Annotated in this window: 68 protein-coding genes (1 of these 68 cut by a window edge); 58 read left to right on the forward strand and 10 right to left on the reverse strand. The window is 69.9% G+C overall.

Annotated elements, in window-relative coordinates:
- Window positions 1–395 (reverse strand): hypothetical protein (locus AB0L37_RS07680; protein ID WP_365501469.1); only part of this gene is annotated, 395 nt, incomplete at its 3' end.
- A gap of 554 nt (window positions 396–949) precedes the next feature.
- Between AB0L37_RS07680 and rpsJ the strand changes: the two genes are divergently transcribed.
- From rpsJ to AB0L37_RS07865, 37 genes are all read left to right on the forward strand, one after another.
- A complete protein-coding gene (rpsJ, locus tag AB0L37_RS07685) occupies window positions 950–1,258 on the forward strand; it encodes a 30S ribosomal protein S10 (RefSeq protein ID WP_003948644.1) in 309 nt (102 codons plus the stop codon).
- 17 nt (window positions 1,259–1,275) lie between these two features.
- Entirely contained in the window at window positions 1,276–1,920 is a 645-nt protein-coding gene (gene rplC, locus AB0L37_RS07690) for a 50S ribosomal protein L3 (protein WP_338697306.1), read from the forward strand.
- Between the two features lie 5 nt (window positions 1,921–1,925).
- Complete coding sequence (gene rplD, locus AB0L37_RS07695; RefSeq protein WP_338697305.1) at window positions 1,926–2,579, forward strand: 50S ribosomal protein L4; 654 nt, start codon at window positions 1,926–1,928, stop codon at window positions 2,577–2,579.
- A complete protein-coding gene (rplW, locus tag AB0L37_RS07700) occupies window positions 2,579–2,995 on the forward strand; it encodes a 50S ribosomal protein L23 (RefSeq protein ID WP_018528352.1) in 417 nt (138 codons plus the stop codon). The genes rplD and rplW overlap by 1 nt, the downstream gene beginning before the upstream one ends.
- Before the next feature lie 39 nt (window positions 2,996–3,034).
- The gene (gene rplB, locus AB0L37_RS07705) at window positions 3,035–3,871 is read left to right on the forward strand and encodes a 50S ribosomal protein L2 (RefSeq protein WP_338697304.1); all 837 of its coding nucleotides are present in this window, start codon (window positions 3,035–3,037) and stop codon (window positions 3,869–3,871) included.
- A 12-nt stretch (window positions 3,872–3,883) separates the two neighbouring features.
- Complete coding sequence (gene rpsS / locus AB0L37_RS07710) at window positions 3,884–4,165, forward strand: 30S ribosomal protein S19 (protein ID WP_030788278.1); 282 nt, start codon at window positions 3,884–3,886, stop codon at window positions 4,163–4,165.
- Window positions 4,166–4,207: 42 nt separating this feature from the next.
- A complete protein-coding gene (gene rplV / locus AB0L37_RS07715; RefSeq protein WP_030359020.1) occupies window positions 4,208–4,555 on the forward strand; it encodes a 50S ribosomal protein L22 in 348 nt (115 codons plus the stop codon).
- The gene (rpsC, locus tag AB0L37_RS07720; protein ID WP_338697302.1) at window positions 4,555–5,391 is read left to right on the forward strand and encodes a 30S ribosomal protein S3; all 837 of its coding nucleotides are present in this window, start codon (window positions 4,555–4,557) and stop codon (window positions 5,389–5,391) included. The genes rplV and rpsC overlap by 1 nt, the downstream gene beginning before the upstream one ends.
- Before the next feature lie 5 nt (window positions 5,392–5,396).
- Entirely contained in the window at window positions 5,397–5,816 is a 420-nt protein-coding gene (gene rplP / locus AB0L37_RS07725) for a 50S ribosomal protein L16 (protein WP_055553500.1), read from the forward strand.
- A complete protein-coding gene (rpmC, locus tag AB0L37_RS07730) occupies window positions 5,816–6,040 on the forward strand; it encodes a 50S ribosomal protein L29 (protein ID WP_010036720.1) in 225 nt (74 codons plus the stop codon). The genes rplP and rpmC overlap by 1 nt, the downstream gene beginning before the upstream one ends.
- Window positions 6,040–6,324: a 30S ribosomal protein S17 gene (gene rpsQ / locus AB0L37_RS07735; RefSeq protein WP_111663851.1), complete on the forward strand. Its 285-nt coding sequence runs from the start codon at window positions 6,040–6,042 to the stop codon at window positions 6,322–6,324. Before rpmC ends, rpsQ begins: the two co-directional genes overlap by 1 nt.
- Window positions 6,325–6,472: 148 nt before the next feature.
- On the forward strand, window positions 6,473–6,841 hold the full coding sequence (gene rplN, locus AB0L37_RS07740) for a 50S ribosomal protein L14 (protein ID WP_003974257.1): 369 nt from the start codon (window positions 6,473–6,475) through the stop codon (window positions 6,839–6,841).
- A 2-nt stretch (window positions 6,842–6,843) separates the two neighbouring features.
- Window positions 6,844–7,167, forward strand: coding sequence for a 50S ribosomal protein L24 (rplX, locus tag AB0L37_RS07745; RefSeq protein WP_030685463.1), 324 nt, complete (start codon window positions 6,844–6,846; stop codon window positions 7,165–7,167).
- Window positions 7,167–7,724 (forward strand): 50S ribosomal protein L5, encoded by a 558-nt coding sequence (gene rplE / locus AB0L37_RS07750; RefSeq protein WP_365501474.1) that lies wholly within the window; start codon window positions 7,167–7,169, stop codon window positions 7,722–7,724. The genes rplX and rplE overlap by 1 nt, the downstream gene beginning before the upstream one ends.
- Window positions 7,725–7,729: 5 nt before the next feature.
- Complete coding sequence (locus AB0L37_RS07755) at window positions 7,730–7,915, forward strand: type Z 30S ribosomal protein S14 (RefSeq protein WP_003956452.1); 186 nt, start codon at window positions 7,730–7,732, stop codon at window positions 7,913–7,915.
- 226 nt (window positions 7,916–8,141) lie between these two features.
- A complete protein-coding gene (gene rpsH, locus AB0L37_RS07760) occupies window positions 8,142–8,540 on the forward strand; it encodes a 30S ribosomal protein S8 (protein WP_018528360.1) in 399 nt (132 codons plus the stop codon).
- A gap of 24 nt (window positions 8,541–8,564) precedes the next feature.
- Window positions 8,565–9,104, forward strand: coding sequence for a 50S ribosomal protein L6 (rplF, locus tag AB0L37_RS07765; RefSeq protein WP_365501476.1), 540 nt, complete (start codon window positions 8,565–8,567; stop codon window positions 9,102–9,104).
- 3 nt (window positions 9,105–9,107) lie between these two features.
- On the forward strand, window positions 9,108–9,491 hold the full coding sequence (gene rplR, locus AB0L37_RS07770) for a 50S ribosomal protein L18 (RefSeq protein WP_338697290.1): 384 nt from the start codon (window positions 9,108–9,110) through the stop codon (window positions 9,489–9,491).
- 41 nt (window positions 9,492–9,532) lie between these two features.
- Entirely contained in the window at window positions 9,533–10,135 is a 603-nt protein-coding gene (gene rpsE, locus AB0L37_RS07775; RefSeq protein ID WP_365501478.1) for a 30S ribosomal protein S5, read from the forward strand.
- Window positions 10,135–10,314, forward strand: a complete 180-nt coding sequence (gene rpmD, locus AB0L37_RS07780) for a 50S ribosomal protein L30 (protein ID WP_052580766.1) — start codon at window positions 10,135–10,137, stop codon at window positions 10,312–10,314. The genes rpsE and rpmD overlap by 1 nt, the downstream gene beginning before the upstream one ends.
- Window positions 10,315–10,316: 2 nt before the next feature.
- Complete coding sequence (gene rplO, locus AB0L37_RS07785; protein ID WP_365501481.1) at window positions 10,317–10,772, forward strand: 50S ribosomal protein L15; 456 nt, start codon at window positions 10,317–10,319, stop codon at window positions 10,770–10,772.
- A 234-nt stretch (window positions 10,773–11,006) separates the two neighbouring features.
- Entirely contained in the window at window positions 11,007–12,320 is a 1,314-nt protein-coding gene (gene secY, locus AB0L37_RS07790; RefSeq protein ID WP_338697280.1) for a preprotein translocase subunit SecY, read from the forward strand.
- The gene (locus AB0L37_RS07795; protein WP_365501483.1) at window positions 12,320–12,967 is read left to right on the forward strand and encodes an adenylate kinase; all 648 of its coding nucleotides are present in this window, start codon (window positions 12,320–12,322) and stop codon (window positions 12,965–12,967) included. Before secY ends, AB0L37_RS07795 begins: the two co-directional genes overlap by 1 nt.
- Window positions 12,968–13,081: 114 nt before the next feature.
- Window positions 13,082–13,918, forward strand: a complete 837-nt coding sequence (map, locus tag AB0L37_RS07800; RefSeq protein ID WP_365501485.1) for a type I methionyl aminopeptidase — start codon at window positions 13,082–13,084, stop codon at window positions 13,916–13,918.
- A 213-nt stretch (window positions 13,919–14,131) separates the two neighbouring features.
- Complete coding sequence (gene infA, locus AB0L37_RS07805; RefSeq protein ID WP_003948620.1) at window positions 14,132–14,353, forward strand: translation initiation factor IF-1; 222 nt, start codon at window positions 14,132–14,134, stop codon at window positions 14,351–14,353.
- A 56-nt stretch (window positions 14,354–14,409) separates the two neighbouring features.
- On the forward strand, window positions 14,410–14,523 hold the full coding sequence (rpmJ, locus tag AB0L37_RS07810; protein WP_003974245.1) for a 50S ribosomal protein L36: 114 nt from the start codon (window positions 14,410–14,412) through the stop codon (window positions 14,521–14,523).
- A 214-nt stretch (window positions 14,524–14,737) separates the two neighbouring features.
- Window positions 14,738–15,118, forward strand: a complete 381-nt coding sequence (rpsM, locus tag AB0L37_RS07815; protein ID WP_365501487.1) for a 30S ribosomal protein S13 — start codon at window positions 14,738–14,740, stop codon at window positions 15,116–15,118.
- Window positions 15,119–15,183: 65 nt separating this feature from the next.
- On the forward strand, window positions 15,184–15,588 hold the full coding sequence (gene rpsK, locus AB0L37_RS07820) for a 30S ribosomal protein S11 (RefSeq protein WP_003948617.1): 405 nt from the start codon (window positions 15,184–15,186) through the stop codon (window positions 15,586–15,588).
- 132 nt (window positions 15,589–15,720) lie between these two features.
- The gene (locus tag AB0L37_RS07825) at window positions 15,721–16,743 is read left to right on the forward strand and encodes a DNA-directed RNA polymerase subunit alpha (RefSeq protein ID WP_003966937.1); all 1,023 of its coding nucleotides are present in this window, start codon (window positions 15,721–15,723) and stop codon (window positions 16,741–16,743) included.
- A gap of 122 nt (window positions 16,744–16,865) precedes the next feature.
- Entirely contained in the window at window positions 16,866–17,363 is a 498-nt protein-coding gene (rplQ, locus tag AB0L37_RS07830; RefSeq protein WP_365501489.1) for a 50S ribosomal protein L17, read from the forward strand.
- 77 nt (window positions 17,364–17,440) lie between these two features.
- Window positions 17,441–18,295, forward strand: a complete 855-nt coding sequence (truA, locus tag AB0L37_RS07835) for a tRNA pseudouridine(38-40) synthase TruA (RefSeq protein WP_365501491.1) — start codon at window positions 17,441–17,443, stop codon at window positions 18,293–18,295.
- Between the two features lie 190 nt (window positions 18,296–18,485).
- Window positions 18,486–20,075, forward strand: a complete 1,590-nt coding sequence (locus AB0L37_RS07840) for a glycosyltransferase family 2 protein (RefSeq protein ID WP_365501493.1) — start codon at window positions 18,486–18,488, stop codon at window positions 20,073–20,075.
- Window positions 20,072–21,088: a glycosyl hydrolase gene (locus AB0L37_RS07845; protein ID WP_365501495.1), complete on the forward strand. Its 1,017-nt coding sequence runs from the start codon at window positions 20,072–20,074 to the stop codon at window positions 21,086–21,088. Before AB0L37_RS07840 ends, AB0L37_RS07845 begins: the two co-directional genes overlap by 4 nt.
- Window positions 21,085–22,887: a glycosyltransferase family 39 protein gene (locus AB0L37_RS07850; RefSeq protein ID WP_365501497.1), complete on the forward strand. Its 1,803-nt coding sequence runs from the start codon at window positions 21,085–21,087 to the stop codon at window positions 22,885–22,887. Before AB0L37_RS07845 ends, AB0L37_RS07850 begins: the two co-directional genes overlap by 4 nt.
- Window positions 22,884–24,509: a glycosyltransferase family 39 protein gene (locus tag AB0L37_RS07855; RefSeq protein WP_365501499.1), complete on the forward strand. Its 1,626-nt coding sequence runs from the start codon at window positions 22,884–22,886 to the stop codon at window positions 24,507–24,509. The genes AB0L37_RS07850 and AB0L37_RS07855 overlap by 4 nt, the downstream gene beginning before the upstream one ends.
- 71 nt (window positions 24,510–24,580) lie before the next feature.
- Window positions 24,581–25,357 (forward strand): polyprenol monophosphomannose synthase, encoded by a 777-nt coding sequence (locus tag AB0L37_RS07860; RefSeq protein WP_365501501.1) that lies wholly within the window; start codon window positions 24,581–24,583, stop codon window positions 25,355–25,357.
- Complete coding sequence (locus AB0L37_RS07865; protein ID WP_365501503.1) at window positions 25,357–25,941, forward strand: GtrA family protein; 585 nt, start codon at window positions 25,357–25,359, stop codon at window positions 25,939–25,941. The genes AB0L37_RS07860 and AB0L37_RS07865 overlap by 1 nt, the downstream gene beginning before the upstream one ends.
- On the opposite strand, the gene AB0L37_RS07870 is transcribed toward AB0L37_RS07865, so the two are convergent.
- The gene (locus AB0L37_RS07870) at window positions 25,877–26,722 is read right to left on the reverse strand and encodes a hypothetical protein (RefSeq protein ID WP_365501505.1); all 846 of its coding nucleotides are present in this window, start codon (window positions 26,720–26,722) and stop codon (window positions 25,877–25,879) included. The genes AB0L37_RS07865 and AB0L37_RS07870 overlap by 65 nt on opposite strands.
- A gap of 77 nt (window positions 26,723–26,799) precedes the next feature.
- Here AB0L37_RS07870 and AB0L37_RS07875 point away from each other — a divergent pair, with 77 nt between their 5' ends.
- The 4 genes from AB0L37_RS07875 (at window position 26,800) to glmM (ending at window position 30,676) form a co-directional block, all read left to right on the forward strand.
- Window positions 26,800–28,029, forward strand: coding sequence for a glycosyltransferase 87 family protein (locus AB0L37_RS07875; protein WP_365501507.1), 1,230 nt, complete (start codon window positions 26,800–26,802; stop codon window positions 28,027–28,029).
- Between the two features lie 184 nt (window positions 28,030–28,213).
- Entirely contained in the window at window positions 28,214–28,657 is a 444-nt protein-coding gene (gene rplM, locus AB0L37_RS07880; protein ID WP_365501509.1) for a 50S ribosomal protein L13, read from the forward strand.
- Between the two features lie 44 nt (window positions 28,658–28,701).
- Complete coding sequence (gene rpsI, locus AB0L37_RS07885) at window positions 28,702–29,217, forward strand: 30S ribosomal protein S9 (RefSeq protein WP_365501511.1); 516 nt, start codon at window positions 28,702–28,704, stop codon at window positions 29,215–29,217.
- A 100-nt stretch (window positions 29,218–29,317) separates the two neighbouring features.
- Window positions 29,318–30,676, forward strand: a complete 1,359-nt coding sequence (gene glmM / locus AB0L37_RS07890; protein WP_365501513.1) for a phosphoglucosamine mutase — start codon at window positions 29,318–29,320, stop codon at window positions 30,674–30,676.
- On the opposite strand, the gene AB0L37_RS07895 is transcribed toward glmM, so the two are convergent.
- Window positions 30,673–31,602 (reverse strand): DUF389 domain-containing protein, encoded by a 930-nt coding sequence (locus tag AB0L37_RS07895; RefSeq protein WP_365501515.1) that lies wholly within the window; start codon window positions 31,600–31,602, stop codon window positions 30,673–30,675. The two genes, glmM and AB0L37_RS07895, sit on opposite strands and share 4 nt — an antisense overlap.
- 21 nt (window positions 31,603–31,623) lie before the next feature.
- Entirely contained in the window at window positions 31,624–32,613 is a 990-nt protein-coding gene (gene coaA / locus AB0L37_RS07900) for a type I pantothenate kinase (RefSeq protein WP_365501517.1), read from the reverse strand.
- 169 nt (window positions 32,614–32,782) lie between these two features.
- Here coaA and AB0L37_RS07905 point away from each other — a divergent pair, with 169 nt between their 5' ends.
- The 3 genes from AB0L37_RS07905 to AB0L37_RS07915 are packed head-to-tail and all read left to right on the forward strand — an operon-like array spanning window position 32,783 to window position 35,283.
- Window positions 32,783–33,028 carry a hypothetical protein gene (locus AB0L37_RS07905; protein WP_365501519.1) on the forward strand — a complete coding sequence of 82 codons (246 nt, stop codon included), beginning with the start codon at window positions 32,783–32,785 and terminating at the stop codon, window positions 33,026–33,028.
- Window positions 33,029–33,050: 22 nt separating this feature from the next.
- On the forward strand, window positions 33,051–34,892 hold the full coding sequence (gene glmS, locus AB0L37_RS07910) for a glutamine--fructose-6-phosphate transaminase (isomerizing) (RefSeq protein WP_365501521.1): 1,842 nt from the start codon (window positions 33,051–33,053) through the stop codon (window positions 34,890–34,892).
- 19 nt (window positions 34,893–34,911) lie between these two features.
- Complete coding sequence (locus tag AB0L37_RS07915; protein WP_365501523.1) at window positions 34,912–35,283, forward strand: holo-ACP synthase; 372 nt, start codon at window positions 34,912–34,914, stop codon at window positions 35,281–35,283.
- A 231-nt stretch (window positions 35,284–35,514) separates the two neighbouring features.
- On the opposite strand, the gene AB0L37_RS07920 is transcribed toward AB0L37_RS07915, so the two are convergent.
- From AB0L37_RS07920 to AB0L37_RS07930, 3 genes are read right to left on the reverse strand one after another with little or no spacing between them, the layout of a single operon-like run.
- Window positions 35,515–36,945 carry an NAD(P)H-hydrate dehydratase gene (locus AB0L37_RS07920; protein WP_365501525.1) on the reverse strand — a complete coding sequence of 477 codons (1,431 nt, stop codon included), beginning with the start codon at window positions 36,943–36,945 and terminating at the stop codon, window positions 35,515–35,517.
- Window position 36,946: 1 nt separating this feature from the next.
- The gene (locus AB0L37_RS07925) at window positions 36,947–37,783 is read right to left on the reverse strand and encodes an alpha/beta hydrolase (protein ID WP_365501527.1); all 837 of its coding nucleotides are present in this window, start codon (window positions 37,781–37,783) and stop codon (window positions 36,947–36,949) included.
- The gene (locus AB0L37_RS07930; protein ID WP_365502093.1) at window positions 37,780–38,358 is read right to left on the reverse strand and encodes a TetR-like C-terminal domain-containing protein; all 579 of its coding nucleotides are present in this window, start codon (window positions 38,356–38,358) and stop codon (window positions 37,780–37,782) included. Before AB0L37_RS07930 ends, AB0L37_RS07925 begins: the two co-directional genes overlap by 4 nt.
- Before the next feature lie 151 nt (window positions 38,359–38,509).
- Between AB0L37_RS07930 and AB0L37_RS07935 the strand changes: the two genes are divergently transcribed.
- The 5 genes from AB0L37_RS07935 to AB0L37_RS07955 all read left to right on the forward strand — a co-directional run bounded on the left by AB0L37_RS07935 (window position 38,510) and on the right by AB0L37_RS07955 (window position 42,764).
- Window positions 38,510–39,409: a L,D-transpeptidase family protein gene (locus tag AB0L37_RS07935; protein ID WP_365501529.1), complete on the forward strand. Its 900-nt coding sequence runs from the start codon at window positions 38,510–38,512 to the stop codon at window positions 39,407–39,409.
- A 44-nt stretch (window positions 39,410–39,453) separates the two neighbouring features.
- Window positions 39,454–40,617 (forward strand): alanine racemase, encoded by a 1,164-nt coding sequence (gene alr / locus AB0L37_RS07940; RefSeq protein WP_365501531.1) that lies wholly within the window; start codon window positions 39,454–39,456, stop codon window positions 40,615–40,617.
- A 116-nt stretch (window positions 40,618–40,733) separates the two neighbouring features.
- Window positions 40,734–41,966 (forward strand): alpha/beta hydrolase, encoded by a 1,233-nt coding sequence (locus tag AB0L37_RS07945; protein WP_365501533.1) that lies wholly within the window; start codon window positions 40,734–40,736, stop codon window positions 41,964–41,966.
- Window positions 41,929–42,462: a tRNA (adenosine(37)-N6)-threonylcarbamoyltransferase complex ATPase subunit type 1 TsaE gene (gene tsaE, locus AB0L37_RS07950; protein WP_365501535.1), complete on the forward strand. Its 534-nt coding sequence runs from the start codon at window positions 41,929–41,931 to the stop codon at window positions 42,460–42,462. Before AB0L37_RS07945 ends, tsaE begins: the two co-directional genes overlap by 38 nt.
- A 143-nt stretch (window positions 42,463–42,605) precedes the next feature.
- A complete protein-coding gene (locus AB0L37_RS07955; protein ID WP_365501537.1) occupies window positions 42,606–42,764 on the forward strand; it encodes a hypothetical protein in 159 nt (52 codons plus the stop codon).
- A 119-nt stretch (window positions 42,765–42,883) separates the two neighbouring features.
- On the opposite strand, the gene AB0L37_RS07960 is transcribed toward AB0L37_RS07955, so the two are convergent.
- A complete protein-coding gene (locus AB0L37_RS07960; RefSeq protein ID WP_365501539.1) occupies window positions 42,884–43,432 on the reverse strand; it encodes a hypothetical protein in 549 nt (182 codons plus the stop codon).
- Between the two features lie 124 nt (window positions 43,433–43,556).
- On the opposite strand from AB0L37_RS07960, the gene tsaB reads away from it, so the two are divergent.
- The 5 genes from tsaB (at window position 43,557) to AB0L37_RS07985 (ending at window position 47,172) form a co-directional block, all read left to right on the forward strand.
- Complete coding sequence (gene tsaB / locus AB0L37_RS07965; protein WP_365501541.1) at window positions 43,557–44,210, forward strand: tRNA (adenosine(37)-N6)-threonylcarbamoyltransferase complex dimerization subunit type 1 TsaB; 654 nt, start codon at window positions 43,557–43,559, stop codon at window positions 44,208–44,210.
- 26 nt (window positions 44,211–44,236) lie between these two features.
- Window positions 44,237–44,707: a ribosomal protein S18-alanine N-acetyltransferase gene (rimI, locus tag AB0L37_RS07970; protein ID WP_365502095.1), complete on the forward strand. Its 471-nt coding sequence runs from the start codon at window positions 44,237–44,239 to the stop codon at window positions 44,705–44,707.
- Window positions 44,700–45,794, forward strand: coding sequence for a tRNA (adenosine(37)-N6)-threonylcarbamoyltransferase complex transferase subunit TsaD (gene tsaD, locus AB0L37_RS07975; protein ID WP_365501543.1), 1,095 nt, complete (start codon window positions 44,700–44,702; stop codon window positions 45,792–45,794). Before rimI ends, tsaD begins: the two co-directional genes overlap by 8 nt.
- Window positions 45,791–46,039: a hypothetical protein gene (locus tag AB0L37_RS07980; protein WP_365501545.1), complete on the forward strand. Its 249-nt coding sequence runs from the start codon at window positions 45,791–45,793 to the stop codon at window positions 46,037–46,039. The genes tsaD and AB0L37_RS07980 overlap by 4 nt, the downstream gene beginning before the upstream one ends.
- A gap of 128 nt (window positions 46,040–46,167) precedes the next feature.
- On the forward strand, window positions 46,168–47,172 hold the full coding sequence (locus AB0L37_RS07985) for an LCP family protein (protein WP_365502097.1): 1,005 nt from the start codon (window positions 46,168–46,170) through the stop codon (window positions 47,170–47,172).
- A gap of 51 nt (window positions 47,173–47,223) precedes the next feature.
- Here the strand turns inward: AB0L37_RS07985 and AB0L37_RS07990 are convergent, their stop codons facing one another.
- Entirely contained in the window at window positions 47,224–47,835 is a 612-nt protein-coding gene (locus tag AB0L37_RS07990; protein ID WP_365501547.1) for a class I SAM-dependent methyltransferase, read from the reverse strand.
- 193 nt (window positions 47,836–48,028) lie between these two features.
- Between AB0L37_RS07990 and AB0L37_RS07995 the strand changes: the two genes are divergently transcribed.
- Both AB0L37_RS07995 and AB0L37_RS08000 read left to right on the forward strand, forming a co-directional pair.
- On the forward strand, window positions 48,029–48,385 hold the full coding sequence (locus tag AB0L37_RS07995) for a YciI family protein (RefSeq protein ID WP_365501549.1): 357 nt from the start codon (window positions 48,029–48,031) through the stop codon (window positions 48,383–48,385).
- Window positions 48,386–48,487: 102 nt separating this feature from the next.
- A complete protein-coding gene (locus tag AB0L37_RS08000) occupies window positions 48,488–49,717 on the forward strand; it encodes a DUF6596 domain-containing protein (RefSeq protein WP_365502099.1) in 1,230 nt (409 codons plus the stop codon).
- A gap of 31 nt (window positions 49,718–49,748) precedes the next feature.
- Here the strand turns inward: AB0L37_RS08000 and AB0L37_RS08005 are convergent, their stop codons facing one another.
- Window positions 49,749–50,939, reverse strand: a complete 1,191-nt coding sequence (locus AB0L37_RS08005) for a methyltransferase domain-containing protein (protein WP_365501551.1) — start codon at window positions 50,937–50,939, stop codon at window positions 49,749–49,751.
- Between the two features lie 91 nt (window positions 50,940–51,030).
- On the opposite strand from AB0L37_RS08005, the gene AB0L37_RS08010 reads away from it, so the two are divergent.
- Entirely contained in the window at window positions 51,031–51,990 is a 960-nt protein-coding gene (locus AB0L37_RS08010; RefSeq protein WP_365501553.1) for a polysaccharide deacetylase family protein, read from the forward strand.
- A protein-coding gene (locus AB0L37_RS08015) for a polysaccharide deacetylase family protein (RefSeq protein ID WP_365501555.1) crosses the window boundary here: on the forward strand, window positions 51,987–52,801 show its 5' portion. 97 nt of this gene lie beyond the right edge of the window; the window shows 815 of its 912 coding nt (coding positions 1–815); its start codon is at window positions 51,987–51,989; its stop codon lies beyond the right edge, outside the window. The genes AB0L37_RS08010 and AB0L37_RS08015 overlap by 4 nt, the downstream gene beginning before the upstream one ends.

Here is a 52,801-nt window from a genome sequence, read left to right on the forward strand (position 1 = left end):
AGTTTCGCGCCGAGCACCGTCTGGTACGTCCACTCGCGCGCGTACTCGCCCCGGGCCTTGGCGTAGCGGGCCAGGGCCTGCTCGTCGGAGAACGCCAGGATGAAGCGGATGCCGTTGAAGTCGGCCGTCAGCATGGCCTGCTCGCCGCCGGGCTCCTCCGGGCCGCCCAGCGGCACCAGGACCGCGGTGCGCCGGAACTCGCCCATCAGGGCGGCGAACTCCCGCCTGCGCGCCGCCACTTCAGGATCCTCGGCCACCGACGCCGCCGGATCCTCGGCCACCGACGGCACCGGATCCTCGCTCACCGACGGCCCGGAGTCCGTGGCCGCTGTCGGCTCGGCCTCCTCGGGCGTGGGCCCGGGTTCCGCGGCCGGTGCGGCCGGGGCCTCGGCCATCTCCGCGTAGTCCGCGAGACGTGATCTTGGAATTCGAGGCGGCTGGTCCGCCGCGCCCCCGTGCTCAGACATGCGGCCCATCATCACCGCTGTGGGTGGCCTGAGCGCAAGCCCCCTCGGTGCGCGCCGTCGACACCCCGGGTTTGACCTTCGTCACTCACCGGGTACTCTCTTCGGCTCGATTGGCCCCGGACATGCCCCGTATGGCAGACTGTCGGGGTTGCTCGGTTGAGTGCCGATGCTGCGCGCCTCCCGCCGGGAGGACCGGAAGCGAGTCCCACAGTACTCGTCGCCCTATCTGTCGCTTGCGGCAGCGCTTGGGCGGACGTACGGGAATCTTCCGGGAAGCTCAGTGAGGGGCGAGACCAGGCACCTGGTGGGTTTCTTCCCCCAGCACCTATGTGGCCTCGGGCCGCAGAACCCTTAGCAGGGAAATCCGTACGGATATTTCTGTCAGCGGGACTGCGACACGCCCGACCGCGTGGGTCGGAGGAAGTGTGAAACAGGGCCCTCAGGTTCCAGAGCGTTACGAGAGACAGGACTACTAAGTAGCCATGGCGGGACAGAAGATCCGCATCCGGCTCAAGGCCTACGACCACGAGGTCATCGACTCCTCGGCGAAGAAGATCGTCGAGACGGTGACGCGTACTGGTGCGTCGGTCGCGGGCCCGGTGCCGCTGCCTACCGAGAAGAACGTGTACTGCGTCATCAAGTCGCCGCACAAGTACAAGGATTCTCGCGAGCACTTCGAGATGCGCACGCACAAGCGCCTCATCGACATCCTCGACCCCACCCCGAAGACCGTTGACTCCCTGATGCGACTCGACCTTCCGGCCGGTGTCGACATCGAGATCAAGCTCTGAGGGCCGGTGATCTGAAGATGACTAAGCAGATCAAGGGCATCCTGGGCGAGAAGCTCGGCATGACGCAGGTGTGGGACGAGAACAACCGTGTTGTTCCGGTCACCGTCGTCAAGGCCGGCCCGAACGTCGTGACCCAGGTCCGTACGAACGATGTGGACGGCTACGAGTCGGTCCAGATCGCCTTCGGCGAGATCGACCCGCGCAAGGTGAACAAGCCCCTCAAGGGCCACTTCGCCAAGGCTGACGTGACCCCGCGCCGCCACCTGGTGGAGCTCCGCACCTCCGGCGCCAGCGAGTACACGCTGGGCCAGGAGATCACTGCCGAGGTCTTCGAGTCGGGCGTCAAGGTTGACGTCACGGCCAAGAGCAAGGGCAAGGGCTTCGCCGGTGTCATGAAGCGCCACAACTTCAAGGGTGGCAAGGCGTCGCACGGTGCCCACCGTGTGCACCGTATGCCCGGTTCCATCGGTGGCTGTGCCACCCCCGGCCGTGTCTTCAAGGGCATGCGCATGGCGGGTCGCATGGGCAACGAGCGGGTCACCACCCAGAACCTGACCGTTCACGCCGTTGACGCGGAGAAGGGCCTGCTCCTGATCAAGGGCGCGGTTCCTGGTCCGAACGGCGGCCTCGTCCTGGTCCGCACCGCGGCCAAGGGGGCCTGAGGACTATGAGCACCATTGACATTCTGTCGCCCTCCGGCGACAAGACCGGGACCGTCGAGCTCCCGGCCGAGATCTTCGACGTAGAGAAGATCAGCGTTCCGCTGCTCCACCAGGTTGTCGTCGCGCAGCTGGCCGCGGCCCGTCAGGGCACGCACAAGGTCAAGCGTCGTGGCGAGGTCCGTGGTGGCGGTAAGAAGCCTTACCGCCAGAAGGGCACCGGCCGCGCCCGCCAGGGTTCGACCCGCGCGCCGCAGTTCGCGGGCGGTGGCGTCGTTCACGGCCCCACCCCGCGTGACTACTCGCAGCGGACCCCGAAGAAGATGAAGGCCGCGGCCCTGCGCCACGCCCTCACCGACCGGGCCCGCAACGCTCGCATCCACGTCGTCACCGGCGTGGTCGACGGCGGAGTCTCCACCAAGGCCGCGAAGTCGCTGCTCGGCAAGATCTCGGAGCGCAAGAACCTGCTCCTCGTGATCGACCGCGCCGACGAGGCCTCGCTGCTCTCCGCTCGCAACCTGCCCCAGGTCCACATCCTGGAGCCGGGCCAGCTGAACACGTACGACGTTCTCGTCTCGGACGACGTGGTCTTCACCCAGGCCGCTTTCGAGTCCTTCGTGTCTGGCCCCAAGGCCGCTGACACCGAAGGGAGCGAAGCCTGATGGCTACGCGTCACCCGAGCATCGCCTCGAAGGCCGCCAAGGCCGCCAAGGCCGCGCGCGTCGCCAAGGCGAAGCGCCACGCCACCGAGGGCAAGAACACCGTCGAGACCCCGCTGAGCAAGAGCTTCACGGACCCCCGTGACGTTCTCGTCAAGCCGGTCGTCTCGGAGAAGAGCTACGCGCTTCTCGACGAGGGCAAGTACACCTTCGTCGTCGCGCCCGGCGCCAACAAGACCCAGATCAAGCAGGCCGTCGAGGCGGTCTTCTCGGTCAAGGTCACCGGCGTCAACACGCTCAACCGCCAGGGCAAGCGCAAGCGCACCCGCACCGGTTTCGGCAAGCGTGCCGACTCCAAGCGCGCGATTGTGACCCTCGCTGAGGGCGACCGTATCGACATCTTCGGCCAGGCCTCCTAACGGAGCGCCCTGGTCCGAATATCGGACGAGGACTGAGAAATGGGAATCCGCAAGTACAAGCCGACTACGCCGGGCCGTCGTGGCTCCAGCGTCGCCGACTTCGTCGAGGTCACGCGGTCCACGCCGGAGAAGTCGCTGGTCCGCCCGCTGCACAGCAAGGGCGGCCGTAACAACGCCGGTCGTGTGACCGTTCGCCACCAGGGTGGTGGCCACAAGCGCGCCTACCGCGTGATCGACTTCCGTCGTCACGACAAGGACGGCGTGCCCGCGAAGGTCGCGCACATCGAGTACGACCCGAACCGCACCGCGCGCATCGCGCTGCTGCACTACGCGGACGGCGAGAAGCGCTACATCCTCGCCCCCCGCAACCTGTCGCAGGGTGACCGGGTCGAGAACGGCCCGTCGGCCGACATCAAGCCGGGCAACAACCTTGCTCTGCGCAACATCCCGGTCGGTACCACGATCCACGCGATCGAGCTCCGTCCGGGCGGCGGCGCCAAGTTCGCCCGCTCCGCGGGTGCCTCCGTGCAGCTGCTGGCGAAGGAGGGCTCGATGGCCCACCTTCGTATGCCCTCCGGCGAGATCCGCCTGGTCGACGTGCGCTGCCGCGCCACGATCGGCGAGGTCGGCAACGCCGAGCAGTCGAACATCAACTGGGGCAAGGCCGGCCGTAAGCGCTGGCTGGGCGTTCGTCCGACCGTTCGCGGTGTGGCGATGAACCCGGTTGACCACCCGCACGGTGGTGGTGAAGGCAAGACTTCCGGTGGTCGCCACCCGGTCTCGCCGTGGGGTCAGAAGGAGGGTCGTACTCGTTCGCCGAAGAAGGCTTCGAACAAGTACATCGTCCGCCGCCGCAAGACGAACAAGAAGCGCTAGGAGCGGGTTTAGATGCCGCGCAGTCTCAAGAAGGGACCCTTCGTTGACGGCCACCTCGTGAAGAAGGTGGACGCTCAGAACGAAGCCGGTACCAAGAACGTCATCAAGACCTGGTCCCGCCGCTCGATGATCATCCCCAGCATGCTGGGCCACACGATCGCGGTGCACAACGGCAAGACCCACATCCCGGTGTTCGTCACCGAGTCGATGGTCGGCCACAAGCTCGGCGAGTTCTCGCCGACGCGCACCTTCCGGGGTCACGTCAAGGACGACCGGAAGTCGAAGCGCCGCTAAGGCGGGGTGGAATCGACTATGACTAACACCGAAGGGACAACCATGGAAGCCAGGGCCCAGGCGCGGTACATCCGCGTCACGCCCATGAAGGCCCGCCGCGTGGTGGACCTCATCCGTGGCATGGATGCCACGGAGGCTCAGGCGGTCCTGCGTTTCGCCCCGCAGGCCGCGAGCGTGCCGGTCGGCAAGGTGCTGGACAGCGCCATTGCCAACGCCGCGCACAACTACGACCACACCGACGCCTCGTCGCTGTTCATCAGCGAGGCGTTCGTGGATGAGGGTCCGACCCTGAAGCGGTTCCGTCCGCGTGCTCAGGGCCGTGCCTACCGGATCCGTAAGCGGACCAGCCACATCACCGTGGTCGTCAGCAGCAAGGAAGGAACCCGGTAATGGGCCAGAAGGTAAACCCGCACGGGTTCCGGCTCGGTGTCACGACCGACTTCAAGTCGCGTTGGTACGCCGACAAGCTGTACAAGGACTACGTCAAGGAAGACGTCGCCATCCGTCGGATGATGACGTCCGGCATGGAGCGCGCCGGCATCTCGAAGGTTGAGATCGAGCGCACCCGTGACCGCGTGCGTGTGGACATCCACACCGCTCGTCCCGGCATCGTCATCGGCCGCCGTGGCGCCGAGGCCGACCGCATCCGCGGTGACCTCGAGAAGCTCACGGGCAAGCAGGTCCAGCTGAACATCCTCGAGGTCAAGAACCCCGAGGTCGACGCTCAGCTCGTGGCCCAGGCCGTCGCGGAGCAGCTGTCCTCCCGCGTCTCCTTCCGTCGCGCCATGCGTAAGAGCATGCAGTCGTCGATGAAGGCCGGCGCCAAGGGCATCAAGATCCAGTGTGGCGGTCGTCTCGGCGGTGCCGAGATGTCCCGTTCGGAGTTCTACCGCGAGGGCCGCGTGCCCCTGCACACGCTCCGCGCCAACGTGGACTACGGCTTCTTCGAGGCCAAGACGACCTTCGGCCGCATCGGCGTGAAGGTCTGGATCTACAAGGGCGACGTCAAGAACATCGCCGAGGTTCGCGCCGAGAACGCCGCGGCCCGTGCGGGTAACCGCCCGGCCCGTGGTGGCAACGACCGTCCCGCCGGCCGTGGTGGCCGCGGTGGCGAGCGTGGCGGCCGCGGCCGCAAGCCCGCACAGCAGACGGCTCCGGCCGCCGAGGCCCCCAAGGCTGAGGCTGCCGCTGCTCCGGCTGCTGAGAGCACCGGAACGGAGGCCTGACCACCATGCTGATCCCCCGTCGGGTCAAGCACCGCAAGCAGCACCACCCCAAGCGCTCGGGTATGAGCAAGGGTGGCACGCAGGTTGCGTTCGGTGAGTACGGCATCCAGGCGCTCACGCCGGCGTACGTCACCAACCGTCAGATCGAGGCCGCGCGTATCGCGATGACCCGCCACATCAAGCGTGGTGGCAAGGTCTGGATCAACATTTACCCGGACCGTCCCCTCACCAAGAAGCCTGCCGAGACCCGCATGGGTTCCGGTAAGGGTTCGCCGGAGTGGTGGATCGCCAACGTCAAGCCCGGACGCGTGATGTTCGAGCTGTCGTACCCCAACGAGAAGATCGCGCGTGAAGCCCTGACTCGCGCAGCCCACAAGCTGCCGATGAAGTGCAAGATCGTTAAGCGCGAAGCAGGTGAGGCGTGATGTCGGCCGGGACCAAGGCGTCCGAGCTGCGCGAGCTGGGCAACGAGGAGCTTCTCAACAAGCTCCGCGAGGCCAAGGAAGAGCTGTTCAACCTCCGCTTCCAGGCGGCGACCGGTCAGCTCGAGAACCACGGGCGGCTCAAGGCCGTCCGCAAGGACATCGCGCGGATCTACACCCTCATGCGTGAGCGCGAGCTGGGCATCGAGACGGTGGAGAGCGCCTGATGAGCGAGAAGACTGTGACTGAAGAGACTGCCGCCCGCGGCTTCCGCAAGACCCGTGAGGGTCTTGTCGTCAGCGACAAGATGGACAAGACCGTCGTCGTCGCTGTCGAGGACCGCGTCAAGCACGCCCTGTACGGCAAGGTCATCCGCCGTACGAACAAGCTGAAGGCGCACGACGAGCAGAACGCCGCGGGTGTCGGCGACCGTGTCCTCCTCATGGAGACCCGGCCGCTGTCCGCGACGAAGCGCTGGCGCGTCGTCGAGATCCTCGAGAAGGCGAAGTAGTCCGGCGGGGGCCGAGGCCCCCGCTGCACTTCGGCTTCGAGAGGCCATGTAATTCCTGCGGGAAACTCCGCAGGACAGTTCCGCCAGGCTCGGCAGGGGTTCGCGTGCGAACCCCTGCCGGGAACCGGCAGACGATCAGGAGATAGACGTGATCCAGCAGGAGTCGCGACTTCGGGTCGCCGACAACACGGGTGCGAAGGAAATCCTCACCATCCGTGTTCTCGGTGGTTCGGGTCGCCGCTACGCGGGCATCGGTGACGTCATCGTCGCCACCGTCAAGGACGCGATCCCCGGTGGCAACGTGAAGAAGGGTGACGTCGTCAAGGCGGTCATCGTTCGCACCGTCAAGGAGCGCCGCCGTCCGGACGGCTCGTACATCCGCTTCGACGAGAACGCCGCCGTCATTCTGAAGAACGACGGCGACCCTCGCGGCACCCGTATCTTCGGCCCGGTGGGCCGTGAGCTGCGCGAGAAGAAGTTCATGAAGATCATCTCGCTCGCGCCGGAGGTGCTGTAAGCATGAAGATCAAGAAGGGCGACCTGGTTCAGGTCATCACCGGTAAGGACAAGGGCAAGCAGGGCAAGGTCATTGCCGCTTACCCGCGCGAGGAGCGCGTCCTGGTCGAGGGTGTCAACCGGGTCAAGAAGCACACGAAGGCCGGCCCCACGGCCTCCGGCTCGCAGGCCGGCGGCATCGTGACCACCGAGGCCCCCGTCCACGTCTCCAACGTCCAGCTGGTCGTGGAGAAGGACGGCAACAAGGTCGTCACGCGCGTCGGTTACCGCTTCGACGACGAGGGCAACAAGATCCGCGTTGCCAAGCGGACGGGTGAGGACATCTGATGACGACCACCACCACTCCGCGTCTCAAGACGAAGTACCGCGAGGAGATCGCGGCGAAGCTGCAGGAAGAGTTCTCGTACGAGAACGTCATGCAGATCCCCGGTCTCGTCAAGATCGTCGTGAACATGGGTGTCGGCGACGCCGCCCGTGACTCGAAGCTCATGGACGGTGCCGTCCGTGACCTGACGACGATCACCGGTCAGAAGCCGGCCATCACCAAGGCCCGCAAGTCCATCGCGCAGTTCAAGCTGCGCGAGGGTCAGCCGATCGGTGCCCACGTCACGCTCCGTGGCGACCGCATGTGGGAGTTCCTGGACCGCACCCTGTCGCTCGCGCTTCCGCGCATCCGCGACTTCCGTGGTCTGTCTCCCAAGCAGTTCGACGGCCGTGGCAACTACACCTTCGGTCTCACCGAGCAGGTCATGTTCCACGAGATCGACCAGGACAAGATCGACCGCGTCCGGGGTATGGACATCACCGTGGTCACCACGGCGACCAACGACGACGAGGGCCGTGCCCTTCTGCGTCACCTCGGCTTCCCGTTCAAGGAGGCGTAAGCGAGATGGCGAAGAAGGCTCTTATTGCCAAGGCTGCTCGTAAGCCCAAGTTCGGTGTGCGTGCGTACACCCGCTGCCAGCGCTGCGGCCGCCCGCACTCCGTGTACCGCAAGTTCGGCCTGTGCCGCGTGTGCCTTCGTGAGATGGCTCACCGTGGCGAGCTGCCGGGCGTGACCAAGAGCTCCTGGTAATCACCTACTGCCCCTTGGGGCGTAGGGGATTGCTCAGGACTCTCGGTAAGTAAAGGGTCGGCAGTGGCCCCAGCTCTCATGGCTTAGGCTAGGAGGGTTGGGCGCTTCTGCCGCCCTGACCGACTTACTACGCCGTAGGTCCCCGTGCCGCACCCGTCCTGCCTCTGTGTGGGGAGAGGGATGGCGCATACAGGAAACCCCGGCGAGAGAGGCCGAAGGCCAATTCATGACCATGACTGATCCGATCGCAGACATGCTTACGCGTCTGCGGAACGCGAACTCGGCGTACCACGACACCGTGGCTATGCCGCACAGCAAGATCAAGTCGCACATCGCCGAGATCCTCCAGCAGGAGGGTTTCATCACCGGCTGGAAGGTCGAGGACGCCGAGGTCGGCAAGAACCTCGTCCTGGAGCTGAAGTTCGGCCCGAACCGTGAGCGTTCGATCGCCGGCATCAAGCGCATCTCCAAGCCGGGTCTGCGTGTTTACGCGAAGTCCACCAACCTGCCGAAGGTCCTCGGTGGCCTGGGCGTGGCGATCATCTCCACGTCGCACGGTCTCCTGACCGGCCAGCAGGCAGGCAAGAAGGGCGTGGGTGGGGAAGTCCTCGCCTACGTCTGGTAGCGGAAGGGAACGGAGGAAACAGCTATGTCGCGTATTGGCAAGCTCCCCATCACGGTTCCCGCCGGCGTGGACGTCACCATCGACGGCCAGACGGTCACGGTGAAGGGTTCCAAGGGAACTCTGAGCCACACCGTCGTGGCGCCGATCGAGATCGCCAAGGGTGAGGACGGCGTCCTGAACGTCACCCGCCCGAACGACGAGCGTCAGAACAAGGCCCTGCACGGCCTGTCCCGCACGCTGGTGGCGAACATGATCACCGGCGTGACCACGGGTTACGTGAAGAAGCTCGAGATCAGCGGTGTCGGTTACCGCGTCCTGGCGAAGGGCTCCAACCTGGAGTTCTCGCTCGGCTACAGCCACCCGATCCTGGTCGAGGCGCCCGAGGGCATCTCGTTCAAGGTCGAATCGGCGACCAAGTTCTCGGTCGAGGGCATCGACAAGCAGAAGGTCGGCGAGGTTGCGGCCAACATCCGCAAGCTGCGCAAGCCCGACCCGTACAAGGCCAAGGGTGTCAAGTACGAGGGCGAAGTCATCCGCCGCAAGGTCGGAAAGGCGGGTAAGTAAGCCATGGCATACGGGCAGAAGATTCTGAAGGGCGACGCTTACAAGCGTGCTGCCATCAAGCGTCGCCACATCCGTATCCGGAAGAGCATCTCCGGTACGGCGGAGCGTCCGCGCCTGGTCGTCACCCGCTCGAACCGCAACATCGTCGCCCAGGTGATCGACGACGTGAAGGGTCACACCCTCGCGTCGGCTTCCACCCTGGACGCTTCGATCCGCGGTGGCGAGGGCGACAAGTCCACGCAGGCCAAGTCGGTCGGCGCCCTGGTTGCCGAGCGCGCCAAGGCCGCCGGTGTCGAGGCTGTCGTGTTCGACCGTGGTGGAAACCAGTACGCCGGGCGCATCGCTGCCCTGGCGGACGCCGCCCGCGAAGCCGGACTCAAGTTCTGAGTCGGTTCCGTAGCTAGCGGAAACAGAGAGAGGTAATTCCAATGGCTGGACCCCAGCGCCGCGGTGGCGGTGCCGGTGGCGGCGAGCGGCGGGACCGGAAGGGTCGCGACGGTGGCGCTGCCGCCGAGAAGACCGCATACGTTGAGCGCGTTGTCGCGATCAACCGTGTCGCCAAGGTTGTGAAGGGTGGTCGTCGCTTCAGCTTCACCGCGCTGGTCGTGGTGGGCGATGGTGACGGCACCGTGGGTGTCGGTTACGGCAAGGCCAAGGAGGTGCCGGCCGCCATCGCCAAGGGTGTTGAGGAGGCCAAGAAGCACTTCTTCAAGGTCCCCCGTATCCAGGGCACCATCCCCCACCCGATCCAGGGTGAGAAGGCTGCCGGCGTCGTGCTGCTCAAGCCCGCGTCCCCGGGTACCGGTGTTATCGCCGGTGGTCCGGTGCGCGCCGTGCTCGAGTGCGCCGGCGTTCACGACATCCTGTCGAAGTCGCTCGGCTCCGACAACGCGATCAACATCGTGCACGCGACCGTGGAGGCCCTGAAGGGCCTGCAGCGCCCCGAGGAGATCGCGGCTCGCCGTGGTCTGCCCCTCGAGGACGTTGCCCCCGCGGCTCTGCTCCGTGCGCGTGCCGGGGCTGGTGCGTAATGGCGCAGCTCAAGATCACGCAGGTCAAGTCGTACATCGGCAGCAAGCAGAACCACCGTGACACCCTGCGTTCCCTTGGTCTCAAGGGCATCAACACGCAGGTCGTCAAGGAGGACCGCCCCGAGTTCCGCGGCATGGTGCACACCGTCCGCCACCTCGTGACGGTTGAGGAGGTCTGATCATGGCGGAGAACAACCCGCTGAAGATCCACAACCTCCGTCCGGCCCCCGGCGCCAAGACCGCCAAGACCCGTGTTGGTCGTGGTGAGGCGTCGAAGGGTAAGACGGCCGGTCGTGGTACCAAGGGCACGAAGGCCCGTTACCAGGTTCCGGAGCGCTTCGAGGGTGGCCAGATGCCCCTCCACATGCGTCTCCCGAAGCTGAAGGGCTTCAAGAACCCCTTCAAGGTCGAGTTCCAGGTCGTGAACCTGGACAAGCTCGCCTCGCTGTACCCCGAGGGTGGCGAAGTCACCGTCGAGGGTCTGGTGGAAAAGGGTGCTGTCCGTAAGAACAGCCTCGTCAAGGTCCTGGGCCAGGGCGAGATCTCCGTGGCGCTGCAGGTGACGGTCGATGCCGTCTCCGGCTCCGCCAAGGAGAAGATCACCGCCGCGGGCGGTACGGTCACCGAGCTCGTCTGAGTCACTCGGACGTCTCGATGACGTGAGCGATCCCGACCGGGGATACCCCACAAAAGGGGTATCCCCGGTTGGTCGTTCCTAGGGGGGCGGGTCCGCCGGTAAGGTGGCGTCCGCTGTTGATTTCCCGGCTTTGAGTGCCCCCGGCACCAATCCTGGACTTCGACCGTTACCTATTCGTCGAATCCTCAAGACCGTCACCTCTGACGCACGCGCGCGGGGGTCGCAGGAGGCACCGTGCTCACCGCGTTCGCCCGGGCGTTCAAGACGCCCGACCTGCGCAAGAAGCTGCTCTTCACGCTCGGCATCGTCGTGATCTACCGGCTCGGCGCACACGTGCCCATCCCCGGCGTCGATTACTCGAACGTCCAGACGTGCATGGACCAGGCCAGTTCCAGTACCGGCCTGTTCGGTCTGGTCAACATGTTCAGCGGTGGCGCGCTGCTCCAGATCACGGTCTTCGCGCTCGGCATCATGCCGTACATCACCGCGAGCATCATTCTGCAGCTGCTCACCGTGGTGATCCCTCGCCTCGAAGCCCTCAAGAAGGAGGGGCAGGCCGGCACGGCGAAGATCACGCAGTACACGCGTTATCTGACCGTGGCGCTCGCCATCCTCCAGGGCACGGGCCTCGTCGCCACCGCTCGTACGGGCGCGCTCTTCCAGGGCTGCCCCGTCGCCAGCGAGATCGTGCCCGACCAGTCGATCTTCATCACCATCACGATGGTCATCACGATGACCGCCGGCACCTGCGTGATGATGTGGCTCGGCGAGCTGATCACCGACAAGGGCATCGGCAACGGCATGTCGATCCTGATGTTCATCTCGATCGCCGCCACCTTCCCGTCCGCTCTGTGGGCCATCAAGCAGGGTGGTTCGCTGGCCGACGGCTGGATCGAGTTCGGCACCGTCATCCTCGTCGGCCTCGTCATGGTCGGCCTGGTGGTCTTCGTCGAGCAGGCCCAGCGCCGTATCCCGGTGCAGTACGCCAAGCGCATGGTCGGCCGCCGGTCCTACGGCGGTACGTCCACGTACATCCCGCTCAAGGTGAACCAGGCGGGTGTGATCCCGGTCATCTTCGCGTCGTCCCTCCTCTACATCCCGGCACTCGTCGCGCAGTTCGCGGGCGGCGACTCGTCGTGGAAGCTGTGGATCGACGACCACCTGACCAAGGGAAATCACCCGATTTACATCGTCACGTACTTCCTCCTGATCGTGTTCTTCGCCTTCTTCTACGTGGCGATCTCGTTCAACCCCGAGGAAGTCGCGGACAACATGAAGAAGTATGGTGGCTTCATCCCGGGCATCCGGGCTGGCCGACCGACCGCTGAGTACCTTTCGTACGTGCTCAACCGGATCACCTGGCCGGGTTCGCTGTACTTGGGTCTGATCGCTCTCGTACCGACGATGGCGTTGGTTGGTTTCGGGGCAAACCAGAACTTCCCCTTCGGCGGCACCAGCATCCTGATCATCGTGGGTGTTGGTCTGGAGACGGTGAAGCAGATCGAGAGCCAGCTCCAGCAGCGCAATTACGAAGGGTTCCTCCGCTGATGCGAATCGTCCTCGTCGGGCCGCCCGGTGCTGGCAAGGGAACGCAGGCCGCGTACCTTGCCCAGAACCTGTCGATCCCGCACATCTCCACGGGCGACCTCTTCCGTGCCAACATCAGCAAGGGCACGGATCTCGGCAAGCAGGCCAAGTCCTACATGGACGCGGGCCAGCTGGTACCGGACGAGGTCACCATCGGGATGGCCAAGGACCGCATGGAGCAGCCGGACGCCGTCAACGGCTTCCTGCTCGACGGCTTCCCGCGCAACGTCTCGCAGGCCGAGGCGCTCGACGTCGCCCTCAAGACGGACGACGTGAAGCTCGACGCGGTCCTGGACCTGGAGGTCCCCGAGGACGAGGTGGTCAAGCGCATCGCCGGCCGCCGCATCTGCCGTAACGACTCGGCGCACGTCTTCCACGTCGCGTACAAGCAGCCGAAGGCCGAGGGCGTCTGTGACGTCTGCGGCGGCGAGCTGTACCAGCGCGACGACGACAAGGAAGAGACCGTGCGCAAGCGGCTCGAGGTCTACCACACGCAGACCGAGCCGATCATCGACTACTACCGGGAGCAGGGGCTCGTCGTGACGATCTCCGCGCTCGGCAAGGTGGAAGAGGTCACGGCGCGGGCCATGGAGGCCCTGGGGCGCTAGTCGTCCCGCTCTTCGCTGTACGTGACTGAGGCCGCGGTTCCCCGTCAGGGGTACCGCGGCCTTAGTGTTGGTAGGTCCCCTTCTTTTACCGGATGACGGAGAGCGCAGGCCCCCATGGTGCAGATCAAGACCCCCGACCAGATTCGCAAGATGCGGGAGGCGGGGCTTGTCGTCGCGGCGATCCACGCCGCGACCCGTGAGGCGGCCGTGCCCGGCGCGACCACCAGGGATCTGGACGAGGTCGCCCGCAAGGTCATCGCCGAGCACGGGGCGAAGTCGAACTTCCTCGGCTACGGCGGCTTCCCCGCGACCATCTGCACCTCGAAGAACGAGGTCGTGGTGCACGGCATCCCGAGCGACGACGTCGTCCTGGAGGACGGCGACATCATCTCCATCGACGCCGGCGCGATCGTGGACGGCTGGCACGGCGACGCGGCGTACACCGCCTTCGTCGGGTCCGGCCACGCGCCCGAGCTGATCGAGCTCTCCCGGGTGACCGAGGAGTCGATGTGGGCCGGGCTCGCCGCGATGAAGGCGGGCAACCGGCTCGTCGACATCTCGCGCGCCATCGAGACGTACATCCGCCGCCAGCCGAAGCCGGGCGGCGGCAAGTACGGGATCGTCGAGGACTACGGCGGCCACGGCATCGGCACCGAGATGCACATGGACCCGCACCTCCTGAACTACGTCGAGCGCCGCCGCGGCAAGGGCCCCAAGCTGGTCCCCGGCTTCTGCCTCGCCATCGAGCCGATGGTCTCCCTGGGCACCCCCCGCACGGAGGTCCTGGAGGACGACTGGACGGTCATCACGACGGACGGCTCCTGGTCCTCGCACTGGGAGCACTCGGTGGCGCTGACGGAGGAGGGGCCGTTGGTGCTCACGGCTCCGGACGGCGGCAAGGCGAAGCTGGCGGAGCTGGGTGTGACGGCGGCGCCGGACCCCTTGGGGTGAGTGGGGCGTCGGGGCGTCGGGGGCCGGGTCCCGTCGGCGTAACTCGGGGCGTCGGTTGCGTAAGGATCTTCCCGGTGGGGCAGAATTCGTGGATTCGTCTTTCCCGGGGTACTGACGTAGACTGACTCGTCGGCTCTCGTGTATCCGCATGCCTGCACGTCGGGAAGCGGTTCAACGAGAGTCGATCAAGGTAGTCGATTCGAAGGGCGAAGCGTGGCCAAGAAGCAAGGTGCCATCGAGATCGAAGGCACTGTCGTCGAGTCTCTTCCGAACGCCATGTTCAAGGTGGAGCTCCAGAACGGCCACCAGGTCCTGGCACACATCAGCGGCAAGATGCGCATGCACTACATCCGCATCCTCCCTGACGACCGGGTCGTGGTGGAGCTGTCTCCGTACGACCTGACGCGTGGCCGGATCGTCTACCGGTACAAGTAGATCTTGCCCAGTCCCGCTCTGCGGGCCGCCGGCAACTGACCCGGAGAACCTCACCCATGAAGGTCAAGCCGAGCGTCAAGAAGATCTGCGACAAGTGCAGGGTGATCCGCCGTCACGGCCGGGTCATGGTGATCTGCGACAACCCGCGCCACAAGCAGCGCCAGGGCTGACGTAGACCCGTTCACTGCAGTTCGTTCGTAGATCTCGCGCGACGCAGCACATTGAGTACATATGCAGAGCCCGCCGGCGACGAGTCCGTCTCGTCGTGGCGACACCCTCGGTCGGAGGCCGGGGACCCAGTGCGTACCAACCCGCTGAGCTCAGTGGGAACGGCGACTGGGAGTGGTTCTGCTACAGACCTCCGAGTATCAACAGGAGCCTTGAATGGCACGCCTTGAAGGTGTTGACCTCCCGCGCGACAAGCGCGTCGAGGTTGCCCTCACGTACGTGTTCGGTATCGGTCGCACGCGCGCCCAGCAGACGCTGGACGCCACCGGTGTGGACCGCAACGTCCGTGTTCGCGACCTGAGCGAGGAAGACCTCGTCAAGATCCGCGAGTACGTGGACCAGAACTTCCAGACCGAGGGTGACCTCCGTCGCGAGATCCAGGCCGACATCCGCCGCAAGGTCGAGATCGGTTGCTACCAGGGTCTCCGTCACCGTCGTGGTCTGCCGGTCCGCGGCCAGCGCACCAGCACGAACGCCCGCACCCGCAAGGGCCCGCGTCGCGCCATCGCCGGTAAGAAGAAGCCGGGCAAGAAGTAGTCCTCAGCGGACGCTCACCAGCGGTCTTCGCTGTAGGACCGACCACCTCCCTGTAGGAGAACGACATGCCCCCCAAGGGTCGTCAGGGCGCTGCCAAGAAGGTGCGCCGCAAGGAAAAGAAGAACGTCGCCCACGGGCACGCTCACATCAAGAGCACGTTCAACAACACGATCGTGTCCATCACGGACCCGACCGGCAACGTGATCTCGTGGGCCTCCGCCGGCCACGTCGGTTTCAAGGGCTCCCGCAAGTCCACGCCGTTCGCCGCGCAGATGGCCGCCGAGTCGGCTGCCCGTCGCGCGCAGGAGCACGGCATGCGCAAGGTCGACGTGTTCGTCAAGGGCCCGGGTTCCGGTCGCGAGACCGCCATCCGTTCGCTCCAGGCGACCGGCCTCGAGGTCGGCTCGATCCAGGACGTGACGCCCACGCCGCACAACGGCTGCCGTCCGCCCAAGCGCCGTCGCGTCTGACCTGTCAGGCGTTCGTACGTAGCTTGGTCTGAGGTTTCGGGCGGTACGGCTCTTCGGGGCTGTATCGCCCGTACCCTTGTAGTACTAGTCGGGCATCAAATAGTGGGTGCCCACGACTGAAGGAATCGCAGAATGCTGATTGCTCAGCGTCCCTCGTTGACCGAAGAGGTCGTCGACGAGTTCCGGTCCCGGTTCGTGATCGAGCCGCTGGAGCCGGGCTTCGGTTACACCCTCGGCAACTCTCTCCGTCGCACGCTTCTGTCGTCGATCCCGGGTGCGGCGGTCACGTCGATCCGTATCGACGGTGTCCTGCACGAGTTCACCACCGTGCCGGGCGTCAAGGAAGACGTCACCGACCTGATCCTCAACATCAAGCAGCTGGTCGTCTCCTCGGAGCACGACGAGCCGGTCGTGATGTACCTGCGCAAGCAGGGCCCGGGTCTGGTCACCGCCGCCGACATCGCGCCCCCGGCCGGTGTCGAGGTGCACAACCCCGACCTCGTCCTCGCCACGCTCAACGGCAAGGGCAAGCTGGAGATGGAGCTGACCGTCGAGCGCGGTCGCGGCTACGTCTCCGCCGTGCAGAACAAGCAGGTGGGCCAGGAGATCGGCCGTATCCCGGTCGACTCGATCTACTCGCCGGTTCTCAAGGTCACGTACAAGGTCGAGGCGACGCGTGTCGAGCAGCGCACCGACTTCGACAAGCTGATCGTCGACGTCGAGACCAAGCAGGCCATGCGGCCGCGCGACGCCATGGCGTCCGCCGGTAAGACGCTGGTCGAGCTGTTCGGTCTCGCCCGCGAGCTGAACATCGACGCCGAGGGCATCGATATGGGTCCGTCCCCGACGGACGCCGCGCTCGCCGCCGATCTGGCGCTGCCGATCGAGGAGCTCGAGCTCACCGTTCGGTCGTACAACTGCCTCAAGCGCGAGGGCATCCACTCCGTGGGTGAGCTCGTCGCCCGCTCCGAGGCCGACCTGCTCGACATCCGCAACTTCGGTGCGAAGTCGATCGACGAGGTCAAGGCGAAGCTGGCCGGCATGGGCCTGGCCCTCAAGGACAGCCCGCCCGGATTCGACCCGACCGCCGCCGCCGACGCCTTCGGCGCCGACGACGACGCGGACGCGGGTTTCGTGGAGACCGAGCAGTACTGATCGGTCCCCGGCCTCCGGGGGACGTGTGACGCGTCCCCCGGATCTCCGACGGACGAACCCGTCCGCTCGGACACTGACTTCGGTACCTGATACGGCCGGAGCAGACACCTAGGAGAAACATCATGCCGAAGCCCGCCAAGGGTGCCCGTCTGGGCGGCAGCGCTGCGCACGAGAAGCTGCTCCTCGCGAACCTCGCGAAGTCGCTCTTCGAGCACGGCAAGATCACGACGACCGAGGCCAAGGCCCGTCGTCTGCGTCCGTACGCGGAGCGTCTGGTCACCAAGGCGAAGAAGGGTGACCTTCACAACCGCCGTCAGGTGCTCCAGGTCATCTCGGACAAGGGCGTCGTCCACACGCTCTTCACCGAGATCGCCCCGCGCTACGAGAACCGTCCGGGTGGTTACACCCGTATCACCAAGATCGGTAACCGCCGTGGCGACAACGCGCCCATGGCTGTCATCGAGCTGGTCGAGGCCCTGACGGTCGCGCAGCAGGCCACTGGTGAGGCCGAGGCCGCCACCAAGCGTGCCGCCAAGGACGCCGAGGCTGCCGCTCCGGCCGCCGAGGTCGTCGAGGACGCCAAGCCGGCTGAGGCCGCCGAGGAGTCCAAGGACGCCTGAGGCCTCGTGCCTTGAGTGTCGAGCGGGTCCGTTCCTTCGGGGGCGGGCCCGCTTCGCGTTGCTGAGAGGATCTTCGGGTGAGTGATGAAGTAGCTGACGGGTTCGTGCGGGTGCGGCTCGATCTGTCGTACGACGGCAAGGACTTCTCCGGGTGGGCCAAGCAGGCCGGCGGGCGGCGGACCGTGCAGGGGGAGATCGAGGACGCGCTGCGGACCGTGACCCGGTCCTCGACGACGTACGAGCTGACCGTGGCCGGGCGGACCGATGCCGGGGTGCACGCGCGGGGGCAGGTGGCGCATGTGGATCTGCCGGTGGAGGTGTGGGGCGAGCACGCGGAGAAGCTGCTGAAGCGGCTCGGCGGGCGGCTGCCCCGGGACGTGCGGGTGTGGTCGGTGGCCGAGGCGCCGAGCGGGTTCAACGCGCGGTTCTCGGCGATCTGGCGGCGGTACGCGTACCGCGTGACCGATCATCCGGGCGGTGTCGACCCGCTGCTGCGGGGGCATGTGCTGTGGCACGACTGGCCGTTGGACGTGGACGCCATGAACGCCGCCGCCCAGCGGCTGCTCGGGGAGCACGACTTCGCGGCGTACTGCAAGCGGCGCGAGGGTGCGACCACGATTCGTACGTTGCAGGAGCTCAGTCTTGTACGGGACGAGGACGGGATCATCACCGCCACCGTGCGGGCCGACGCCTTCTGCCACAACATGGTGCGGTCGCTCATCGGGGCGCTGCTGTTCGTCGGTGACGGGCACCGCGGCCCTGAGTGGCCGGGGAAGGTGCTCGCGGCCGGGGTGCGGGATTCGGCGGTGCACGTGGTGCGGCCGCACGGGCTGACCCTGGAGGAAGTCGGGTACCCCGCCGACGAGTTGCTCGCCGCCCGGAACCTTGAGGCGCGCAACAGGCGGACCCTTCCGGGGGCGGGCTGCTGCTGAAGCGCAGACAGTCGAAGAGGGCCGATGGTTGTACGGCCGGGACGAGAAGAGATGAAACCCTCAGGTAACACGCCTGTTCGGATTTAACCCCTGTATCTCGGCTATGCTCGCGGGTCTGGCCAGGGATTCACATGGGGTGGCCGGACGGACGTGGGGGCAGGACGGGCCGGTCTCGGCCCGGGGGGTATGCATGAGCGCAGTGGGGACCGCCCGCGGCTCCAACAACCGGAGACGCGGGCCTGTTTCGCGCAATCAGGGGCTGCTGCCGCAGCCCCCGGACGACGCGGAGAAGTACTCGTACGCCCATCGGCACCTGTGGATGCTGACCGTCGGCTCGCTGATCAGTTTCGCGTGCCTGGCGATGAGCCAGTTCCTGTTCACGGCCTCCAGCCCGTGGTTCTGGCTGACCATGCCGATGCTCGCCTTCGTGGTCGCGGACTACCTCATCTCGCTCTATCTGGACGGGCTGAGCAAGGACTTCGACATCAAGGGGCACCGGGCGCTCGTGCGGCGCTGGCACCCCGCGCACTTCCCGAGCGTGGACGTGTTCCTGCCGGTGTGCGGGGAGCCGCTGGAGGTGCTGCACAACACCTGGGTGCATGTGAGCCGGCTCGCGGACACCTACCGCGGGGTCGTGAACGTCTATGTGCTCGACGACGCCGACGACGGTGAAGTGGGCGCCATGGCCGGGGACTTCGGGTTCCACTACGTGGTGCGGCCCAACCGCGGGTGGTTCAAGAAGGCCGGCAATCTGCACCATGCCTTCCAGATGACCTACGGGGATCACATCCTGATTCTCGACGCGGACTTCGCGCCCCGGCACGACCTGCTCGACGAGCTGCTGCCGCACATGGACGACGACCCGAAGGTCGGCATCGTGCAGTCGCCGCAGTTCTTCCGCGCGGTCGACCGGCAGAACTGGATCGAGCGCGGCGCCGGCGCCGTGCAGGAGCAGTTCTACCGGTCCGTGCAGACGTCCCGTGAGGACAAGGACGGGTCCATCTGCGTCGGCTCGTGCGCGGTGTACCGGCGTGCGGCGCTCGCCGAGATCGGCGGGATCACGCTGATCGAGCACTCCGAGGACATGTACACGGGCTTCGACCTGCGGGCCCTCGGCTGGAAGCTGCGGTACGTGCCCGTCGCGCTGTCGGCGGGCGTCTGCCCGGACACCGCCGGTGCCTTCCACAACCAGCAGTACCGCTGGTGCATGGGGTCCCTGGAACTGCTGACCAGCAAGCGGTTCTGGGAGATGGACATGAAGTTCAAGACCCGGCTGTGCTACGTCTCCGGGTTCCTGTACTACCTCCAGACCGCCCTCGCCACCTTCCTCATGCCGGTCATCCCGCTCGCCCTGCTGATCCTGCGCCCGGACCTGCTGCGGGCCGAGGCGTCGATGTGGGTGCTGCCGAGCGTCGCGTACGTGACGCTCGTCCTGCCGCTGTGGCACCGGGCGCCGTACCGCCTGGAGGCCTGGTCGGTGCGGCTGATGTACGGCTGGTCGCACGTCTTCGCCGTGTGGGACGTGCTGCGCGGGCGGCCCATGGGCTGGAAGCCGACCGGGTCGCAGGGCGCCAAGAAGAACGGGATGCGCCGCTACTGGGTCGGCATGATCGGCTGGACCGGCGGCACCGCCGTCGCCTGGGTCGCCGTCGCCGCCTGGCGGGTCCTGACGCTGTACCCGCCGGACTTCGCGCTGATGCTGTCCGCCGGACTGTTCTACGCGATGGTCGTCGGCCGGGTGCTCGTGCAGCCGCGGCGCCAGGAGGTCGCCCCCGCATGAAGACCGTCATACGGATGCTGCTGGTCGCGGCGGTGCTCGCCGTCGTCTCCGCGTGCAGCACTTTCTCCGACACCGGGCGCGACGAGTACGCGCGCAGCCAGGGCAAGGACCCGGCCGCTTCGGCCGACGCGGCCTCGCCCTCCGAGAAGCCCGAACCGCCGTATGACGTACGGCCGTTGCTCAAGCCGGCGAAGAAGTACCTCGGGGTCGCCGCGGACGGCGCGCCCGCGAAGATGACGGCCATCGAGTCGTTCGCGAAGGCCGCGGGCAAGAAGCCGAACCTCGTCGAGTTCTACTCGGCCTGGGGCGACCGCTACGAGACCCGCCTGGTCCAGAACTCGTGGGACTACGGGGCGCTGTCCTTCATCGCCTGGGAGCCGTTCAAGGTGTCCCTGAAGGAGATCGCCGCCGGCAAGGAGGACGCGTACCTGCGGGACTACGCGGCCTCCGTCAAGGAGTTGAACCTGCCCGTCGCGATCAGCTTCGCGCACGAGATGAACGGGTTCTGGTACGAGTGGGGCACCAAGAAGGCCACGGCGAAGGAGTTCGTGGCCGCGTGGAAGCACGTGCACGACGTGTTCGACGAGGTGGGGGCCACTCAGGTCATCTGGGTGTGGAGCCCGAACGTCGTCAACCCCATGCCGAAGGTGAAGCTCGCCCCGTACTGGCCCGGTGACAACTACGTCGACTGGGTCGGCGTCATCGGCTACTACGCGAGCGGCGGCCCCGCCACGTTCAGCACGCTCTACGGCCCGACCGTGAGCCAGATCCGGGCCTTCACCAAGAAGCCGTTCATCATCGCCGAGACCGCGGCGCAGGCCGGGGAGCGCAAACCCGCCGACATGCGTGACCTGTTCAAGGGGGTCGCGGGCCGCGACGACTTCATCGGATTCGTGTGGTTCAACTTCGACAAGGAGGCCGACTGGCGCATCACCAGCGGCCCCCTGTCGCAGAAGACCTTCAAGGAGCAGGCCGCCGACGCCCGCTTCGGATTCGACGTGACCAAGCCATGAGCGACCGCCAGGGACAGACCTCGTGGGGGTGGCCCGCCCAGGAGGCGGGGGACTACCACGAGGTGTACGGGTACGAGGCGCAGAACACGTACGCGTACCCGGGAGCACCGCAGTACGCGGCCGAGCCCGGGTATGTGAACGTCGGCATCCCGCAGCAGGCGTCGCAGGCCCCGTACCACCCGACCTACGACCCGTACGCCGAGACCTTCGACGCCTACGACGCGTACAGCCCGTACCCGGTGGAGCCGGAGCCCGCGCCCGAACCGGAGCCCGGGTACACGCTGCCCGCGGTGCCCGAGTCGGCCTGGTCCGTGGACACCCGGCGCAGCAAGCTGCTGGGCCGCGGGGTGCTGCTGTGCATCCTGCTCATCCAGGCGGGGCTCTCGCTGCGGCTGCGCCGTACCGCCTTCCAGGACGAGGCCCTGTACATCGCCTCGGGCCACTACGAGCTGGACAACCTGCTGCACGGCACGAAGCTGCCCGTCGACTTCGCGAGCTACTTCTCCGGGCACCCCAAGCTGTATCCGGTCCTCGCGGCCCTGGTCGACGACCGGTTCGGGCTGACCGGGGTGCGCCTGATGAGCCTGCTGTTCATGCTGGGCGCGACCGGCCTGCTGTACTCGTTCACGCGACGCCTCTTCAACCTGCGGGCCGGCCTCGGCGCCGCCGCGCTGTTCTCCGTCGTGCAGGCCACCTCGGTGCTCGGCAACCTGGCGACGTACGACGCGATGGCGGTCTTCCTGCTCGCGCTGTCCGCGTGGCTGGTCGTGCGGACCGACCGGATGAACGCGGCGGCCGTGCTGCTCGCCGCGCCGCCCGCCGCGCTCGCCTTCGCCGTGAAGTACGCCTCCGGGCTCTATCTGCCCACGCTCGTGCTGCTCGCCGTGCTCACCGCGCACCGGCACCGCGGCATCGGCGCCCTGGCCCGGGGCGCCGTTCTCGGGCTCGGCACGGGGGCGCTGCTCGGCGCCGGGTACGTGCTGTCCGGGCCGCTCGGCGGCATCAGCGCCACCACCACCGACCGGGCCCACGGCACCGACACGGCGCGGACCATGCTGGAACACAGCGCGCAGTGGGGCGGGCTGCTGTTCCTCGCGGCGCTGGCCGGCACCGTGGCGTACGCGCTGCGCGGGCGGATGGGCGAGATGCCGTGGATCGCGGGGTCGACCTCGGGCCGCTGGCGGCGCACCGGGCTCGGCATCGTGCTCACCGGCACCGCGCTGCTCGCCCCCGCGTACCAGATCCACCTCCAGACCGAGATCTCCCTCTACAAGCACATCGGCTTCGGCCTGCTGTTCGCGGCGCCGCTCGCGGGTCTCGGCCTGTCCCGCCTGGTCGGCCCGCACTTCCGGCACCCGCAGCTCGGCATCATGCTCTACGTCCTGACGCTGGTGTTCGGCATGGTGCAGGCCCAGCAGGCCTACAGCTGGCCCGACTCGACGCAGATGATCAACACGCTGCGCCCGCTCGTCGACCACAAGGGCTTCTACCTCGCGGAGGAGCAGGAGGTCCCCGGCTACTACCTGCGGGACAAGACCGACTGGAGCCAGTGGCAGAACACGTACGTCATGGAGTACCGGGCCAAGGACGGCAAGCAGTACTCCGGGCCCGACGCCTTCGAACACGCCGTGCGCGACGGGAAGTTCGACGTGATGGTGCTGCACGGCGGGGTCACGACCGACACCTATGACGCGGTGCGCAGGGGCCTCAAGGGCAACAGCCACTACCGGCTCGCGGCCGTCGTCCCCTTCAGTACGCCCGGCGGCGAGAAGGCCTACCGGATCTGGGTGAAGCAATGAGTGTCCACAGCGTCCGGCCGGAGGAGCGCTTCGAGGAGCCGGCGGCGCCCGCCGAGGGGCGTGCCGCGCGCCGCCGCGAGCAGCAGCAGGGCGGCCGCGGCTCCGACGGACGGCTCGCCGCGGCCCTGGTCCTCGTACTGCCCACGCTCGTGGCACTCGTGCCGATCGTGCGCGGGATCGGCGACCGGCAGCTGTGGCGCGACGAGCACGCCACCTGGTGGGCCGCGAGCCTGTCGATCCACGATCTCAGTGTCCTGATCCGCACGATCGACGTCGTCTTCACGCCGTACTACGTGTGCATGCACCTGTGGGTCATGGTCGCCGGTGACTCGCCGACCGCCCTGCGCATCCCCGGTGCCGCCGCGATGGCGCTGTCGGCGGGGCTCCTCGGGCTGCTCGGACGGCGCCTGTTCACGACGCGGGTCGGGCTCGTCGCGGGGCTGGTTCTCGCCGTGCTGCCGAGCACGACGCGCTACGGCCAGGAGATCCGTCCGTACGCCTTCGCGGTCGCCGCGGTCCTGCTGTCGACGCTGCTGCTCGCGCGGGCCCTCGACCGGCCCACGTTCAAGGTGTGGGTCGGGTACACGCTGTCCGTGCCGCTGGTCGGCTGGAGCCACCTCGCCTCGCTCGCCGTGCTCGCCCCGCACCTCGTGATGATCCTCATCGCGCGCCGGGCGGGCGACCGGATCGTGGGGTGGGCGTACGCGGCCGCGGCCACGCTCGGCATGTGCTTCGTCCTGCCGATGGCGATCCAGGGTTCGGGCCAGAGCGGTCAGATCGCCTGGAACAACCCGGTCTTCCAGGACCTCGTGGACTTCCCGAAGAACCTCTTCGGGTCCTGGCAGGTCGCCGTGCCGATCATGGTCCTTGCCGGCGCCGGACTGTGCTTCGCGGGCCGCAGGGCGCTGCCGCTCGCGGTGTGGATCGTGCTGCCGCCGCTGCTCACCTACGTCACCGCGGCCAAGCTCCACCTGTTCCTGCCCCGCTACCTGCTCTTCACCATGCCCGCGTGGGTGCTGCTCGGCGCGGTCGCGGTGTGCCGGATCGCGGGCCCGGTGGCCGGGGCGAAGGCGGGCGCGGGGGCGGCCGTGCGCAAGGGGTTCGGCATGGTCCTGGCGTTCGCGGCCGTCGCGGGGCTCGCCTGGCAGGCGCTGCCGGGCATCCGTGACGCCCGTCAACTGCCGCTCGGCGAGCCGGACTTCAGGGCCGCCGCGCAGATCGTCGCCAAGGACCAGCGCAAGGGCGACGGCATCGCCTTCAACGGGGTGATGGCCGAACGCCGCGCCATCGACTACGAGCTGCGGGACGATCCGGGGCGCCCCAAGGACGTCCTGATGTACCGCACACCGCAGCAACTGGGGTCGTTCGGCGCCGCCGAGTGCCCCAGGCCCGCCTCCTGCCTGGCCCGCACCGAGCGGCTCTGGCTGGTGGCGACCACCTACAACGGCGACCCGTACGCCGGTATGCCGAAGCCGACCAGGACCGCCATCGACCGGAGCTTCCGCGTCGTGCGCACCAAGAAGCTGGAGAACCTTCAGGTGCTGCTCCTTGAGCGGACCCGGTCGGCGAAGGGGAGCGGTTCGGACGGCGACGACGCCGGGGACCGCAAGCTGCACACCTGACCCGGCCGACGGGGCCGGGCAGGGCTGGAGTTTCCGGGGGCTGGGGAGGCCCCCGGTGGGGAGGGAGACAGATGACGTACGGAAACGGCAGCGCGGATCCGGGGAGATCCGGCGGCGCCACGGTCACCGTGGTGATGCCCACCTACAACGAAGCGGCCAACCTGCCGCGGATCGCCGAGCTGGTGCTCGGGCAGCCCGTCGAGGGGCTGGAGTTGAAGATCGTCGACGATTCGAGTCCGGACGGCACCGGGCGGATCGCCGACGAGCTCGCCGAGAAGTACAACGCCGACGGGCGGCGCCGGATGAGCGTGCTGCACCGGGTGGAGAAGGACGGGCTCGGGCGGGCGTACGCGGCCGGGATGAGCGCGGCCGTCGCCGAAGGGGCCGCGTACGTCGTGCAGATGGACGCCGACGGCTCGCACCCGGCGGAGGCGCTGCCGCGGATGCTGGCCGCGGCCCGGGAGTCGGGCGCGGGGCTCGTCATCGGCAGCCGGTACGTCGACGGCGGCTCGCTCGACGAGGAGTGGGGCTGGCACCGCAAGGCCCTGTCGCGGTTCGCCAACGGGTACGCGCGCACCATTCTCGGCACCAAGCAGATCTCCGACCTCACCGCAGGGTTCACCATGTGGCGCTCCGACGTGCTGGCCGCGGTCGACGTGACGTCGCTGGACAGCGCCGGGTACAGCTTCCAGGTGGAGCTCAAGTACAAGGCCGTACGCGGGGGCTGCCAGGTCGTCGAGGTGCCGATCCGGTTCGAGGAGCGCACCGAGGGCGAGTCGAAGATGAGCCTCGGTACGCAGATCGAGTCGGCGATGATCCCGCTGCGCCTGCGTCGCCGCTACCGCTGATGGGGGGCCGGCACGGGGGCGCCCCGTCCGCACTGGGCAGGCTGTACGCCGAGATCGCCAAGTTCGGCGTGGTCGGCCTGCTCGGCATCGTCGTGAACCTCGCGGCGTTCAATCTGCTGCGCTGGGCCACGGACCTGCAGACGGTGCGCGCCAGTGTCGCCGCCACCGCGATCGCGATCGTCGGCAACTACATCGGCTTCCGGTACTTCACGTACCGCGGCCAGGAGTCGGGGCGCAGCCTGCGGCGGGAGGCGGCGCTGTTCGCGTTCTTCAGCGCCGTCGGCCTGCTCATCGAGAACGGGGTGCTGTTCGGGGCGACGTACGGGCTCGGCCTGCACGACGCCCTGTGGAGCAACTTCTTCAAGTTCGGCGGCATCGGCGTCGCGACCCTGTTCCGCTTCTGGTCGTACCGCACCTGGGTGTTCAAGAGCGCGCCCCAGGTGTCGGTCGTCGTCCGCCACGGCTACGACGCGGCCGGGCTCGTCGAGTCGGTCGAGGAGACGATGACGCTGCGCGCCGTCAGCCTGCCGTCGCCGCCGCCGAGGCCTGGACCTGGCCGCGTCGGTAGATCTGCTGGAACGTGAACTCCTGGAGGTCGTCGCCCAGCGTGAACAGGGCGGTGTCCTTCTTGGTGGCGTCCGTGCCGTTCGTGCGGCCGCCGTTGGTGAAGTACGCGTAGCGGCCGAACGCGCGCGCCGTCGTACGGCACACCGTCGTACGGCAGAACGTGGGCACGCCGGAGCCGGGGAGCGAGACGATGGTGCCGTCCTCGTACTGCTCCTTGGCCCTGGCGGCCTGCGCCTTCGTGTCGAAGACGGCGACGCCGACGGTCACCGCGGAGCCGGCCTTGTAGTAGGTCGCGCGGATGACCTGCGTGCAGTCGTTCCTCTTCAGGACGGCGGCCAGGCCCTTCTGCGCCACGGACGAGCAGTCCTTGGTGCTGCTGGTCGCGCCCTTCTTGTAGACGCGGTCGCCCATGGTGAGCGTCGTGCCGGGGAAGAGCGTGTCCGCGCCGAGCGGGGCCTTGTCCTTGTCGGCGCTGTTGATGAAGTCGTTCGGGTCGAGCGGCGGCGGCGCCGACGTCTCCGCGAAGGACGGGCCGGGGGTCCGGTCCTCACTGGGGATGTCCGCGGTGCTCGGCAGCTGCTCGGCGGGCTTGTTGCCGGCCTCGCTGTCCTTGTTCGCCGAGACGATGCCCCAGGCCACGGCCGAGCCGACGGCGAGCGTCGCCACCGCCGCGCCGCCGATGAGGAGCCAGCGCTTCTTGCGCGCCCGCGCCTCGGACGCCTCGGCCAGGGCCGCCCAGTCCGGCGCGTTTCCGTTGCCACTCGGGCCCCACTGGGGTCCCCCTTGCCCGAAACTCATGGTGCGCATCTTAGAGGTGCGCGGTGACAGGCATGGCGTCGCTGCCCGCGTCGCCTTCCGCCCCTACCGTGAGCCGTATGAATGCGGTCAAATCACCTGTGATCGGTTGGCTGTTGAGGCCCGCTCCGGGCGCCGCGTGGGGTGCCCTGGGGATCGTGCTCGCCGCGCTTCCCGTCCACGCCGCGCTCAAGGCACCCGGCGGCGGCATGGACAACGGCATCGTCGTGCGGGCCGCCGACGGCTGGCTGCACGGCGGATCCCCGTACGCCGATCCGCACTTCCTCTACTTCCCGAGCGCCGTGCTGGCCGCCGTGCCGCAGGCGCTGCTGCCGGCCGGCGTGCTGCGCCTCGCGGTGCCCGTGCTCGTGACGGCGGGGCTCGTCGGCGCGTGGGCGTGCGCGCTGCGGGTGCACGGCGTCGTGTGGCGCAGCCGGTTCGCCGTGCTCGGGCTGCTCGCGCTCGCGGCCGGCTTCGCGCCCTTCGCGCACCTGGTGCACCTCGGCAACTGGACCGTGACCGCCGCCCTCGCCCTGCCCTGCGCCCTGCTGTGCGCGGTACGGGGCCGCTGGCTCGCGGCCGGCGCGGTGGTCGGCGCCGCCCTCGCCCTGAAGCCGCTGCTCGCCCCGGTCGCGCTCCTCTTCGTGTTCGCGCGGCAGTGGCGCGGGCTCGCCGCCCTCGTCCTCGTACCCGCCGCGGCGTCGGCCGCGGCCGCCCTCGCGATGCCCGACCCGGCGGGCTTCTTCACCCGCACCCTGCCCTTCCTGCTGCGCGGCGACGACGGCTTCGTACGGCTCTACGAGGCATCGCCCGGCGCCGTCCTCGCGCGGCTCGGCGTTCCCGCGGGCGCGGCGACCGCCCTCGCGGCGGCGGGGGCGGCGGCCGGGGTGTGGTGCGCCTGGCGGCGGTGGGGCCGCGGCGACGCGGGGCCGCAGCGGGTCTGCGAGACCGCGGTGCTCCTGATGCTCTCCGCATTTCTCGTCTCCCGGCCGTCGTACGACCACTACCTCCTGGTCGCCGTGCCGCTGCTGCTCGCGGGGGCCCTGGAGCGCGGTGCCGCGGCCCGCGACCCGTGGCTGTGGGCGGCGCTGCTGCCGCAGGTGCCGGGGATCACCTGGCCCTGGCTCGACACCGGGGTGCGCCGGGCGTTCCTGGACTGCGCGACCCTGTGCGGCCTGGTCGTCACCGTCGGGCTTCGTGGTGCGCGCCGCGCCCCGGCTAACCTGGAAGCTTCCGGCACGGCAGGACCGACCACGGTCCCCGGCTCCCGGGACGACCGCGTTTTGACCCGTACGGGGCGGCGCGGGTAGTCTGCCTAGTCGTTATGTGTATTGGTTCGCTCATTCTCATGTGAGTCGCCCGTACACGGGTTCCCTGGAGCAGTTACCAGTGGGCGGCATACGGGCGCTGAACCCGGCACTGTCGTCCCCAGCTGCACGATCGCTTCAGTGATGCCAATTTCAGCACCCATCCACTGAAGAAGAAGGCTGCTAAGTGCGTACGTACAGCCCCAAGCCCGGCGATGTGACTCGCCAGTGGCACGTCATCGACGCGCAGGACATCGTCCTGGGCCGTCTGGCCACCACTGCCGCGACCCTCCTCCGTGGCAAGCACAAGCCGACCTATGCCCCGCACATGGACATGGGCGACTTCGTCGTCATCATCAACGCCGACAAGGTTCACCTGTCCGGCAACAAGAAGACCCAGAAGATGGCGTACCGCCACTCCGGCTACCCGGGTGGTCTGCGCTCCGTCCGTTACGACGAGCTTCTGGCGAAGAACCCCGAGAAGGCCGTCGAGAAGGCCATCAAGGGCATGCTTCCGAAGAACACGCTCGGCCGTCAGATGCTCTCGAAGCTGAAGGTCTACTCGGGCGACCAGCACCCGCACGCTGCCCAGCAGCCGGTGCCGTTCGAGATCACCCAGGTCGCGCAGTAGTTCCGGCCACACCCCCAAAGACAGAAAAGAATCTGAGGAGCATCGTGGCCGAGACCACCGCCGAGACGCCGGTCGAAGAGATCGTCGACGTCGAGAGCTACACCACCGAGTCGGACGCGCCTGTCGAGGGCGAGTACACCTCGGAGTCCAACCCCGCCCGCTTCGGCGACCCGCAGCCGGCCGCCGGCCTGGGCCGCCGCAAGAACGCCATCGCGCGCGTTCGCATCGTGCCCGGCACCGGCAAGTGGAAGGTCAACGGGCGCACGCTCGAGGACTACTTCCCGAACAAGGTCCACCAGCAGGAAGTCAACGAGCCCTTCAAGGTGCTCGAGCTCGACGGCCGCTACGACGTCATCGCCCGCATCTCGGGTGGCGGCGTCTCCGGCCAGGCCGGCGCCCTGCGTCTCGGTGTCGCCCGCGCCCTGAACGAGGCCGACGTCGAGAACAACCGCCCGGCGCTCAAGAAGGCCGGTTACCTCAAGCGTGACGACCGTGCGGTCGAGCGCAAGAAGGCCGGTCTCAAGAAGGCCCGCAAGGCCCCGCAGTACAGCAAGCGCTAAATCTCGCTGCCTGCTTGTTTTTCCCGTTCGCCCCGGCGGCACCTTCCGTGCCGCCGGGGCGTTCGGCTTATGGACGACATGAAGTTGTGGAGGACACCAAGTGGGACGACTCTTCGGCACGGACGGCGTGCGCGGTGTCGCCAACGCGGACCTGACGGCCGAGCTCGCGCTCGGCCTCTCGGTCGCCGCGGCGCACGTACTCGGCGAAGCGGGCTCCTTCGAGGGGCACCGTCCGGTGGCGGTCGTCGGCCGTGATCCGCGGGCCTCGGGCGAGTTCCTGGAGGCCGCGGTCGTCGCGGGCCTGGCCAGCGCGGGCGTCGACGTCCTGCGCGTCGGTGTGCTGCCCACCCCCGCGGTGGCGTATCTCACCGGTGCGCTGGGAGCCGACCTCGGCGTGATGCTCTCCGCGAGCCACAACGCCATGCCGGACAACGGCATCAAGTTCCTCGCCCGCGGCGGCCACAAGCTGGACGACACCCTGGAGGACCGCATCGAGTCGGTCTACGAGGAGCACCGCACCGGCGCTCCCTGGGACCGCCCGACAGGTGCCGGCGTCGGCCGGGTGAAGTCGTACGACCAGGGGCTCGACCAGTACATCGCGCACCTCGTGGGCGTTCTGCCGAACCGGCTCGACGGGCTGAGGATCGTCCTCGACGAGGCGCACGGCGCCGCGTCCCGCGTCTCGCCCGAGGCGTTCACCCGTGCCGGCGCCGAGGTGGTCACGATCGGCGCCGATCCCGACGGGCTCAACATCAACGACGGGTGCGGCTCCACGCACCTCGACCTCCTCAAGGCCGCCGTCGTCGAGCACCAGGCCGACTTCGGTATCGCGCACGACGGGGACGCCGACCGCTGCCTCGCCGTGGACCACACCGGCTCCGAGGTGGACGGCGACCAGATCATGGCCGTCATCGCCCTGTCGATGCGCGAGCGCGGCGCCCTGCGCGCCGACACCGTTGTCGCGACCGTCATGTCGAACCTCGGCCTGAAGCTGGCCATGGAGCGCGAGGGCATCAACCTCGTGCAGACCGCGGTCGGCGACCGGTACGTCCTGGAGAACATGAAGGAGCACGGCTACGCGCTTGGCGGCGAGCAGTCCGGCCACGTCATCGTGCTCGACCACGCCACGACCGGTGACGGCACGCTGACCGGCCTGCTGCTCGCGGCCCGGGTCGCGCAGACCGGCCGGACGCTGCGGGACCTCGCGGGCGTCATGGAGCGCCTGCCGCAGGTGCTCATCAACGTCCCCGACGTCGACAAGTCGCGGGTCGCCACGTCGGCCGAGCTGACCGCCGCCGTGAAGGACGCCGAGCGCGAACTGGGTTCCACCGGCCGGGTGTTGCTGCGCTCGTCGGGCACCGAGCCGCTGGTGCGTGTGATGGTCGAGGCCGCGGACATCGAGCAGGCCCGCTCGGTCGCAGGACGCCTCGCCGACGTCGTGAAGTCGGCGCTGGGCTAGATCTTGTTGCGCTTCCTGGCCCAGAAGAGCTTCTGGGCCAGGAGCGTCAGCGTGCCGGACAGGACGATGCCGCCCAGGTTGGCCAGGAGCTGGCCCGTCGAACCCCACGTCTGGGCGTAGTCCTTGTAGCTGAAGGCGACCGCGGCGTTCGCGGCGGCCGGGACCGTCGTCACCGAGATGGCCACGCCGATCAGGGCGCCCGACTTCGCCGACGTGAGGGACAGCGTGCCCGCGATGCCCGCGAGGAACGCCACCACGAACGACATCCAGTCCGGCTGCCAGATGAACGCCGTGTTCGGGCGGTCGCCCTCGACCATCGACCTGGAGAACAGGCCGAAGGTGTCCATCAGCCAGCTGAACCCCGCGGTCGCCACCATCGCCAGGGCGAAGCCCGCGAGCAGCGCCCACAGCGAGCGCCAGACCAGGACCGGCGCGCGCTGCACCAGCGCCGTGGAGATCCCGGCCAGCGGGCCGAACTCCGGCCCCACCGCCATCGCGCCCACGATCAGGATCGCGTTGTCGAGCATGACACCGCACGCGGCGAGCATCGTGGCGACGGCGAGGAACGCCACGTAGGTCACCGAGAGCGTCGACTCCTCGTGCGTGGCGTCCGCCAGCTGCTCCCACAGGACCGCGTCCGCGCCCTCGCCCGGTGCCTCGTCCTCCGCCTTGTCGGCGCGCAGCGACAGGGACAGGTCGATGTTCTCGACCGCGATCGACCCGCACTTGTCGAGCTCCAACTCGCGCAGCCCGCCGATGAGTTCGTCACCCGCCTCGCGGGCGACATCGCACATGACGACGTCGCCCGCGGGGTTGCGGGCCGCGCCCGGCACCACCGCCAGATGCGTGGTGCCGACGGTCTTCTCGATCAGACGCACCACGTCGTCCGTCTTGTCCGGCGGGGTGATCAGACGCAGATGCAGCATGCGCGTAACCGTAACGGGCGCTCAGAGCTTTCGGAGCCGCAGCCGCTGCACCTTGTGGTCGGGGCCCTTGCGCACGACGAGGGTGGCGCGGCCGCGCGTGGGGGCCACGTTCTCCAGGAGGTTGGGCCGGTTGATGGTGCGCCAGGTCGTGCGCGCGTAGTCGAGCGCCTCCTCCTCCGAGACCTGCGTGTACTTGCGGAAGTACGAGGACGGGTCCTGGAAGGCCGTCGAGCGCAGCTTCAGGAAGCGGTTGAGGTACCAGCGCTCGATGTCCTCCTCGCGCGCGTCCACGTACACGCTGAAGTCGAAGTAGTCGGCGAGGCCGACGCGGGTGCGGCCGTCCTTGCCGGGCAGGGCGGGCTGGAGCACGTTCAGGCCCTCGACGATGAGGATGTCGGGGCGGCGCACGGTGAGCGTCTGCGTGGGGTCGATGTCGTAGATCAGGTGCGAGTAGACGGGGGCCGTCACCTCGTCCTTGCCGGCCTTCACGTCGGCGACGAACCGGGTCAGGGCGCGGCGGTCGTACGACTCCGGGAAGCCCTTGCGCGACATCAGGCCGCGGGCCTCCAGCTCCTTGGTGGGCAGCAGGAAGCCGTCGGTCGTGACGCGGGCGACGCGCGGGTGCTCCGGCCAGCGCGACAGCAGGGCCTGGAGGAGACGGGCGACGGTGGACTTGCCGACGGCGACGGAACCGGCAACCCCTATGACGAACGGGGTGCCGGTCTGGGCGGCCTTCTCGTTCGTGTCGCCGAGGAACGTGTTGAGCGCGCCCCGCAGGCCGTCGGTGGCGCCCACGTACAGATTGAGGAGCCGGGACAGCGGCAGATAGATGTCGCGCACCTCGTCGAGGTCGATGACGTCACCGAGACCGCGCAGCCGCTCCACCTCCTCGGCGGTCAGCGGCAGCGGCGTCTTGTCACGCAGCGCGCTCCACTCGGTTCGGGTGAGGTCGACGTAGGGAGTCACCTCCGGCTTCTGCCGGTGGGTGCTCCGGGAGACCGGAGAGATCACAGTCCATTGTTACGGCTGTGTGGACGGAGCGGGGCGTGGGGTGCGTCACGCCGGGCCGTGGCGGGCCGAACACAGCGCGGTCACAGGTATGGACCTGGCGTGGAGGCGGCGATACCTTCCGGGGAACCGCGGGGCACCGGCGCCCGTGCGGGACGGGAGGGAAACCGTCATGACCGTGTTGCGCGTTCCCCGTTTCGCCCGTGTACGGGGGAGATCCCGCGCCGCGTCGGACGGCGACGAGTGGGCGGGCCGCGTCCGCAGCGAGCTGGCCCTCGACCTGCCCGACGAGGACATAGGCGAGGACCTCGACGACTGCCTCGACCTGTACGAGATGGGCAGCAAGCCGCGCTGCGAGGAAGCCGAGTACCTGGGGCTCGTCCAGGACGCGCGGGACAGGCTCCTGTGGGGGCACTGACCGCGGTCGTACGCTGCCGCCTATGTGCGGAATCGTGGGATACGTAGGTCATCAGTCGGCTCTCGACGTCGTCCTCGCGGGGCTGAAACGCCTGGAGTACCGCGGCTACGACTCGGCCGGGGTGGCCGTGGTCGCGGACGGTGCGCTGGACTCCCGCAAGAAGGCCGGCAAGCTCGCCAACCTGGAGAAGGAACTGGTCGACCGGCCGCTGCCGGCCGGTCCCGCCGGGATCGGGCACACCCGCTGGGCCACGCACGGCGGCCCCACGGACGCCAACGCGCACCCGCACCTGGACAACGCGTCCCGGGTCGCCGTCGTCCACAACGGCATCATCGAGAACTTCGCCGCCCTGCGCGCCGAACTGGCCGGGCGCGGGCACGCCCTCGCCTCCGAGACGGACACCGAGGTCGTGGCGCATCTGCTGGCCGAGGAGTTCACGGGGGATCTCGCGGAGGCGATGCGGGCCGTGTGCCGTCGCCTGGAGGGCGCGTTCACGCTGGTCGCGGTGCACGCGGACGTGCCGGACGTGGTGGTGGGCGCGCGCCGGAACTCGCCGCTGGTGGTCGGGGTCGGCGAGGGCGAGGCGTTCCTCGCGTCGGACGTGGCGGCCTTCATCGCGCACACCCGCTCCGCGATCGAGCTGGGCCAGGACCAGGTGGTCGAGCTGCGCCGCGACGGGGTGACGGTGACGGACTTCGAGGGGCGCGCCGCCGATGTTCGCAGGTATCACGTCGACTGGGACGCCTCCGCCGCCGAGAAGGGCGGCTACGACTACTTCATGCTCAAGGAGATCGCCGAGCAGCCGAAGGCGGTCGCGGACACGCTGCTCGGCCGGATCGGCGCGGAGGGCCAGCTGACGCTGGACGAGCTGCGTATCCCGACGCAGGTGCTCCGCATGGTCGACAAGGTCGTCATCGTCGCGTGCGGTACGGCGTTCCACGCGGGCCTGATCGCCAAGTACGCCATCGAGCACTGGACCCGTGTCCCGTGCGAGGTGGAGCTGGCGAGCGAGTTCCGCTACCGGGATCCGATCCTGGACGCCCGTTCGCTGGTGATCGCGATCTCGCAGTCCGGCGAGACCATGGACACGCTGATGGCACTGCGGCACGCGCGCGAGCAGGGGGCGACGGTGCTCGCCATCTGCAACACGAACGGTTCGACGATCCCGCGCGAGTCGGACGCGGTCCTCTACACGCACGCCGGTCCCGAGGTCGCGGTCGCCTCGACCAAGGCCTTCCTGACGCAGCTCGTCGCCTGCTACCTGGTGGCGCTGTACCTCGGGCAGGTGCGCGGCACCAAGTGGGCCGACGAGATCCTCGCGGTCGTACGGGACCTCGCGCGCATCGGCGAAGAGGTCGAGCGGGTCCTGGAGACGATGGAGCCGGTCCGCGAGCTGGCCCGGTCGCTGGCCGGGGCGGACACCGTCCTCTTCCTCGGCCGCCATGTGGGCTACCCGGTCGCCCTGGAAGGCGCGCTGAAGCTCAAGGAACTCGCGTACATGCACGCCGAGGGGTTCGCCGCCGGTGAGCTGAAGCACGGGCCGATCGCGCTGATCGAGGAGGGCATGCCGGTCGTCGTGGTCGTCCCGTCGCCGCGCGGCCGCTCGGTGCTGCACGACAAGATCGTCTCCAACATCCAGGAGATCCGGGCGCGCGGGGCGCGGACCATCGTGATCGCGGAGGAGGGCGACGAGGCGGTCGTCCCGTACGCGGACCACCTGGTACGGGTACCGGCGACGCCGACGCTGCTCCAGCCGCTGGTGGCGACGGTCCCGCTCCAGGTCTTCGCGTGCGAGCTGGCCACGGCGCGGGGCAACGAGGTGGACCAGCCGCGGAACCTGGCGAAGTCGGTGACCGTGGAGTGAGTTCCGTAGGGTGCTCGGCATGAGCATCATCGGGGTCGGTATCGACGTGGCCGAGATCGAGCGGTTCGCGGCGTCCCTCGAGCGGACGCCCGGGATGGCCGAGCGGCTGTTCGTGCCGGGGGAGTTGCTGCTGCCGAGCGGCGAGCGACGCGGGGTCGCGTCGCTCGCCGCCCGGTTCGCCGCGAAGGAGGCCGTCGCGAAGGCGCTGGGCGCGCCGGCGGGGTTGCGCTGGACCGACGCGGAGGTCTTTGTCGAGGAGAGTGGGCAGCCCCGGTTGCGGGTGTCGGGCACGGTGGCTGCGCGCGCCGCCGAGCTGGGGGTGCGGGGGTTTCATGTCTCGCTGAGCCACGATGCGGGGGTCGCGTCCGCTGTGGTGGTGGCGGAGGGGTGAGGGGCGCTGCGTGTTCGTCGCCGGGTGCCGCTGGGTGGGGGCTGGTCGCGCAGTTCCCCGCGCCCCTGAAATGCAGGCGCTGCGCGCCGCATTTCCCCGATAAAGGCTAGGCGCGTCTTCGTGAACGTACCCCTGAGATGGCGCACGAAGTGCGCATCTCAGGGGCGCGGGGAACTGCGCGACCAGCCCCCACCGACCTGCAGACGCCCCGCGGCGGAACGCGGCAGACGCTCACGCGTGCCGGACGTCCCGCCACACCTCCGGAATGGCCGAGGCGACATCCTGCGCAGACACGGGCGCTCCGGCAGCCGCCCGGCGGGCCGCCAGCCCATGGATGTACGCGCCCACAGATGCCGCGTCCCCCGGCCGGAGGCCCGCCGCCAGGAGAGAACCCGTCAGGCCCGACAGGACGTCGCCGCTGCCCGCGGTGGCGAGCCACGGCGTGCCCGTCGGGTTGACCCGGGTCGGGGCGTCGGGCGAGGCGACCAGGGTCGTCGAGCCCTTGAGGAGCACCGTGGCCCGGTAGCGGGACGACAACTGCCGTACGGACGAAAGGCGTTGGGACTCGATCTCCGTGCGGGCCGTGCCGAGGAGCGCCGCCGCCTCGCCCGCGTGCGGCGTGAGCACGGTCGGAGCCGTCCGGGTGCGGATCACGTCCGGGTCCGCGAGCCGCAGCCCGTCCGCGTCGATGAGCACCGGCACGTTCGACGCCAGGACGTCGAGGATGCCCGATGTGTCGTCGCCCAGGCCGGGGCCGATCACCCAGGACTGGACGCGGCCCGCTTTCGCGGGTGGCCCCGCCGAGACCAGGGTCTCCGGGAAGCGGGCCAGGACCGCGTCCGCCGCAGGTCCCACGTAGCGGACCGCGCCCGCCCCGCCGTGCAGCGCCCCGGCCACCGCCAGGACCGCCGCCCCGGGATAGCGCGCCGAGCCCGCGACGACACCGACGACGCCCCGCTTGTACTTGTCGCTCTCGCCGGTCGGCCGGGGCAGCAGCTCGGCGACGTCCGCGTGCTGGAGCGCCTCCAACCGGGCGTCCCCGTAAGGGAGTTCGAGGCCGATGTCGATCAGGCGGAGCGCCCCCGCGTACTCGTGCGCCGGATCGATCAGGAGGCCGGGCTTGTACGTGCCGAACGTGACCGTCGCGTCCGCCCGCACCGCCTCGCCCCGCACCTCGCCGGTGTCCGCGTCCACCCCGCTCGGCAGGTCCACCGAGACGGTCAACCCCCGGGCAGCTTCGGCCAGTTGGGCCGCGCGGGGGCGAAGCCCGCCCTTGCCGCCGATGCCCACGATGCCGTCGACGACGAGGTCGGCGCGGCCCACCAGGCCCGGCGCCGCGTCCGACTCCGCGTCGAGCACCGCGCCGCCCGCCGCGCGGAGCGCCTTGAGGCCTCCGGCGTGGGCCCGCTCCGGCGACAGCAGGACGGCGGTCACGCCCGCGCCGCGGCGGGCCAGGCGGGCGCCCGCGTACAGGGCGTCGCCGCCGTTGTCCCCGGAGCCGACGAGCAGCGCGATCCGGGAGCCGTACACCTTTCCGAGCAGTTCGGCGCAGGCGGCGGCGAGTCCGGCCGCCGCCCGCTGCATCAGCGTTCCTTCGGGCAGCCGCGCCATCAGTGCGCGTTCGGCTGCCCTGACCGTCTCGACGTCGTAGGCGACTCGCATGTCATCGAGTGTCCCCCAAGAGGTGGGTGCGCAGCAGGTCGGCAGCCTCGGCGGGGTGGGTGGACCAGGCGTTGTGCGCGCCGGGGAAGTGGGCGAGCGGAATGCCGAGGCGCTCCGCGAGCAGGGCCGCCGGACGGTACGGCAGATGTCCGCGCGTCGCCGTGCCCGCCGCGAGGGTCAGCCGGTCGCGGGCCGCGGCCAGCGCGGCCAGGTCCGGTTCGTACGCCGCGAAGCTGCGGTGCTCGTACTGGATCGCCAGGGGTGCGTTGGCCAGGAGGCGTTGTCTCATCTCCCGTATACGGGAAGGGAGTTCGCCCTGGTGCGGCGGTGCGGGGAGCATCACCGGGCCGACGCCCGCGAGGAAGCGGGCGCCCGCCGCTTCCAAGCCCCGCGCCTGGAACGTCTCGTACACCTCCTGGAAGAACGCCGCCTGCTCGGCCGCGTCCGGCAGCACGCTCCACGACGGCGGCTCGTACGCGAGCACGCGCGCGAGGCGCCCGGGATGCCGCGACAGGAGGTCGAGGGCGACGATCGCGCCGCTGGAGACGCCCGCCACGTACGCCGGTTCGCCGGGGGAGACCGCGTCGAGGAGGCGGAGCGCGTCGTCGGCGTGGACCGGGACCCACTGCTCGGCCGGCGGGCCGTCCAGGGCGCTGCGCGAGTAGCCGCGCGGGTCGTGCGTGACCACGGTGAAGTCGGCGGCCAGGGCGTCCGCGACCGGGTCGAGGACCGCCGCGTCGCCGCCCGCGCCGGGCAGCAGGAGGAGCGCCGGGCCCGCGCCGCGTGTCTCGTGGTACAGGGTCGCGCCCGGGACGCGCAGGGTGTGCGAGGTGATCAACGCGCTTCTCCCGTCGGCCAGTTGGTGAGCATCACGTGCAGCGCCTCCAGGGCGCTCGCCCACGTCTCCTCCACGTCCCTGCGGTGCCGGAAGCCGCCCGCGAGTTCGAGGGTGACGAAGCCGTGGAAGGTGCTGCGCAGGACGCGCCCCGCGTCCGTGAGGTGCGGCTCCGCCAGGCCGTACCCCTGGAGCAGGGCGTAGGTGCAGGTGAGGTTGCGGCGCAGGCCCGGGTGTTCGTCGAGGGCCGACGGGTCGAGTTCCAGCTGCGTCGCCGCGTACCGGCCCGGGTGTTCCAGGGCGAAGGCGCGGTACGCGTGCCCGAAGGCGAGCAGCGCGTCCCGCCCGGCCCGGCCCGCGAGCGCGTCCGCGATCCGGTCGGCGAGGTCGAGGCCGGACAGGATCGCGACCCGGGTGCTCAGCTCGGTCAGGCCCTTGACGTGCGCGTACAGGCTCGCGTCCTTGACGCCGAAGCCGCGGGCGAGCGCGGCGATGGTGATGTGCTCGAAGCCGACGGTGTCCGCGAGGTCGGCGGCGGCCGCCACCACCCGCTCCGTCGTCAGACCCGCTCTGGCCATCATGCGCGCACCACCCGTTTCCTTCATTGCCTAATGCCCCTAGGTTTTTGTCTACGGTACCTAGGTTCAGCCGGGCCGATCAACGGCTTTTCGGGGGACCCGGCCGCGCGGCGTCCCCCGCGGGCGGGCCGCAGCGGGTTTCCCTCGGCCCATGACCAGCACCCCCGTGCGCGGCGCCCTGGCCGCGCTGCTCGCCCTCGCCGCCGCGCTGCCGGCCGGCCCCGCCTTCGCCGACCCGGGCCCGCCGCTGCCCGCCCCGGCGAGCACCGCGCTCGTCCCGGGCGTCCCGTTCGCGTACCACCCCTGGCAGCTGGACACCCCGGACCAGGTGCTGCCGCCGCGCGTGTACGAGCCGAGCGCCGCCGAGGACGCGATCGAGCCGTACGAGCCGGCGCCGTACGCCGCGGCCGACGACACCGTCGAGTTCGTGCCGCCGAGCGAGGTGCAGCGCGCGCCCGCCGTCGCGACCTGCACCAAGAAGACCGGCCCCTACCAGCGCCAGGTCGAGCGCTGGCTGAAGCTGAAGGTCGACGGCCGGCAGTCCGCCGCCGACTGCAAGGCGATCCGCGCCTTCCAGACCAAGCAGGGCATCCGCCCCGACATCGGCTTCGCCGGGCCGGTCACCTGGGGCCGGATGCGCGCCATCAGCGCCCGCAAGAACCCGAACGCGGCGAAGAAGTGCCCCACGCGCGCGTACCGCCTCGCCTGCGTCGACCTGCCGCGCCAGCTGATGTGGGTCAGCAAGGGCAAGAAGATCGTCTACGGGCCGGTCCCGATCCGCAGCGGACGCGCCGGGAACGCGACCCGCGCGGGCTGGCACAAGATCTACTGGAAGCACAAGAACCACTGGTCGACGCTGTACAACACCCCCATGCCGTACAGCCAGTTCTTCAGCGGCGGCCAGGCCTTCCACGCCATCTACGGCAACATCTACAGCCCGCCCGGCTCGCGCGGCTGCGTCAACCTGCGCCTCTCCGACGCCAAGAAGCTCTGGGGCGTGCTGAAGAAGGGCGACCGCGTGTACGTGTGGGGCCGCAAGCCCGGTACCTGAGCGCCTGAGGGGTTGTCCGGCCCCTCTGAGAGACTGGGCCCACCATGAACGAGAACGTGACTGCCCCGCTCCGCGCCCGCGCCGAGATCGATCTGGCCGCACTGAAGGCCAACGTGCGGTCCCTGCGCGCCCATGCGCCGGGGGCCGCGTTCATGGCCGTGGTGAAGGCGGACGCGTACGGGCACGGCATGCTCCCGGTGGCCCGCGCCGCCCAGGAGGCGGGCGCCGAGTGGATCGGCACCGCCACCCCAGAGGAGGCCCTGGAGCTGCGCGCGGCCGGGATCACCGGCCGCATCCTGTGCTGGCTGTGGGTGCCCGGCGGGCCCTGGCGCGAGGGCATCGAGGCCGGTCTCGACATGGCGGTCAGCGGCATGTGGGCGCTGCGCGAAGTCACCGAAGCGGCGCGGGAGTCGGGGCGCACCGCCCGCATCCAGCTCAAGGCCGACACCGGGCTCGGGCGCAACGGCTGCCTGCCGGCCGACTGGCCCGAGCTCGTGGGCCAGGCCCTGAAGGCGCAGGAGGACGGCCTCGTCACCGTCACCGGGCTCTGGTCGCACTTCGCGTGCGCCGACGAGCCGGGGCACCCGTCGATCGCCGCGCAGCTCGCCTCGTTCCGCGAGATGGTGTCGTACGCGCAGGCGCAGGGCGTCACCCCCGAGGTGCGGCACATCGCGAACTCGCCGGGGACGCTCACGCTCCCCGAGACCCACTTCGACCTCGTCCGCCCCGGCATCGCGATGTACGGGATCTCGCCGAGCCCCGAGCTCGGCACGCCCGCCGACTTCGGGCTGCGCCCCGTCATGACCCTGAAGGCGAATCTCGCGCTCGTGAAGCACGCGCCGGGTGGACTCGGCGTCAGTTACGGGCATCACTACGTCACACCGGGCGCGACGACCCTCGGGCTCGTCCCGCTCGGCTACGCGGACGGCATCCCGCGGCACGCCTCCGGCACCGGGCCTGTCCTGATCGCGGGCAAGCGGCGCACGGTCGCCGGGCGGGTCGCGATGGACCAGTTCGTCGTCGACCTCGGCGGCGACGAGCCGGCCGCCGGGGACGAGGCGGTGCTCTTCGGGCCGGGCGACGCGGGCGAGCCGACCGCCGAGGACTGGGCGGCCGCGTCGGGGACCATCGCGTACGAGATCGTCACGCGGATCGGTTCGCGCGTTCCCCGCGTCTATGTGGACAGCGGGGCAGCGGACGGCGCGTGACCCTCGACACGGGTTACGCGGTGGCCGCCCCGGCTATGGCTATGTGAAGCACGGCTGTGTGAAACACGGACCGTACGGGACACCCGGCAGGGCAGCGCACGACGAGGGAGCGGCACGTGAGCGAGGACACCGCACAGGCCACGGCGGCCGTCGCCGAAGCCGCGGCTTCGGGCAGCTGGCGCCGGGCCGGCCTCGCGGGCGCCGCGATCGGCGTCGTCGCCGCGGGCGCGGCCGCCGGAGTCGCGATCGAGCGGCTCACCGTGGGGCGCGGCATGCGCCGCAAGGCCCGCCTCGCCCTGGACGCCTCGGGCCCGTACGGGGCGCTGCGCGGCACGCCCGGCACGGCCCGGGGCGACGACGGCACCGAGCTGTACTACGAGGTGGACGAGGTCGAGCCGGAGAGCGGCGGCGGCCCGCGCAGACGGCGTCTGTTCGGCCGCAAGGACCCGGCGGAGGTCACCGTGGTCTTCAGCCACGGCTACTGCCTCAACCAGGACTCCTGGCACTTCCAGCGCGCGGCGCTGCGCGGCGTCGTGCGCTGCGTGTACTGGGACCAGCGCAGCCACGGCCGTTCGGGGCGCGGCACGGAGCAGGTGGAGCAGGGGCTTCCGGTCACCATCGACCGGCTCGGCTGCGACCTCAAGGCCGTCATCGACGCGGCCGCTCCCGAGGGCCCGATCGTCCTCGTCGGCCACTCCATGGGCGGCATGACCCTGATGGCGCTGGCCGACCAGTGCCCCGAGCTGATCCGCGAGCGCGTCGTGGGCGTCGCCCTCGTCGGTACGTCGTCGGGGAAGCTCGGCGAGGTCAATTACGGGCTTCCGGTCGCCGGGGTCAACGCGATCCGGCGGGTCCTGCCCGGCGTCCTGAAGGCGCTCGGGCAGCGGGCGGAGCTGGTCGAGAAGGGGCGCAGGGCCACCGCCGACCTGTTCGCGGGGATCATCAAGCGGTACTCGTTCGCCTCGCGGGACGTCGACCCGGCGGTCGCCCGGTTCGCGGAGCGGATGATCGAGGGGACGCCGATCGACGTGGTCGCCGAGTTCTACCCGGCGTTCCAGGAGCACGACAAGACGGCCGCCCTGAACCACTTCGCGGACCTTCCCGTGCTCGTCCTCGCCGGGGAGCAGGATCTGGTGACGCCGAGCGAGCACAGCGAGGCCATCGCGGCGCTGCTGCCGGAGGCCGAGTTCGTGCTCGTACCGGACGCCGGACACCTCGTGATGATGGAGCACCCGGAGGTCGTCACGGACCGTCTCGCCGACCTCCTGGCCCGCGCGGGAGCACTGTCCGCAGCCGCTACCGTGGGTTCCTATGGAGACACCGGCAGCACCGCACAGCCCGGCGGCTGAACCCGCCACCGTCCTCACGGTCACCGTCACCGTCACCTCCCCGGACGAGATGCAGGAGTTGGGACGCGGCCTGGCCAAACAGCTGCGCCCCGGAGACCTCGTGATGCTCACCGGGGAGCTGGGCGCGGGCAAGACGACGCTGACCCGCGGCCTCGGTGCGGGCCTGGGCGTGCGGGGCGCGGTGACCTCACCGACGTTCGTGATCGCCCGGGTGCATCCGCACCTGTCGGGCGGGCCCGCCCTGGTCCACGTCGACGCGTACCGCCTGGGTGGCGGGCTCGACGAGATGGAGGACCTCGACCTCGACGTGTCCCTGCCGGACTCGGTCGTCGTCGTGGAGTGGGGTGACGGCAAGGTCGAGGAGCTCTCCGACGACCGGCTGCACGTGATCATCGACCGGGCCACGGGGGACACCACGGACGAGATCCGGGTCGTGACCCTGAACGGGATCGGCGAGCGGTGGGCCGGGTCGGATCTGGGGGCGCTGGCGGGCTGAGGCCCGTCGGCCGTATCCCGACACTTATCCCGACAGCGCGTCGGCAAAATGTTGCGCGACGCGCTGTCGGCGTGTTCACATGGAGGTCCACCTTGGTTAGGTCTACCTAACCACGTCTGCTTCGGCGGCCTCGGGAGGCGTCCATGTCTGCGTCGGAACGTGCCGTACGGCCGGGTGTGCCGCGTCCGGTGTCGATGCGGGAGCTGTTGGCGGCCGGGGCGGCGGCTCGGGCGGTTTCGACGCCGCCGGTCGCGCCGCGGGTTCGGCGGCGGGACGACAAGGTGCGGCCCGACGCCGTCTAGGTCGCGGGGCTCTGCCCCGGACCCCGCTCCTCAATCGCCGGAGGGGCTTGATGTGGCCGGAGCCCCGCTCGATGGGCCGAGGGGCTCAAGCTCGATGGGCCGAGGGGCTCAGGCATGACCTAGCGGACGACGACTACCTTGCGGCCGATCGTCGCGAAGTCCCACATCAGGGTGCCGTTGGCGCGGGACTCCCGGATGCCGCCCGTCTGCTTCGACGGGTCCGGCTTCGGGGTCGAGCCGTCGACCGCCGCGCTGAAGCCGATCGCCACGCCGTTCGTCGTCGCGAAGCGGACCACGTGCTCGATCGCCACCCCGTCGGTGCCGGTGATGGTGCCGGAGCGCGACGTCACCGTGTAGGTGCCGACGGCCGGGTCCACGGTTCCGGGCGTGACCTCGTACGTACGCGGCTTGCTGCCCGGCGTGACCAGCCACACGCGGTCCTCGCCCAGCGAGTAGACGACGCGCTCGCCCTTGCCGGACTGCGCGGGCAGCGCCGCCGGGTCGGACTTGTGCTCGGGGGACTTGGAGGCCGACGCCGACGGGCTCGTGTCCTTCGCCTTGCCGAGGTCGGCCGGCGCGTTCGCCGACGCCTGGTACGCGAGGAAGCCGACCACGGCGAGCGCGCCCGCCGTCAGCGCGGTCACGAATCCGGTGCTGCTCCGTGCCACCAGGTGCCTGCCTCTCAAGTACGTCGCCAGAAGGCTCCCCGTGACGGTAGCACCGGGGCCGGGCCCGCTCCGGTTGTGCGGGAGTGCGGACGTGTCAGCCTCCGGAGCGCCGTAGGCTGTTTGCGTGCTGTTGCTCGCGCTGGATACCGCCACCCCCGCCGTCACCGTCGCGCTGCACGACGGGACCTCCGTCGTCGCCGAGTCGAGTCAGGTCGACGCCCGCAGACACGGGGAGCTGCTGCTCCCCGCCGTCGACCGGGTGCTCGCCGAGGCCGGGGTGAAGCTCGACGCCGTGACCGGGATCGTCGTGGGCGTCGGCCCGGGACCGTACACCGGACTGCGGGTCGGCCTGATGACCGCCGACACGTTCGGGTTCGCGCTCGGCGTTCCCGTGCACGGGGTGTGCACGCTGGACGGGCTCGCCTACGAGGCGCAGATCGAGGGCCCCTTCGTCGTCGCCACCGACGCGCGGCGCAAGGAGGTCTACTGGGCCAGGTACGAGGACGTGCGGACTCGTGTTTCCGAGGCTGCCGTCGACCGGCCCGGGGACATCGCCGAGCAGGTCGCCGGGCTGCCCGCGGTCGGCGCCGGAGCGGTCCTCTACCCGGACACGTTCCCCGACGCCCGCGGGCCCGAGCACGTGTCCGCCGCCGCGCTCGCCGCCTTCGCCGCCGAGAAGCTCGCCGCCGGTGAGGAACTGCTCGAACCGCGGCCGCTGTACCTGCGCCGCCCCGACGCGCAGGTCCCCAAGAACTACAAGGTGGTCACCCCCAAGTGACGTCCGTGGACGTTGAGCTGCGCGAGATGCGCTGGTGGGACATCGATCCCGTGCTCGCCCTGGAGAAGGACCTCTTCCCGGACGACGCCTGGTCGCGCGGCATGTTCTGGTCCGAGCTCGCGCACGCCCGCGGCGTCGGGTCGTCGCGGCGGTACGTGGTCGCGTACGAGGGCGAGCGGCTCGTCGGGTACGGCGGGCTCGCCGCCTCCGGGGACCTGGCCGACGTGCAGACCATCGCCGCCGCCCGCGACCACTGGGGCACCGGGCTCGGCGCCCGGCTGCTCACCGAACTCCTGCGGCACGCCACCGCCTTCGAGGTCGCCGAGGTGATGCTCGAAGTACGCGTCGACAACACCCGGGCGCAGAAGCTCTACGAGCGCTTCGGCTTCGAGCCGATCGGCTTCCGCCGCGGCTACTACCAGCCGGGCAACGTGGACGCCCTCGTGATGCGCCTGACCACCACCAACACCGTGAGTGAAGAGAAGAAGCATGGCTGACGAACCGCTCGTCCTCGGCATCGAGACCTCCTGCGACGAGACCGGCGTCGGCATCGTCCGCGGCACCACCCTGCTCGCCGACGCCGTCGCCTCCAGCGTCGACGAACACGCCCGCTTCGGCGGCGTCGTCCCCGAGGTCGCCTCCCGCGCGCACCTCGAGGCGATGGTGCCGACCATCGAGCGCGCCCTGAAGGACGCGGGGGTGAGCGCGAAGGACCTCGACGGGATCTCGGTGACCGCCGGGCCCGGCCTCGCGGGCGCCCTGCTCGTCGGCGTCAGCGCCGCGAAGGCGTACGCGTACGCCCTCGGCAAGCCGCTCTACGGCGTCAACCACCTCGCCTCGCACATCTGCGTCGACCAGCTGGAGCACGGCAAGCTGCCCGAGCCGACGATGGCCCTGCTGGTCTCCGGCGGCCACTCCTCGCTGCTGCTGTCCACCGACATCACCTCCGACGTGCGGCCGCTCGGCGCGACGATCGACGACGCGGCGGGGGAGGCCTTCGACAAGATCGCGCGGGTGCTCAACCTCGGCTTCCCGGGCGGTCCCGTCATCGACCGGTACGCGCGCGAGGGCGACCCGGACGCGATCGCCTTCCCGCGCGGGCTCACCGGTCCGCGCGACCCCGCGTACGACTTCTCCTTCTCCGGTCTGAAGACCTCCGTCGCGCGCTGGATCGAGGCCAGGCGGGCCGCCGGCGAGGACGTGCCGGTGCGCGACGTGTCGGCGTCCTTCCAGGAGGCCGTCGTGGACGTGCTCACGCGCAAGGCCGTACGGGCCTGCAAGGACGAGGGTGTCGACCACCTGATGATCGGTGGCGGTGTCGCCGCCAACTCGCGGCTGCGCGCGCTCGCCGAGGAGCGCTGCGAGCGGGCCGGGATCCGGCTGCGCGTGCCGCGCCCCAAGCTGTGCACGGACAACGGCGCGATGGTCGCCGCCCTCGGCGCCGAGATGGTGGCCAGGAACCGGGCGGCCTCGTCGTGGGACCTGTCCGCGGACTCGTCGCTTCCGGTGACGGAGCCGCATGTGCCGGGGCACCACCACCACGACCACGTGCACGAGGTCAGCAAGGAGAACCTGTACTCGTGACGGTCGCGCTGATGTGGGAGGCCCGGGCCGTCGACGGCCGCGGCGAGGAGCTGCTGACCTGGGCCCGGGCGCAGGTCCTCGAACGGGAGCCGGTGCGGCGCGAGACGTTCCGCGCGCCGCAGGACCGGGTCCTCGTCATCACCTGGTGGGACGCGGAGTACGACGCCGTCCTGCCCGAACTCCCGGAACCCGACGGCGAGTTGGTGACGCGGGCCGTGCACCGGTGGCGGTTCGAGGCCGTCTGAGGGGCTGTCGCGCGCGCCTGAGAAGCTCGTGAGATTTCCGAATCGGTGACGCCAAGTGGTTTACCGCCGTAATAATTCGGACTTACGTTCCCTGTGTGACTGACAAGAAAAGGTTCCGTGCGCGCACGGTGAAGGCGGTGGCGATCGCCTTCGGCTGTGTCGTCGTTCTCGGCGGAGCCGCGGGTGGCTGGGCGTACTGGCACCTGGAGAGCAACATACGCAGCGTCGACATCGACAAGGCGCTCGGCGACGACCGGCCGGCCCGCGTCGACCTGGTCGCCGCCTCGCCGTCGGCGTCGGCCTCCGCGTCGCCGGAGCCGGTCGAGACGGGGGTCCTCAACATCCTCGTCCTGGGCTCCGACTCGCGCAGCGGCAAGGCGAACAAGGCGCTCGGCGGCGGCGACAGCGGCGGCGCCCGCTCGGACACCGCGATGGTCGTGCACCTGAACGCCGACCGGAGCGAGGCCACCGTCGTCTCCATCCCGCGCGACACCCTCGTCGAGCGTCCGTCCTGCCCGACGGAGTCCGGGGGGACGACCGCGGTCGCGTACAACGTCATGTTCAACAGCGCCTACTCGGTGGGCGGTCCGGTCTGCGCGGTGAAGACCGTCGAGCACCTCACCGGCGTACGGATGGACCACTTCCTGGAGATCGACTTCGCGGGGTTCGCGAAGCTCGTCGACGCGCTCGGCGGCGTCGACGTCACCACGGACGAGGACATCGACGACGACCTCAGTCATCTGCACCTGACGGCCGGCGAGCACCACCTCGGCGGCAAGCGCGCCCTCGCCTTCGCGCGCACCCGGCACGGCGTCGGCGACGGCAGCGACCTCGGCCGCATCAAGCTCCAGCAGCAGCTGGTGAAGTCCCTTGCGGACGGGGTGTCCGGGAGCGGGCTGCTCACCGACCCGGCCCGCCTCTACCGGGTCGCCGACGCCGCGACCGGCAGCCTCACGGCCGACACCGGACTCGACTCGCTGAGCGAACTCTCCGGTCTGGCACGGAGCCTGAGCGGTCTGTCCTCCGAGTCCGTCAAGACCGTGATGATGCCGGTCGTGCCCGCCCCGTCCGACGCCAACCGGGTCGTCGCCGAGCAGCCCGGGGCGCGTGAGCTGTGGGAGTCCCTGCGCTGAGGCGGAGGCCCGAGTGACGGGCTCCGGCCGGAGCCTTGGGGAAATCGCACGTCAACTGGCCATGGCTGCGGGGTACTTCGGCGCCACGTACGTCAACAGGTAGCGCCAGTACAGAAGTTGCCGCACCTCGCTGCCCGGCAGCAGCCGCGCCGCCTGTTCCCGCACCTCCGGCAGCGTCATCCGCGGTTCCCTGACCGGCGCCCTGGGCGGCGCGGCGGGCAGGCCCCGGGCGCGCTCGGCGCCGTACACCGCGAGCCGCGCCACCGCGTTCGCCGGGACCGCGGCGACGTCCCACGCGGTGACCCCGGCATGGCAGCCGAGGACGAGCAGCCGGCCGCCGGGCGCGAGGGCCGCGCGCAGCCGGGTGAGCGTCGTGAACGGCATGTGGTGCAGGGAGGCGAGGCAGCTGATGACGTCGTAGTGGGCGGCCGGAAGATCGGCCCGCGAGGCGTCCGCGAGCCGGTAGCGGGGGCCGCCGCCCATGGCCTCGGCGGCCGCGAGCGTCGCCGGATCCGGGTCGAGCGCGTCGACCCGGTAGCCGCGCGCCACGAGCCGCCGCGCGAAACGGCCCGTGCCGCAGCCGACGTCGAGCGCGGTGCGGCCGTGCGCGGGCAGGTGCCGCAGGAGGAGGCGGTGGTAGTGGTCGTTGTGGTCGAACGCCATGGGGAGCGACCCTGGCACGCGGCGCATGAGGGCGACGTAAGCACCGGCGTGAACGCCGAGGTCAGCGGGCGGAAAAAAACTTCTTCGAAAAAATCGGCGGTGGTGTCGATGCGGCCGCCGCCCGTTCGACGTATGAGTGAGAGGCCGACCACGGCCTCACCGGACACGCAGATCGATCACAGAGGAGAACATCATGCCGCGCTACCTGACGATGGTCCGCATCGACGAGAACAACGCCCCCGCCGAGGGCCCCAGCGAGGAACTGATGCAGCGGATGGGCGCGCTCATCGAGGAGATGACGAAGGCGGGCGTGCTGCTCGACACGGCCGGCCTGACGCCGAGCTCACAGGGCAAGCGGGTGCACTACGAGAAGGGCGAGATCACCGTCACCGACGGTCCGTTCACCGAGTCCAAGGAGGTCATCGGCGGCTACGCGCTCCTCCAGACCAAGGACGAGGCCGAGTGCCTGGAGTGGACCAAGCGCTTCCTGAAGGTGCACGAGGACCACTGGACCGTCACGTCCGAGATCCGCGAGATCGCCGAGGGCTGATCCGCCCGATCGCCTTGGCCGCGAGCCCTTCGCGGTGTCTGATGGTGGGTCGTGACAGAGCAGCAAAAGACCACGGCCCACACCGTCGAGACGGTCTTCCGCATGGAGGCGCCGCGGATCATCGCGGCCGTCACCCGGATCGTCCGCGACGTCGGCATCGCGGAGGAACTGGCGCAGGACGCGCTGGTCGCAGCCCTGGAGACCTGGCCCGGTTCCGGGGTCCCCGACAACCCGGGCGCCTGGCTCACCGCCACCGCCAAGCACCGCGCCGTCGACCTCGTGCGGCGGCGCGAGAACTACGCCCGCAAGCTCCAGGAGGTCGGCAGGGCGACGGAGTTCGCGTACGAGGACGTGGGCGTCGCCGCCGACCCCGACGACATCGACGACGACCTGCTGCGCCTCGTCTTCATGAGCTGCCACCCCGTCCTGTCCGCCGAGGCCCGCGTCGCGCTCACGCTGCGCCTGCTCGGCGGACTGACCACGGCCGAGACCGCCCGCGCGGTCCTCGCCCCCGAGGCCACCGTCGCCCAGCGCATCGTCCGCGCGAAGCGCACCCTGGCCACCAGGAACGTCGCCTTCGAGGTCCCCTACGGCCCCGACCGCGAGGCCCGCCTCGGCTCCGTCCTGGAGGTCATCTACCTCATCTTCAACGAGGGGTACGCGGCCACGGCGGGCGACGACTACCTGCGCCCGGCGCTGTGCGAGGACGCCCTGCGCCTGGCCCGCGTCCTCCAGGCCCTGATGCCCAAGGAGCCCGAAGTGCACGGCCTGGCCGCGCTGTTGGAACTCCAGTCCTCCCGCGCGCCCGCCCGCACGGCGGCCGACGGCACCCCCGTCCTGCTCAGGGACCAGAACCGGACGCGCTGGAACAAGATGCTGATCCGGCGCGGCTTCGCGGCCCTCACCCGTGCGGAGGCGGTGGCATCGGGCCCGCCCGGCCCCTACGCCCTCCAGGCCGCGATCGCCGCCTGCCACGCCCGCGCGTACACGTACGACGACACCAACTGGCGCCAGATCGCCGCCCTCTACGCCCTCCTCGCGGCCCGCACCCCGTCCCCGGTGGTCGAGCTGAACCGCGCGGTGGCGGTGTCGATGGCGGACGGCCCCGCAGCGGCGCTCGCGATCGTGGACACCCTCCGCGACGAACCGGCCCTGCGCGACTACCACTTGCTGCCGAGCGTACGGGGGGACCTGCTGGAGCGGCTGGGGCGGCGGGAGGAGGCGCGGGCGGAGTTCGAGAGGGCGGCGACCCTGACCCGCAACGAACGGGAGCGCGAGTTCCTGCTCTCCCGACTGAGCCCCTCCGCCGAATCAAGCCCCTCCGGCGATTGAGGAGCGGGGTCCGGGGCTGAGCCCCGCGACCTCAGCGCACAGGTGCCCCCACCAACATCACAGGCGCCCCCGCAGCCCGGGTCAGAAACACAGTCGCCGCCCCCTTCCCAAAGGGCTTCGGCATGACCTTCCGCCGCAACTCCTCCGGCTCGACAGCCGACCCCCGCTTCTTCACGATCAGCACCCCCACCCCCCGCTCCCGCAGCAGCGCCTTCAACTTCTTCACGTTGAACGGCAGTTGATCGGTGATCTCGTACGCGGACGCATACGCCGTACCTCGCAACTCGTCCCCCGTGACATACGCGATGGTCTCGTCGATCAGCCCGCCCCCGACCTCCTCGGCCACCTCGGCGACGAGATGCGCCCGGATGACGGCGCCGTCCGGCTCGTACAAGTACCGCCCCACAGACCGCACTTCAGGATCCGGCAGCCCCCGCCCGACCAGCTCCCGCGGCCCGGGCAGCAGCGCGGCCCGCACCCTCCCCGGCTCCGTGCCGAACCACAGCACGGCCTCCTTCACGTCGCCCCCGTCCGAGATCCACTCCGCGTCGGCCTCCGCCGGGATCGCCTCGTGCGGGATGCCCGGCGCGATCTTCAGCGCGGCCCGCGGCGCCTTCAGGGCGGTGGCGACGGCCCAGGACAGCGGCGGCGAGTACGCCTCGGGGTCGAAGATCCGGCCCCGCTTGTCCGAGCGCCGCGCCGGGTCCACGAACACGGCGTCGTACGCGGCCGTGTCGACCTCCGTGACATCGGCCTCCCGCACCTCGATGAGGTCGGCGAGACCGAGCGCCTCGGCGTTGGCCCGGGCGACGGCGCAGGTCAGCGGGTCGCGGTCGACGGCGAGTACGGAGATCCCGGCGCGGGCGAGAGCGATGGCGTCGCCGCCGATGCCGCAGCACAGATCGGCGACGGACCGCACGCCGAGCGCCTTGAACGACTCCGCGCGGTAGGCCGCCACGCTGGTGCGGGTCGCCTGCTCGACACCGTTCGGCGTGAAGAACATCCGGGCCGCGTCCCGCGCGCCGAACTTCGCCACCGCCCGCTGCCGCAGCCGCGCCTGCCCGAGCGCCGCGGAGACCAGCTCGGCGGGGTGGTCGCGGCGCAGTTTCGTGGCGAGGGCGAGCTCCTGGGCGGGGTCGTGGTCCCGGAGTTCGTCGAGCAGGGCCAGGCCCTCGGGGGACAGGAGGGCGCTGAAGGCTTCGGCGGTGGAGAAGGAGCTCACCCGGACCATTGTGGGCCAGTCGGAGGACGGCGCGCGCCCGGCCGCGGTGTCGGCCCTCGATCAGGGGCGTGGGCTGCGAGGATCCGGCGCCATGCAACTAGTACGACAAAACGAAGAAACCTTCTCGAAGGGGACGCGCGCGGCCCGGTCCCGCGCCCGGCGCAGAACCGCGATCCGGGCCGCGGCCGCCGCCCTCGTCGGCTGCGCGCTCGCCACGGGCTGCGCGGGCGGCGCCGACGAGGCGGTCCGCCCGGCCGCCGGCCAGCAGCCCCTCCAGGCCCCGCCGGCCCGCGCCCTCGACTCGTACGCCACCCAGCTCAAGGCCCAGCAGGCGCAGCGCGCGGCGGCCGCCCGCCGCTGGGGCCTCGCGAAGGTGCCCCTCGCCGCGCCGAAGCCGCCCGCGAAGAAGCCGGTCATCAAGGCGCGCAAGGGCTTCGAGGTCGACCAGCAGGAGGAACTCGGGCTGCCGCCCGTCTTCACGACCATCCCCACCAAGGACAAGGTCGTCTTCCTCACCATCGACGACGGGGCCGAGAAGGACCCGAAGTTCCTGAAGATGATGAGCGACCTGAAGATCCCGTACACGGCCTTCCTGACCGACGCCGAGATCAAGCCCGAGTACGGCTACTTCAAGAAGATGCAGTCCACGGGCGTCACCCTCAACAACCACACGCTGCACCACCCGTACCTGCCGGGCCTGTCCTACGCCCGGCAGAAGCACGAGATCTGCGGCATGCAGGACCTCATCGAGAAGAAGTACGGCAAACGGCCGACCCTCTTCCGGGCGCCGTTCGGCAACTACAACCAGGACACCCTCAAGGCCGCCAAGGCCTGCGGCATCAAGTACGCGCCGATCTGGAACGCCGAGGCGTTCGTGGACCGTATGGACTACCGCGAGTGGGACCGGGACATCCATCCGGGCGACATCCTCCTCACGCATTTCCGCGGACGCGAGGACTGGAAGGGCACGATGCCCGACATGATCCGGATGCTCATGAAGTACCTGACCGACAAGGGGTACGCGGTGGCCCGCCTGGAGGACTACCTGTGACAACTCCCTGGGCGGGGGCGGCCGTCCGGTCGGCCGGGGCGCGCATCGTCGGCTGCGCCCTGGCCGCCGCGCTGCTCACCGGGTGCGCGCAGTCCGTCGACCCGATCGAGCGGATGGGCAGGAAGGCGGCGCAGAAGGTACGCCACCACCCGCGCCCCGCGGCCGGAGTCGCGGGGGCCCCGGCGGCCCCGGCGGCTCCCGCGGCGCCCGTGGTCCCGGACGCGCACCGGCGCTGGGGTCTCGCCGCCCCGCTCGCGCCGGCGCCGCGGCCCCCCGCCCAGGGGGTGCTCCCGCCCCGCAGGCCGGGGGCGGTCCCCCCGGTCGTCGACCGCGTCCCGACCCGGGACAAGGTCGTCTTCCTCACCTTCGACGACGGCGCCGAGAAGGATCCCCGCTTCGTCGACATGGTCCGCGACCTGCGGCTGCCGATCTCGATGTTCCTCACGCACTCCGTGGCGAGCCCCGGCACCGGCTACAGCCACTTCGGCGCGCTGCGGCGGCTCGGCGCGGGCGTCGAGAACCACACCCTCACGCACCCGTTCCTGCCCGGCCTCGGCTACGTCGAGCAGCACGCCGAGATCTGCGGCCAGCAGGAACGCCTGCGCGCCCGCTTCGGCACGGCCCCGCGCCTGCTCCGCCCGCCCTACGGCAACTACGACGCGGACACCCTGCGGGCGGCCGGCGCCTGCGGCATCGACGCGATCGTCCTGTGGCGCGCCTCGATGCAGATCAACGACCTCCGCTACGCCGACGGCGGCCGCCGCCTCCACCCCGGCGACATCATCCTGACCCACTTCCGCGGCCCGGCCGA

Origin of the sequence: Streptomyces sp. NPDC052225 (assembly GCF_040679615.1) — a bacterium.
GTDB lineage: Bacteria > Actinomycetota > Actinomycetes > Streptomycetales > Streptomycetaceae > Streptomyces.

What these genes read in the sequence shown, in the direction of transcription:
- rplP (WP_055553500.1), top strand. Translation starts at nt 5,397, where the DNA reads ATGCTGATCCCCCGTCGGGTCAAGCACCGCAAGCAGCACCACCCCAAG.
- glmS (WP_365501521.1), top strand. Translation starts at nt 33,051, where the DNA reads ATGTGCGGAATCGTGGGATACGTAGGTCATCAGTCGGCTCTCGACGTC.
- rpmJ (WP_003974245.1), top strand. Translation starts at nt 14,410, where the DNA reads ATGAAGGTCAAGCCGAGCGTCAAGAAGATCTGCGACAAGTGCAGGGTG.
- rpsE (WP_365501478.1), top strand. Translation starts at nt 9,533, where the DNA reads ATGGCTGGACCCCAGCGCCGCGGTGGCGGTGCCGGTGGCGGCGAGCGG.
- AB0L37_RS07955 (WP_365501537.1), top strand. Translation starts at nt 42,606, where the DNA reads ATGTCTGCGTCGGAACGTGCCGTACGGCCGGGTGTGCCGCGTCCGGTG.
- AB0L37_RS07870 (WP_365501505.1), bottom strand. Translation starts at nt 26,722, where the DNA reads ATGAGTTTCGGGCAAGGGGGACCCCAGTGGGGCCCGAGTGGCAACGGA.
- AB0L37_RS08010 (WP_365501553.1), top strand. Translation starts at nt 51,031, where the DNA reads ATGCAACTAGTACGACAAAACGAAGAAACCTTCTCGAAGGGGACGCGC.
- AB0L37_RS07840 (WP_365501493.1), top strand. Translation starts at nt 18,486, where the DNA reads ATGAGCGCAGTGGGGACCGCCCGCGGCTCCAACAACCGGAGACGCGGG.
- AB0L37_RS07755 (WP_003956452.1), top strand. Translation starts at nt 7,730, where the DNA reads ATGGCGAAGAAGGCTCTTATTGCCAAGGCTGCTCGTAAGCCCAAGTTC.
- rplD (WP_338697305.1), top strand. Translation starts at nt 1,926, where the DNA reads ATGAGCACCATTGACATTCTGTCGCCCTCCGGCGACAAGACCGGGACC.
- rplW (WP_018528352.1), top strand. Translation starts at nt 2,579, where the DNA reads ATGGCTACGCGTCACCCGAGCATCGCCTCGAAGGCCGCCAAGGCCGCC.
- tsaE (WP_365501535.1), top strand. Translation starts at nt 41,929, where the DNA reads ATGGAGACACCGGCAGCACCGCACAGCCCGGCGGCTGAACCCGCCACC.
- rpsS (WP_030788278.1), top strand. Translation starts at nt 3,884, where the DNA reads ATGCCGCGCAGTCTCAAGAAGGGACCCTTCGTTGACGGCCACCTCGTG.
- rpsH (WP_018528360.1), top strand. Translation starts at nt 8,142, where the DNA reads ATGACCATGACTGATCCGATCGCAGACATGCTTACGCGTCTGCGGAAC.
- rplQ (WP_365501489.1), top strand. Translation starts at nt 16,866, where the DNA reads ATGCCGAAGCCCGCCAAGGGTGCCCGTCTGGGCGGCAGCGCTGCGCAC.
- rimI (WP_365502095.1), top strand. Translation starts at nt 44,237, where the DNA reads ATGCGCTGGTGGGACATCGATCCCGTGCTCGCCCTGGAGAAGGACCTC.
- rpsM (WP_365501487.1), top strand. Translation starts at nt 14,738, where the DNA reads ATGGCACGCCTTGAAGGTGTTGACCTCCCGCGCGACAAGCGCGTCGAG.
- AB0L37_RS07795 (WP_365501483.1), top strand. Translation starts at nt 12,320, where the DNA reads ATGCGAATCGTCCTCGTCGGGCCGCCCGGTGCTGGCAAGGGAACGCAG.
- AB0L37_RS07825 (WP_003966937.1), top strand. Translation starts at nt 15,721, where the DNA reads ATGCTGATTGCTCAGCGTCCCTCGTTGACCGAAGAGGTCGTCGACGAG.
- AB0L37_RS07860 (WP_365501501.1), top strand. Translation starts at nt 24,581, where the DNA reads ATGACGTACGGAAACGGCAGCGCGGATCCGGGGAGATCCGGCGGCGCC.
- AB0L37_RS07930 (WP_365502093.1), bottom strand. Translation starts at nt 38,358, where the DNA reads ATGGCCAGAGCGGGTCTGACGACGGAGCGGGTGGTGGCGGCCGCCGCC.
- rplX (WP_030685463.1), top strand. Translation starts at nt 6,844, where the DNA reads ATGAAGATCAAGAAGGGCGACCTGGTTCAGGTCATCACCGGTAAGGAC.
- AB0L37_RS07855 (WP_365501499.1), top strand. Translation starts at nt 22,884, where the DNA reads ATGAGTGTCCACAGCGTCCGGCCGGAGGAGCGCTTCGAGGAGCCGGCG.
- AB0L37_RS07915 (WP_365501523.1), top strand. Translation starts at nt 34,912, where the DNA reads ATGAGCATCATCGGGGTCGGTATCGACGTGGCCGAGATCGAGCGGTTC.
- rpmC (WP_010036720.1), top strand. Translation starts at nt 5,816, where the DNA reads ATGTCGGCCGGGACCAAGGCGTCCGAGCTGCGCGAGCTGGGCAACGAG.
- rplR (WP_338697290.1), top strand. Translation starts at nt 9,108, where the DNA reads ATGGCATACGGGCAGAAGATTCTGAAGGGCGACGCTTACAAGCGTGCT.
- rpsQ (WP_111663851.1), top strand. Translation starts at nt 6,040, where the DNA reads ATGAGCGAGAAGACTGTGACTGAAGAGACTGCCGCCCGCGGCTTCCGC.
- rplC (WP_338697306.1), top strand. Translation starts at nt 1,276, where the DNA reads ATGACTAAGCAGATCAAGGGCATCCTGGGCGAGAAGCTCGGCATGACG.
- rplO (WP_365501481.1), top strand. Translation starts at nt 10,317, where the DNA reads ATGGCGGAGAACAACCCGCTGAAGATCCACAACCTCCGTCCGGCCCCC.
- rplV (WP_030359020.1), top strand. Translation starts at nt 4,208, where the DNA reads ATGGAAGCCAGGGCCCAGGCGCGGTACATCCGCGTCACGCCCATGAAG.
- rpsJ (WP_003948644.1), top strand. Translation starts at nt 950, where the DNA reads ATGGCGGGACAGAAGATCCGCATCCGGCTCAAGGCCTACGACCACGAG.
- rplF (WP_365501476.1), top strand. Translation starts at nt 8,565, where the DNA reads ATGTCGCGTATTGGCAAGCTCCCCATCACGGTTCCCGCCGGCGTGGAC.
- AB0L37_RS07865 (WP_365501503.1), top strand. Translation starts at nt 25,357, where the DNA reads ATGGGGGGCCGGCACGGGGGCGCCCCGTCCGCACTGGGCAGGCTGTAC.
- rpsC (WP_338697302.1), top strand. Translation starts at nt 4,555, where the DNA reads ATGGGCCAGAAGGTAAACCCGCACGGGTTCCGGCTCGGTGTCACGACC.
- rpmD (WP_052580766.1), top strand. Translation starts at nt 10,135, where the DNA reads ATGGCGCAGCTCAAGATCACGCAGGTCAAGTCGTACATCGGCAGCAAG.
- AB0L37_RS07875 (WP_365501507.1), top strand. Translation starts at nt 26,800, where the DNA reads ATGAATGCGGTCAAATCACCTGTGATCGGTTGGCTGTTGAGGCCCGCT.
- AB0L37_RS07995 (WP_365501549.1), top strand. Translation starts at nt 48,029, where the DNA reads ATGCCGCGCTACCTGACGATGGTCCGCATCGACGAGAACAACGCCCCC.
- AB0L37_RS07850 (WP_365501497.1), top strand. Translation starts at nt 21,085, where the DNA reads ATGAGCGACCGCCAGGGACAGACCTCGTGGGGGTGGCCCGCCCAGGAG.
- AB0L37_RS07990 (WP_365501547.1), bottom strand. Translation starts at nt 47,835, where the DNA reads ATGGCGTTCGACCACAACGACCACTACCACCGCCTCCTCCTGCGGCAC.
- tsaD (WP_365501543.1), top strand. Translation starts at nt 44,700, where the DNA reads ATGGCTGACGAACCGCTCGTCCTCGGCATCGAGACCTCCTGCGACGAG.
- AB0L37_RS07935 (WP_365501529.1), top strand. Translation starts at nt 38,510, where the DNA reads ATGACCAGCACCCCCGTGCGCGGCGCCCTGGCCGCGCTGCTCGCCCTC.
- map (WP_365501485.1), top strand. Translation starts at nt 13,082, where the DNA reads ATGGTGCAGATCAAGACCCCCGACCAGATTCGCAAGATGCGGGAGGCG.
- AB0L37_RS07845 (WP_365501495.1), top strand. Translation starts at nt 20,072, where the DNA reads ATGAAGACCGTCATACGGATGCTGCTGGTCGCGGCGGTGCTCGCCGTC.
- AB0L37_RS07905 (WP_365501519.1), top strand. Translation starts at nt 32,783, where the DNA reads ATGACCGTGTTGCGCGTTCCCCGTTTCGCCCGTGTACGGGGGAGATCC.
- rplE (WP_365501474.1), top strand. Translation starts at nt 7,167, where the DNA reads ATGACGACCACCACCACTCCGCGTCTCAAGACGAAGTACCGCGAGGAG.
- rpsK (WP_003948617.1), top strand. Translation starts at nt 15,184, where the DNA reads ATGCCCCCCAAGGGTCGTCAGGGCGCTGCCAAGAAGGTGCGCCGCAAG.
- alr (WP_365501531.1), top strand. Translation starts at nt 39,454, where the DNA reads ATGAACGAGAACGTGACTGCCCCGCTCCGCGCCCGCGCCGAGATCGAT.
- rplB (WP_338697304.1), top strand. Translation starts at nt 3,035, where the DNA reads ATGGGAATCCGCAAGTACAAGCCGACTACGCCGGGCCGTCGTGGCTCC.
- AB0L37_RS07920 (WP_365501525.1), bottom strand. Translation starts at nt 36,945, where the DNA reads ATGCGAGTCGCCTACGACGTCGAGACGGTCAGGGCAGCCGAACGCGCA.
- AB0L37_RS07895 (WP_365501515.1), bottom strand. Translation starts at nt 31,602, where the DNA reads ATGCTGCATCTGCGTCTGATCACCCCGCCGGACAAGACGGACGACGTG.
- AB0L37_RS08000 (WP_365502099.1), top strand. Translation starts at nt 48,488, where the DNA reads ATGGAGGCGCCGCGGATCATCGCGGCCGTCACCCGGATCGTCCGCGAC.